This window comes from Curtobacterium sp. Leaf183 (assembly GCF_001424385.1).
In the GTDB taxonomy this organism is placed as follows: Bacteria; Actinomycetota; Actinomycetes; order Actinomycetales; family Microbacteriaceae; genus Curtobacterium.
The window spans coordinates 391,475-449,145 of sequence record NZ_LMPO01000008.1; the positions used below are offsets into that span (position 1 = coordinate 391,475).

General features: G+C 71.4%; 50 protein-coding genes, 1 tRNA gene and 1 pseudogene (1 of these 52 cut by a window edge). 17 read left to right on the top strand and 35 right to left on the bottom strand.

All coding sequences use genetic code 11. The features are described 5' to 3' along the window. The 10 genes and pseudogenes from ASG04_RS08195 to iolC form a co-directional block, all read right to left on the bottom strand. Positions 1-1,024 (bottom strand): annotated as a pseudogene (locus ASG04_RS08195) (Gfo/Idh/MocA family protein); the annotation flags it as partial. Then, positions 1,021-2,178 (bottom strand): transaldolase family protein, encoded by a 1,158-nt coding sequence (locus ASG04_RS08200; RefSeq protein WP_082517895.1) that lies wholly within the window; start codon positions 2,176-2,178, stop codon positions 1,021-1,023. The pseudogene ASG04_RS08195 and the gene ASG04_RS08200, both read right to left, overlap by 4 nt. Further along, positions 2,175-3,044: a sugar phosphate isomerase/epimerase family protein gene (locus tag ASG04_RS08205; protein ID WP_056122317.1), complete on the bottom strand. Its 870-nt coding sequence runs from the start codon at positions 3,042-3,044 to the stop codon at positions 2,175-2,177. The genes ASG04_RS08200 and ASG04_RS08205 overlap by 4 nt, the downstream gene beginning before the upstream one ends. A 3-nt stretch (positions 3,045-3,047) precedes the next feature. Further along, positions 3,048-4,100 carry a Gfo/Idh/MocA family protein gene (locus ASG04_RS08210; RefSeq protein WP_056122322.1) on the bottom strand — a complete coding sequence of 351 codons (1,053 nt, stop codon included), beginning with the start codon at positions 4,098-4,100 and terminating at the stop codon, positions 3,048-3,050. Positions 4,101-4,137: 37 nt separating this feature from the next. Beyond that, positions 4,138-5,061, bottom strand: a complete 924-nt coding sequence (locus tag ASG04_RS08215) for a sugar phosphate isomerase/epimerase family protein (RefSeq protein WP_056122325.1) — start codon at positions 5,059-5,061, stop codon at positions 4,138-4,140. A gap of 37 nt (positions 5,062-5,098) precedes the next feature. Next, the gene (gene iolD / locus ASG04_RS08220; RefSeq protein WP_200938473.1) at positions 5,099-6,979 is read right to left on the bottom strand and encodes a 3D-(3,5/4)-trihydroxycyclohexane-1,2-dione acylhydrolase (decyclizing); all 1,881 of its coding nucleotides are present in this window, start codon (positions 6,977-6,979) and stop codon (positions 5,099-5,101) included. A gap of 14 nt (positions 6,980-6,993) precedes the next feature. Then, entirely contained in the window at positions 6,994-7,896 is a 903-nt protein-coding gene (gene iolB / locus ASG04_RS08225) for a 5-deoxy-glucuronate isomerase (protein WP_056122331.1), read from the bottom strand. A 7-nt stretch (positions 7,897-7,903) separates the two neighbouring features. Then, positions 7,904-9,415: a CoA-acylating methylmalonate-semialdehyde dehydrogenase gene (locus tag ASG04_RS08230; RefSeq protein WP_056122335.1), complete on the bottom strand. Its 1,512-nt coding sequence runs from the start codon at positions 9,413-9,415 to the stop codon at positions 7,904-7,906. After that, positions 9,412-10,446 (bottom strand): class I fructose-bisphosphate aldolase, encoded by a 1,035-nt coding sequence (locus ASG04_RS08235; RefSeq protein WP_056122337.1) that lies wholly within the window; start codon positions 10,444-10,446, stop codon positions 9,412-9,414. Before ASG04_RS08235 ends, ASG04_RS08230 begins: the two co-directional genes overlap by 4 nt. After that, positions 10,439-11,431, bottom strand: coding sequence for a 5-dehydro-2-deoxygluconokinase (iolC, locus tag ASG04_RS08240; protein WP_056122339.1), 993 nt, complete (start codon positions 11,429-11,431; stop codon positions 10,439-10,441). The genes ASG04_RS08235 and iolC overlap by 8 nt, the downstream gene beginning before the upstream one ends. Before the next feature lie 176 nt (positions 11,432-11,607). Between iolC and ASG04_RS08245 the strand changes: the two genes are divergently transcribed. Beyond that, a complete protein-coding gene (locus ASG04_RS08245) occupies positions 11,608-12,870 on the top strand; it encodes a DNA recombination protein RmuC (protein WP_056122343.1) in 1,263 nt (420 codons plus the stop codon). Between the two features lie 241 nt (positions 12,871-13,111). Here the strand turns inward: ASG04_RS08245 and glpX are convergent, their stop codons facing one another. Next, positions 13,112-14,101 carry a class II fructose-bisphosphatase gene (gene glpX, locus ASG04_RS08250; RefSeq protein ID WP_056122346.1) on the bottom strand — a complete coding sequence of 330 codons (990 nt, stop codon included), beginning with the start codon at positions 14,099-14,101 and terminating at the stop codon, positions 13,112-13,114. A 124-nt stretch (positions 14,102-14,225) separates the two neighbouring features. On the opposite strand from glpX, the gene fbaA reads away from it, so the two are divergent. Together fbaA and ASG04_RS08260 are read left to right on the top strand one after the other, a co-directional pair. Next, a complete protein-coding gene (fbaA, locus tag ASG04_RS08255) occupies positions 14,226-15,254 on the top strand; it encodes a class II fructose-bisphosphate aldolase (RefSeq protein ID WP_056122350.1) in 1,029 nt (342 codons plus the stop codon). Positions 15,255-15,342: 88 nt separating this feature from the next. Then, positions 15,343-16,605 carry a M18 family aminopeptidase gene (locus ASG04_RS08260; protein WP_056122355.1) on the top strand — a complete coding sequence of 421 codons (1,263 nt, stop codon included), beginning with the start codon at positions 15,343-15,345 and terminating at the stop codon, positions 16,603-16,605. 41 nt (positions 16,606-16,646) lie between these two features. On the opposite strand, the gene ASG04_RS08265 is transcribed toward ASG04_RS08260, so the two are convergent. Then, a complete protein-coding gene (locus tag ASG04_RS08265) occupies positions 16,647-17,774 on the bottom strand; it encodes a zinc-binding alcohol dehydrogenase family protein (RefSeq protein WP_056122358.1) in 1,128 nt (375 codons plus the stop codon). A gap of 89 nt (positions 17,775-17,863) precedes the next feature. Here ASG04_RS08265 and ASG04_RS08270 point away from each other — a divergent pair, with 89 nt between their 5' ends. Further along, positions 17,864-18,427 carry a TetR family transcriptional regulator gene (locus ASG04_RS08270; RefSeq protein WP_056122361.1) on the top strand — a complete coding sequence of 188 codons (564 nt, stop codon included), beginning with the start codon at positions 17,864-17,866 and terminating at the stop codon, positions 18,425-18,427. A gap of 33 nt (positions 18,428-18,460) precedes the next feature. Here ASG04_RS08270 and ASG04_RS08275 read toward each other — a convergent pair whose 3' ends face one another. Beyond that, complete coding sequence (locus tag ASG04_RS08275; RefSeq protein WP_056122364.1) at positions 18,461-19,138, bottom strand: DUF6264 family protein; 678 nt, start codon at positions 19,136-19,138, stop codon at positions 18,461-18,463. Continuing rightward, positions 19,135-20,199, bottom strand: coding sequence for a 4-hydroxy-3-methylbut-2-enyl diphosphate reductase (locus ASG04_RS08280; RefSeq protein WP_082517897.1), 1,065 nt, complete (start codon positions 20,197-20,199; stop codon positions 19,135-19,137). The genes ASG04_RS08275 and ASG04_RS08280 overlap by 4 nt, the downstream gene beginning before the upstream one ends. 121 nt (positions 20,200-20,320) lie before the next feature. Between ASG04_RS08280 and xseA the strand changes: the two genes are divergently transcribed. The 5 genes from xseA to ASG04_RS08305 all read left to right on the top strand — a co-directional run bounded on the left by xseA (position 20,321) and on the right by ASG04_RS08305 (position 24,667). Next, on the top strand, positions 20,321-21,559 hold the full coding sequence (gene xseA, locus ASG04_RS08285) for an exodeoxyribonuclease VII large subunit (protein WP_056122367.1): 1,239 nt from the start codon (positions 20,321-20,323) through the stop codon (positions 21,557-21,559). A 65-nt stretch (positions 21,560-21,624) separates the two neighbouring features. Continuing rightward, positions 21,625-21,891, top strand: a complete 267-nt coding sequence (locus ASG04_RS08290) for an exodeoxyribonuclease VII small subunit (protein WP_082517898.1) — start codon at positions 21,625-21,627, stop codon at positions 21,889-21,891. Further along, positions 21,888-22,523, top strand: a complete 636-nt coding sequence (locus ASG04_RS08295) for a DUF4245 domain-containing protein (RefSeq protein WP_056122370.1) — start codon at positions 21,888-21,890, stop codon at positions 22,521-22,523. Before ASG04_RS08290 ends, ASG04_RS08295 begins: the two co-directional genes overlap by 4 nt. 106 nt (positions 22,524-22,629) lie before the next feature. Next, the gene (locus tag ASG04_RS08300; RefSeq protein WP_056122375.1) at positions 22,630-23,244 is read left to right on the top strand and encodes a carbonic anhydrase; all 615 of its coding nucleotides are present in this window, start codon (positions 22,630-22,632) and stop codon (positions 23,242-23,244) included. Positions 23,245-23,257: 13 nt separating this feature from the next. Beyond that, the gene (locus tag ASG04_RS08305; protein WP_082517899.1) at positions 23,258-24,667 is read left to right on the top strand and encodes a class II fumarate hydratase; all 1,410 of its coding nucleotides are present in this window, start codon (positions 23,258-23,260) and stop codon (positions 24,665-24,667) included. A 227-nt stretch (positions 24,668-24,894) separates the two neighbouring features. Here ASG04_RS08305 and ASG04_RS08310 read toward each other — a convergent pair whose 3' ends face one another. The 3 genes from ASG04_RS08310 to ASG04_RS08320 all read right to left on the bottom strand — a co-directional run bounded on the left by ASG04_RS08310 (position 24,895) and on the right by ASG04_RS08320 (position 28,619). Continuing rightward, positions 24,895-26,268, bottom strand: a complete 1,374-nt coding sequence (locus ASG04_RS08310) for a PhoH family protein (protein ID WP_200938428.1) — start codon at positions 26,266-26,268, stop codon at positions 24,895-24,897. A 286-nt stretch (positions 26,269-26,554) separates the two neighbouring features. Then, a complete protein-coding gene (locus ASG04_RS08315; protein WP_056122376.1) occupies positions 26,555-27,676 on the bottom strand; it encodes an aminotransferase class V-fold PLP-dependent enzyme in 1,122 nt (373 codons plus the stop codon). A 157-nt stretch (positions 27,677-27,833) separates the two neighbouring features. Further along, positions 27,834-28,619 (bottom strand): isoprenyl transferase, encoded by a 786-nt coding sequence (locus ASG04_RS08320; RefSeq protein ID WP_235515483.1) that lies wholly within the window; start codon positions 28,617-28,619, stop codon positions 27,834-27,836. A gap of 74 nt (positions 28,620-28,693) precedes the next feature. Here ASG04_RS08320 and trhA point away from each other — a divergent pair, with 74 nt between their 5' ends. Continuing rightward, positions 28,694-29,398, top strand: a complete 705-nt coding sequence (gene trhA / locus ASG04_RS08325) for a PAQR family membrane homeostasis protein TrhA (protein WP_056122379.1) — start codon at positions 28,694-28,696, stop codon at positions 29,396-29,398. Positions 29,399-29,588: 190 nt separating this feature from the next. Here the strand turns inward: trhA and ASG04_RS08330 are convergent, their stop codons facing one another. Both ASG04_RS08330 and mca read right to left on the bottom strand, forming a co-directional pair. Continuing rightward, positions 29,589-29,873: a hypothetical protein gene (locus tag ASG04_RS08330; protein WP_082517901.1), complete on the bottom strand. Its 285-nt coding sequence runs from the start codon at positions 29,871-29,873 to the stop codon at positions 29,589-29,591. After that, positions 29,870-30,760 (bottom strand): mycothiol conjugate amidase Mca, encoded by an 891-nt coding sequence (gene mca, locus ASG04_RS08335; RefSeq protein WP_156463577.1) that lies wholly within the window; start codon positions 30,758-30,760, stop codon positions 29,870-29,872. The genes ASG04_RS08330 and mca overlap by 4 nt, the downstream gene beginning before the upstream one ends. 34 nt (positions 30,761-30,794) lie before the next feature. On the opposite strand from mca, the gene ASG04_RS08340 reads away from it, so the two are divergent. Next, positions 30,795-31,274, top strand: a complete 480-nt coding sequence (locus ASG04_RS08340; RefSeq protein ID WP_056122382.1) for a DUF4307 domain-containing protein — start codon at positions 30,795-30,797, stop codon at positions 31,272-31,274. A 74-nt stretch (positions 31,275-31,348) separates the two neighbouring features. Further along, complete coding sequence (gene greA, locus ASG04_RS08345) at positions 31,349-31,837, top strand: transcription elongation factor GreA (RefSeq protein WP_056123870.1); 489 nt, start codon at positions 31,349-31,351, stop codon at positions 31,835-31,837. 3 nt (positions 31,838-31,840) lie between these two features. On the opposite strand, the gene ASG04_RS08350 is transcribed toward greA, so the two are convergent. The 4 genes from ASG04_RS08350 to ASG04_RS08365 all read right to left on the bottom strand — a co-directional run bounded on the left by ASG04_RS08350 (position 31,841) and on the right by ASG04_RS08365 (position 35,579). After that, a complete protein-coding gene (locus ASG04_RS08350; RefSeq protein ID WP_056122385.1) occupies positions 31,841-32,374 on the bottom strand; it encodes a DUF6611 family protein in 534 nt (177 codons plus the stop codon). After that, positions 32,371-32,886, bottom strand: a complete 516-nt coding sequence (locus tag ASG04_RS08355) for a hypothetical protein (RefSeq protein ID WP_056122388.1) — start codon at positions 32,884-32,886, stop codon at positions 32,371-32,373. The genes ASG04_RS08350 and ASG04_RS08355 overlap by 4 nt, the downstream gene beginning before the upstream one ends. Positions 32,887-32,984: 98 nt before the next feature. Continuing rightward, positions 32,985-34,229, bottom strand: coding sequence for a threonine ammonia-lyase (gene ilvA, locus ASG04_RS08360; protein WP_056122391.1), 1,245 nt, complete (start codon positions 34,227-34,229; stop codon positions 32,985-32,987). A gap of 45 nt (positions 34,230-34,274) precedes the next feature. Further along, positions 34,275-35,579: an AI-2E family transporter gene (locus ASG04_RS08365; RefSeq protein ID WP_235515484.1), complete on the bottom strand. Its 1,305-nt coding sequence runs from the start codon at positions 35,577-35,579 to the stop codon at positions 34,275-34,277. A gap of 92 nt (positions 35,580-35,671) precedes the next feature. Between ASG04_RS08365 and ASG04_RS08370 the strand changes: the two genes are divergently transcribed. Next, positions 35,672-36,958 carry a winged helix-turn-helix domain-containing protein gene (locus ASG04_RS08370; protein ID WP_056122394.1) on the top strand — a complete coding sequence of 429 codons (1,287 nt, stop codon included), beginning with the start codon at positions 35,672-35,674 and terminating at the stop codon, positions 36,956-36,958. Here ASG04_RS08370 and ASG04_RS08375 read toward each other — a convergent pair. Both ASG04_RS08375 and ASG04_RS08380 read right to left on the bottom strand, forming a co-directional pair. Further along, the gene (locus ASG04_RS08375; protein WP_056122397.1) at positions 36,955-37,857 is read right to left on the bottom strand and encodes a M48 family metallopeptidase; all 903 of its coding nucleotides are present in this window, start codon (positions 37,855-37,857) and stop codon (positions 36,955-36,957) included. The genes ASG04_RS08370 and ASG04_RS08375 overlap by 4 nt on opposite strands. A gap of 21 nt (positions 37,858-37,878) precedes the next feature. After that, positions 37,879-38,460 carry a LemA family protein gene (locus ASG04_RS08380; protein ID WP_056122400.1) on the bottom strand — a complete coding sequence of 194 codons (582 nt, stop codon included), beginning with the start codon at positions 38,458-38,460 and terminating at the stop codon, positions 37,879-37,881. Between the two features lie 205 nt (positions 38,461-38,665). Between ASG04_RS08380 and ASG04_RS08385 the strand changes: the two genes are divergently transcribed. Together ASG04_RS08385 and ASG04_RS08390 are read left to right on the top strand one after the other, a co-directional pair. After that, positions 38,666-41,155 carry an Ig-like domain-containing protein gene (locus ASG04_RS08385; protein WP_056122404.1) on the top strand — a complete coding sequence of 830 codons (2,490 nt, stop codon included), beginning with the start codon at positions 38,666-38,668 and terminating at the stop codon, positions 41,153-41,155. A 205-nt stretch (positions 41,156-41,360) separates the two neighbouring features. Continuing rightward, positions 41,361-43,025 (top strand): class I adenylate-forming enzyme family protein, encoded by a 1,665-nt coding sequence (locus ASG04_RS08390; RefSeq protein WP_056123875.1) that lies wholly within the window; start codon positions 41,361-41,363, stop codon positions 43,023-43,025. 86 nt (positions 43,026-43,111) lie between these two features. Here ASG04_RS08390 and ASG04_RS08395 read toward each other — a convergent pair whose 3' ends face one another. Both ASG04_RS08395 and ASG04_RS08400 read right to left on the bottom strand, forming a co-directional pair. Further along, positions 43,112-44,431 (bottom strand): threonine/serine exporter family protein, encoded by a 1,320-nt coding sequence (locus ASG04_RS08395; protein WP_235515485.1) that lies wholly within the window; start codon positions 44,429-44,431, stop codon positions 43,112-43,114. A gap of 45 nt (positions 44,432-44,476) precedes the next feature. Further along, positions 44,477-44,758 carry a hypothetical protein gene (locus ASG04_RS08400; RefSeq protein WP_056122406.1) on the bottom strand — a complete coding sequence of 94 codons (282 nt, stop codon included), beginning with the start codon at positions 44,756-44,758 and terminating at the stop codon, positions 44,477-44,479. Positions 44,759-44,912: 154 nt separating this feature from the next. On the opposite strand from ASG04_RS08400, the gene ASG04_RS08405 reads away from it, so the two are divergent. After that, on the top strand, positions 44,913-46,031 hold the full coding sequence (locus ASG04_RS08405) for a fatty acid desaturase family protein (RefSeq protein WP_056122409.1): 1,119 nt from the start codon (positions 44,913-44,915) through the stop codon (positions 46,029-46,031). A 378-nt stretch (positions 46,032-46,409) separates the two neighbouring features. Here the strand turns inward: ASG04_RS08405 and ASG04_RS08410 are convergent. From ASG04_RS08410 to ASG04_RS08440, 7 genes are all read right to left on the bottom strand, one after another. Next, a tRNA-Leu gene (locus tag ASG04_RS08410) sits at positions 46,410-46,483 on the bottom strand. 75 nt (positions 46,484-46,558) lie between these two features. Next, positions 46,559-48,025 (bottom strand): NAD(P)/FAD-dependent oxidoreductase, encoded by a 1,467-nt coding sequence (locus ASG04_RS08415; protein WP_056122412.1) that lies wholly within the window; start codon positions 48,023-48,025, stop codon positions 46,559-46,561. Between the two features lie 43 nt (positions 48,026-48,068). Then, positions 48,069-48,617: a DUF501 domain-containing protein gene (locus ASG04_RS08420; RefSeq protein ID WP_056122415.1), complete on the bottom strand. Its 549-nt coding sequence runs from the start codon at positions 48,615-48,617 to the stop codon at positions 48,069-48,071. Positions 48,618-48,661: 44 nt separating this feature from the next. Then, complete coding sequence (locus ASG04_RS08425; RefSeq protein WP_056122418.1) at positions 48,662-49,204, bottom strand: FtsB family cell division protein; 543 nt, start codon at positions 49,202-49,204, stop codon at positions 48,662-48,664. 382 nt (positions 49,205-49,586) lie between these two features. Beyond that, positions 49,587-50,876, bottom strand: coding sequence for a phosphopyruvate hydratase (gene eno, locus ASG04_RS08430; protein WP_056122420.1), 1,290 nt, complete (start codon positions 50,874-50,876; stop codon positions 49,587-49,589). 98 nt (positions 50,877-50,974) lie between these two features. Beyond that, positions 50,975-52,219, bottom strand: a complete 1,245-nt coding sequence (gene hisS / locus ASG04_RS08435; protein WP_056122422.1) for a histidine--tRNA ligase — start codon at positions 52,217-52,219, stop codon at positions 50,975-50,977. Between the two features lie 268 nt (positions 52,220-52,487). Further along, complete coding sequence (locus tag ASG04_RS08440; RefSeq protein ID WP_082517904.1) at positions 52,488-53,117, bottom strand: MazG family protein; 630 nt, start codon at positions 53,115-53,117, stop codon at positions 52,488-52,490. Between the two features lie 81 nt (positions 53,118-53,198). Here ASG04_RS08440 and nhaA point away from each other — a divergent pair, with 81 nt between their 5' ends. After that, positions 53,199-54,377: a Na+/H+ antiporter NhaA gene (gene nhaA / locus ASG04_RS08445; protein ID WP_056122424.1), complete on the top strand. Its 1,179-nt coding sequence runs from the start codon at positions 53,199-53,201 to the stop codon at positions 54,375-54,377. Between the two features lie 272 nt (positions 54,378-54,649). Here nhaA and mfd read toward each other — a convergent pair whose 3' ends face one another. Beyond that, positions 54,650-57,671 carry the 3' portion of a transcription-repair coupling factor gene (mfd, locus tag ASG04_RS08450; RefSeq protein ID WP_056122428.1) on the bottom strand. It continues 575 nt past the right edge of the window, so the window shows 3,022 of its 3,597 coding nt (coding positions 576-3,597); its start codon lies beyond the right edge, outside the window; it ends in the stop codon at positions 54,650-54,652.

Below are 57,671 nucleotides of genomic sequence, written 5' to 3' on the forward strand. Positions count from 1 at the left end.
TCTTCAGGTCGTCGTAGCCCATCGCGGTGCCGGCTCCGGGCTGGAACCGCGCGAAGTCGCCGTCGCCAGGTGCGACGAAGTGTGTGACGTACCCGTCGACGTCCTGCCCGTCGAGGGCGACCTGCAGTTCGTTGAGCCGTTGGAAGTCCCAGCGCACCGAGCCGCGGGTGCCGTACACCTCGAACGTGTACTCGGCGTGCGGCCCGTGCATCACCCGACTGGAGTCCATCGTGCCGACGGCACCGTCGTCGAAGCGGAAGAGCAGGGCGGCGTAGTCCTCGTTCTCGACGGGCTTGCGCTCCCCCGTGGCGGCAGCAGACCGATCGACGATCCCGGCACCGGGTACCGGCCGGTCCGTGATCACGGTCTCGGCCAGGGCCGTGACGCTCGCGATCCGCCCGACGACGTACTGCGCCAGGTCGAGACCGTGTGAGAGCAGGTCGCCGAGGACGCCCGAGCCCGCGCGCTCGCGTTCGAAGCGCCAGGTCAGCGGTGCGTCGGGGTCGGACGAGTAGTCCGCCAGGAGCGACCCGCGGACGTTCGTGATCCGGCCGAGTCGACCACTCCGGACGAGTTCGCGTGCGCGTTCGATCGCGGGGGCGTGCCGGTAGTTGAACCCGACGCTCGTGATGACCCCGGCGCGCTGGACGGCGTCGTGGATCGCACGCGAGTCGCTGGCGTACCGGCCCATCGGCTTCTCGATCCAGAACGGCTTGCCGGCTGCCGCCGCGGCGACCGCCATCTCGCGGTGCAGGAAGTTCGGCGAGCAGATCGAGACGACGTCGACCTCGGGGTCGGCGAGCACCTCGTGGTAGTCGGCGACGGCGCTCTCGTAGCCGAGACGGTCGACGGCCTGGTGGCGAGCCTCGGGAACGGGGTCGGCCGCCAGCACGAGCCGCGGCTGCACGCCGAGTTCCGGGAAGTGGTCGGGCAGCGCCCGGTACGCCCGCGAGTGCAGCCGCCCCATCCAGCCGACGGAGATCAGGCCGACGCCGATCGTCGTCGGGCCGCTCGTCGGGTTCATGCCGCCGGGATGAGCACGTCGCGGACCAGGGCGTCGAGCTGCGCGTCGGCGTCCAGGAACTGGCGCAGGGTCGTCACCGTGGCGCCGAACCGGTCGAACTCGTCGATCGTCATGCCGTCGACGTCGTACCCGCGGGCGAACTCGGGCGTCGCCGCACGCAGGGCGTCGAGCACGTGGGCGGGGACCTCGTCGTCGATGGCGTCCGGGCGGAACGGGACCGCGTTGTCGTTGATGTCCTCGGACCACTGGAACGGCGGGGAGACGACCAGGTCGCCGCCCTGGAACTCGGACCACTGCAGCGCGTTCCGGAACGCAGCGACGAGCACCCGCGAGCGGAACCCGCGCTGCTGGAAGACCCGGTACGCGTGCTTCACCGCGGCGACACCGGCCCACTCCAGGTACCCGGGGTCGATCAGCACGTGGTCGCGCTTGACGGCGGTCTTCAGCCAGTCGTCCAGGCGCCCGGCCATGAGCGTGACGACGTGGCCGAACTCCTGCTCGGGGAGTCCGTCGGCAGCACGTCGGTCGAGGGCACGCTCGATGGCCTCGCCCACGGCGACGACCTGGGCCACCGTGAACGACACCGTCGCGTTGATCGAGACCCCGCGGTAGGCGGCTTCCTCGATCGCGGCGATCCCGGTCTTCGTCGCGGGGATCTTCACGATGATGTTCGGCGCGAGGCCGGAGAACCGCACGGCCTGCTCGACCAGGGCGTCCTGGTCGCGGTGCAGGCGCGGGTCGGTCTGCATCGACAGGCGGCCGTTGCGCCCGCCGGAGGCCTCGAACGCTGGCAGGAGCTGCGCGGCCGCCGCGATCGAGAGCTCCTCCACAGCCTTCCAGCCGATCCAGGACTCCCCCGCGGTCGGGTGCTCCGCCGCGATCTGCCGGATGCGCGGCACCCACGTGTCGGGGTCCTGCTTGATGCAGGTGTAGGCGATGACCGGGTTGCACGTGGCCCCGACGGCGCCGTACCGGTGGATGGCGGTGGACAGCTCACGCGGGTCGGCGGAGTCGTTCCACAGGGCGGTCGGCGTCTGCTCGGCGGCCTGCAGTGTGACGGGACGGGGGTCGGTGGTCGCCGCCCCGGCGCGGGTGGCCGTCGTCGCGGTTGCCGCGGTTGCCGCCGTGGGTGCGGTCGTGGGTGCCGTCGTCATCGGTGCAGTCCCTTCGTGATCGTGTCGAGTTGCGCGCGGGAGACCTGGTCGGCGTTCTCGTCCTCGGCGAAGACACTCGACACGGCGACGGTGTCCGGGCGTGTCGAGAACCCGACGCGGTCGAGCGCTGCCCAGAACCGGTCGAAGTCGACGTCGCCCTGTCCCACCGGCAGATGCTGGTGGACGCGCACGGCGTTGCCCGGCGGGTTCGTGATGTAGCGGAGCCCGTGCGACCGGCGGTGATCGAAGGCATCGGCCACGTGCACCAGCCCCAGAGAGTCCCCCGCGGCGTCGATGACGGCGTCCATGTCCCCGCCGTAGTGGAACGTGTGGCAGGCCACGTAGACGAACCCGACGTGCTTCGAGTTCAGGCCGCGGATGACCCGGAGCGCCTCGAGCCCGTCCTCGACGAAGTCGTCGGGATGCGGGTCGATGAGCACGCGCAGGTCGGCGTCCTCGATGATCGGCAGGAGTTCCTCCATCGCCCAGTAGAACTGTGCCTCGGACTCCTCTGCGCGCTCGGGACGACCGGAGAACTCGGTGTTGATGGTGTCGACGCCCAGGCGCTTGGTGATCTCGATCACCCGCTTCCACTGCTTGACCGCGGTCTCGCGGGTCTCGCGGTCCGGTCCCGACCAGCGCAGGACCGGCAGCACACTGGCCACCTGCACCCCGGCGTCTGCGCACGCGGCGGCGAACGCGTCGACCAGGTCGTCGTCGGCCTTGGGGTGCCGGAAGAACGGGATGAAGTCACGGTGCGGGGTGAGCTGCAGGTACTCGTACCCCAGGTCGGCCACCTTCTGCGGGAACTCGAGCAGCGACAGGTCGTGGTGGAACGGCGTGGGGTCGAGGGCGATCTTCGGCACGGGCTACGCCCCCTGCGGCGCCGTGTCGGCGGTGTCGTAGAACGCCGGCTTCGCCGTGGCGTAGGTGACCGTCTCGAGTGCGCCGGACTGCTGCGCGCGGACCGCGACCTCGGCCACGACCGACGCCGTGTAGCCGTCCCAGGCGCTGGGCCCGTCGATGCCACCGCTGCGTGCGGCGTTCACCCAGCGCTGGACCTCTTCGTCGTACGCGGCGCCGAAGCGCTCGACGAAGGACGGCGTGACGCCCTGTCCGGAGACGCCCTGCGACACGAGGTTCAGCGACGTCTCCCGCCCGATGTAGGCGACGCCGGACTCGAACACGGCATCGGTCGTCACCTGGTACCCGAACTGGGCGTTCACGTTGATCTCGACGATCGCCATGGTGCCGGACTCGGTGGTGAACAGGACGAACTGGGGCTCGGGCAGATCGGCCGGCGCCAGAGAGTTCCGGCGCGGCTTCTTCACCTCGACGCTCGTGATCGCCTCGCCCGTGATGAACGGGATGATGTCGATCTCGTGGATCACCGAGTCGTGGATGAGCATCGACTCGCTGAAGTTCGGCGGCGTGGTCGGGTTGCGGTGCGCGTGGTGCAGCGCGAGCAGTGCCCCATTGGCACCGGACTGCCGCAGCGCGCGGAGCTCCTGGTAGCCCTTGTCGAACCGACGCATGAACCCGACCTGGATCTTCGGCCGGTCCGACGAGGACTGTTCGAGCTCGACGATCCGCAGCGAGTCCTCGGCGCTCGTCGTGAGCGGCTTCTCGCACAGCACGGCCAGACCGCGCTCGATGGCCGGCACCAGGACCGGCTCGTGCAGGAAACCCGGCGTGGCGACGATGACCGCGTCGATCTCGGTGCTGTCGAGGGCGTCCTCGAACGACGCGGCGGTGATCGCGCCCGGTGCGTTCCCGGCGGCGGCGGTCGCCCGCGCGGTGTCGGGGTCGACGATCGCGACGACGTCGGCGCCGGCGATGGTCGCGGTGATGCGACGGATGTGGTCGCTGCCCATGGCGCCCGCGCCGACGACGGCGACGCGGAGGTTGTCAGTGGTGCTCATGCTGTGCTCCTGCAGTGGTGTGGTGGATCGCGGTGCGTCAGGACGCGCGAGCGGCCGAGGTCGAGCCGAGGATGTGCTGGAACGTGCGCTCGGCGATCGGCCCGGGAGCGTCGACCGAGCAGCCGTACATGTCCTGCTCGACGATGCCGAAGATCTCCGGGTTGATCGCGGCCACGGCCTCGATGACCGGAGCGAGTGCCGGGGTGCCGTTCGGCGGCTCGGTCATGATGCCGTGCGCCACCGCGGTGCCGAACGGCACGTCGTTCTTCAGCACGTCGAACAGCAGGTCCGTGTCGACCTGCTTCAGGTGCAGGTACCCGATGCGGTCGGGGTGCTCGGCGATCAGCTTGAGGTTGTCGCCGCCGTAGTACGCGAAGTGCCCGGTGTCCAGGCAGAGGTTCGTGTACGCGGGGTCGGTCACCGACAGGAACCGGACGGTCTCGCGGTAGGTGCCGATGTGGCTGTCCGCGTGGGTGTGGAACTGCTGGTGGACTCCGAACTCCTCGAGCAGCGCCTTGCCCAGCTGGTCGTGTCCCTTGCCCAGGCGTTCCCACTGCTCGTCGTCGAGCGTGCGGGGCTCGAGGACCGCTTCGGTGGCGTCCGAACGCCACAGGTCGGGGATCGTGACGAGGTGCTCGGCCCCGAGCTGGGCCGCGAGCCCGGCGACCGCCAGGGCCTGGTCCCACGCGCGCTGGAACTGGTCGTCGCCCTTGTGGAACCCGGTGAACACGGTGCCGGCGGACAGCTGCAGCCCGCGCGACGCGAGCTCGTCCGACAGCTGTGCCGGGTCGGTCGGCAGGTACCCGTAGGGGCCGAGCTCGATCCACTGGTACCCGGCGGCGCTGGCCTCGTCGAGGAAGCGCTGCCACGGCACCTGCTTCGGGTCGTCGGCGAACCAGACGCCCCACGAGTCAGGGGCGGTGCCGATGCGGATCGAGGCGGCGTTGGCGGTGTCGGTCATGACGGCGTCGTCTTCCTTCTGTGCGGGGCGGTGTGGGTCAACCGAGCAGGGGCCGCTGGGCGGCGACCTGCTGCTCGTACTCGGATCGGGCCTGCTGGGTGCTCGGCAGGGTCGAGGTCTGTGCGACGGGCACATCCCACCACCCGTTGCCGTCGGGCGCGTAGACGAGCGGGTCGGAGTTGACGTGCACGAGGGTGGTGTGGTCGTTCGCCTTCGCCTGGCGCACGGCGTCCTTGAGGTCCTCGATGGCGTCCGGACCGGGCTGGACCTCGATGACGTCGACCCCGTACGACCGGGCGTTCGCCGCCAGGTCGACGGGCAGCGGGTCCCCGTTGTCGAACGACTGCGTCTCGTCCAGGTAGCGGTACCGCGTGCCGTAGCGCTCGGATCCGACGGTCTCCGACAGGTGTCCGATCGAGGCGTACCCGTGGTTCTGGATGAGCACGACGATGATCTTGATGCCCTCGGCCACGGCCGTGACGAGCTCGGTGTGCAGCATCAGGTACGACCCGTCCCCGACCATCACGATCGCGTCGCGGTCGGGGGCTGCGCGACGGACGCCGATGCCGCCGGCGATCTCGTAGCCCATGCACGAGAACGCGTACTCGACGTGGTACCCGAGCTCGTCGCGCACGCGCCAGAGCTTGTGCAGGTCCCCGGGCAGCGACCCGGCCGCCTGGATCACGACGTCGCGCGGGTCCGAGACGGACTGCACCGCGCCGATGATCTCCGTCTGGCCCGGCAGGGCGTTGCCTGACGGGGCGAACGCGGCGTCGACGACGGCGTCCCAGTCGCGCTTGCGGGTCGCGACCTCGTCGGCGTACCCGGCGTCCACCGAGTACGACGCGAGCTCCTCGCGCAGCGCGACCAGCGACTCGCGCGCATCCGCGACCACCGGCAGCTGCGAGCCGTGCTTGTACGCGTCGAACGCCGCGACGTTGACGTTGACGAACGTGACGTCCGGGTCCTGGAACGCGGTGCGCGACGCGGTCGTGAAGTCGCTGTACCGGGTGCCGATGCCGATCACGACGTCGGCCTGTGCGGCGATCGCGTTGGCGGCCGCCGTGCCGGTCGCGCCGATGCCGCCGAGGTACTGCGGGTGGTCCCACACGAGCGACCCGCCGCCGGCCTGCGAGGTGCCCACGGGGATGCCGGTCGCCTCGACGAACGCGGCGAGCTCGGCCGCGGCGTCGGAGTACAGCACGCCGCCGCCGGCCACGATGACCGGACGGGATGCGCCACGGATCGCGGCGACGGCTCGCGCCAAGGGGCCGCGTTCGGGCAGCGGTCGGCGGATGTGCCAGTCGCGTGGCTGCAGGAACGCGACCGGGACGTCGAACTGTTCGGCCTGCACGTCCTCGGGCAGCGCGATCGTGACCGCACCCGTCTCGGCGGGGTCGGTCAGGACGCGCATCGCGGCGAGCGCGATCGAGAAGAGCTGCTCGGGGCGTTCGACCCGGTCGAAGTAGCGCGAGAGCGGGCGGAACGCGTCGGTGACCTGGAGTGAGGTGTCGTGCGGCATCTCGATCTGCTGCAGCACCGGGTCGGTCGTGCGGGTGGCGAAGGTGTCCGAGGGCAGCAGCAGCGCGGGCAGCCGGTTCGTCGTGGCGAGTGCCGCCGCCGTCAGCATGTTGGCCGCGCCGGGGCCGACCGATGCCGTGGCCGCGAAGGTCGCGCGACGACGGTGCATCCGCGCGAACGCGACGGCCTGGTGCACCATCGCCTGCTCGTTGCGGGCCTGGTGGTAGGGCAGCAGCCCGGGCTGCTCGACGTGGAGCTGCTTGATGGCCTGGCCCACGCCGGCGACGTTGCCGTGCCCGAAGATGCCGAAGATCCCCGGGATGGTGCGTTCGCGGACGTCACCGTCGACGGTCCACTGGTTCGCCAGGAACTCGACAAGGGCCTGGCCGACGGTCATGCGGCGCGTCTCGGTCACGCGTTCTTCCTTCCGTAGGGCAGGCGCGGGTCGATGTCTTCCGACTCCCAGACCTGCCGGACCCAGCCGTGCGCAGGGTCGTCGGTGATGTTCCAGACGCGCTCCGGGTCGGGCCCGGCCATCACGTTGAGGTAGTACATGTCGTAGCCCGGGGCGGCCACGGCGGGACCGTGCCAGCCGTACGGCACCAGCGCGATGTCGCCGGTGCGGACCTGGCGGAACTCGTCGATCGGGCGGTCGTCCGAGGCGTACGTGCGGTGCAGCGCGAACGGCTCGGCGGTGTCGGGGGCATCCACCCCACGGGCCACGGCGGACTCGTAGTAGTAGATCTCCTCGAGGTTCGACTCGACTCCGTCGCGGTGGGTGTCGTGCTTGTGCGGCGGGTACGACGACCAGTTGCCCGCCGGCGTGATGACCTCGCACACGATCGCCTTCACCGCATCGAGCGCGGCCGGGGTGCCGAAGTTGTGCACCTGACGACTCGACTGCCCGGCGCCGCGGAGCTCGACCGGCACGACCCGGCGGGGGATGTACGTGGTCGCCTTGACCTGGTCCGTCGGGACCTCGGCCACCGCGATGCGGCCAGCGCCGCCGATCGTCGCCGAGGACCCGGAGCCCAGGTACAGCACGTCGGTCGGGCCGTCGAAGACGCTCGCGCGACCCTCGAGCGACTGCGACCCCGTGCCCGCACTGCCGGCGAAGGCGACGTGGAAGCTGCCGGCGAGGGGCACGACGATGCGCTCGACCGCCGCCGAGGCCAGGCGGAGTTCGCCGCCGTCCGTGACCGTGCCCGTGCGCAGACCGGTGTGCGTCCAGCCGTCGATGCGGTCGTCGACCACGTCGGTCCAGCCGTCTTCGGACCGGCTCCCCCGCAGGATGAACCAGGTGTCGTTCGTCATGCCGCGATCAGCCGTTCGACGGGAAGCCGAGGTTGATGCCGCCGTGCGACGGGTCCAACCAGCGCGAGGTGATGGCCTTCTGGCGGGTGAAGAAGCTCACGCCGTCGGCGCCGTACGCCTTGTGGTCGCCGAACAGCGAGTTCTTCCACCCGCCGAACGAGTAGTACGCCACGGGGACCGGGATCGGGACGTTGATGCCGATCATGCCGACCTGCACGTCGCGCTGGAACCGCCGGGCAGCGCCACCGTCGTTGGTGAAGATCGCGGTGCCGTTGCCGAAGGCGCCGGAGTTGATGAGCTCGAGGCCCGCCTCGTACGAGTCCACACGGACGACCGACAGCACGGGGCCGAAGATCTCCTCGGTGTAGACGCGGCTGGTCGTCGGGACGCGGTCGATCAGCGTCGGACCGAGCCAGAACCCGTTCTCGTCACCGTCGGGCTGCACGTCACGGCCGTCGACCACGACCACGGCACCGTCCTGTTCGGCGACCTCGATGTACGAGGCCACCTTGTCGCGGTGCTGCTGCGTGACGAGCGGACCCATGTCGCAGCCGCGACGACCGTCGCCGATGCGCAGCGTCGCCGCGCGCTCGGAGATCTTCTGGATGAGCTCGTCGGCCACGGGCTCGACCGCGACGACGACCGAGATCGCCATGCAGCGCTCGCCCGCCGACCCGAAGCCCGCGTTGATCGCGTTGTCCGCCACCAGGTCGAGGTCGGCGTCGGGGAGCACGAGCATGTGGTTCTTCGCGCCGCCGAGGGCCTGCACGCGCTTGCCGTGCTTCGTGCCGGTCTCGTAGACGTACTGCGCGATCGGGGTCGACCCGACGAAGGAGATCGACTCGACGTCGGGGCTGGTGAGCAGGCCGTCGACCGCGGCCTTGTCGCCGTTCAGGACGGTGAAGACCCCGTCGGGCAACCCGGCTTCCTGGAACTTGCGCGCGAGCCAGATGGCGGCGCTCGGGTCCTTCTCGCTCGGCTTCAGCACGACGGTGTTGCCCGCGGCGATCGCGATCGGCAGGAACCACAGCGGCACCATGGCGGGGAAGTTGAACGGGCTGATGATGCCGACGACACCGAGCGGCTGGCGGATCGAGTAGACGTCGATGCCGGTGGACACCTGGTCGCTGAACTCGCCCTTGAGCAGCTGCGGGATGCTCGTCGCGAGCTCGACCACTTCCTGCCCACGGGCGATCTCGCCCAGGGCGTCGTCGATGACCTTGCCGTGCTCGCTCGTGATGATCTCGGCGAGCTCGGCCTTGTCGCGGTTCAGGACCTCCCTGAAGGCGAAGAGGATCTGCTGACGCTTGGACAGGGACAGCTCGCTCCACGCGGGGAACGCTGCCTTGGCACTGGCGATCGCCGCCTGGATCTCGCGCTCGTCCGCCAGGGCGACCTGCTTCGTCGCGACGCCGAGGGCGGGGTCGTACACGGGTGCGGTCCGGCCGGAGGTCGAGGCGACGTGCGTGCCGTCGATCCAGTGGCCGACGGTGGTGGTGACCTGGTCGGTGGTCGTCATGCGGTGCTTCCTTCCGGGATGGACGAGTCCATGGTGCTGGCGCCGGCGAGCCGCGCGGCTGGGTCGTACGGGTCTGTGGATGACCCGGTCCGGGCCTCCAGGCTGTGGACGGCACCGCTGTCGACGGGACCGCTGCGCGCGACGTCACTGTGGACGAGACCGGCGGCGACGTCGACGGCCGAGGCCACGTCGCCGTCGGGCGGGTAGAGCAGGGTGCGTCCGACGACGAGTCCGCGCACCCCGGGCAGGGCCAGCGCGTCCGCCCACCGGGCGTACGTCTCGAGCGGTCGGGACGACGGGTCGCCGCCCAGCAGCAGCGTGGGCAGCGTCGTCGCCGCCATCACGCGCTCCATGTCGTCGACCACCGGGATCTTGAGCCAGCTGTACGCGCTCGTCTCGCCGAGCCCCGCGGCGATCGCCATCGACGTGATGACGGCCTCGGCCGACAGGTCGTTGACGACGCGGCCGTCCCGCCAGTCCGACATGAAGGGCTCGAGCATGATCGGCAGCCGGTGCGCCGCGGCCTCGGACACCGCGCGGGCGGTGGCCTCGAGCGTGGGTGCGGTCCCGGCGTCGGCGAGGTTCACGCGCACCAGCAGCTTGGCGAAGTCGAGCCCTGCACGGGCGATGGCGGCCGCCGAGTACGCGGTGTAGCGGTCGTCCATCTCGAACGTCGAACCGCGGAGCCCCCCGCGGTTCATGGAGCCCACGACCACCTTGCCGTCGAGGGCGCCGAGGAGCGCGAGGTCCTCGAGGATGTCCGGCGTGCCGAGCACGCCGTCGACGCCGGGGCGGCCCAGGGCGACGACGAGCCGTTCGAGCAGGTCGTAGCGGTCGGCCATCGCGGATTCGTCGTCGCGGACGGCGAGGGCGCCGCGGGCGGGGTGGTCCGCGGCGACGATGAAGAGCTTGCCGTCGTCACCGAGCAGCGGGCGCCTGGTCCGGGCCGCGAGGGTGTCGGCGACGGTCTCGGGCGCACTCGCGCGCGCGTCGCGGAGCCGCTGGAACGTCGTGCTGCTGATCTCAGGCACTGACTGCCTCCTCCGTCGGGTTCTGCTGCAGGAACTGCTCGATCTCGTCGCTCGTCGGCATCGCCGTGGAGCACTCGAACCGCGTGGCGACGATCGCGCCGGCGGCGTTCGCGAACGCGAGCGTCCGCTCCAGGCCCCACCCCTGCAGCAGTCCGTGGGTGAGCGCGCCGCCGAACCCGTCGCCGGAGCCGAGCCCGTTGACGACGTCGATGCGGTGCGGGCGGAGTTCGACGAACTCGTCGCGGGTCTTGGCGAGGACGCCCTTCGGACCCTGCTTCACGATCGCGACCTCGACGCCGCGCTCGAGCAGCGCGTCGGCGGCGCGGACGGGGTCGGTCTCGCCGACCGCGACCTCGCACTCCTCGCGGTTGCCGACGGCGACGGTGGCGTGCTCGAGGGCGACGGCGACCTCGCGCGTCGCGGCCTCGGGCGAGGACCAGAACATCGCGCGGTAGTCCAGGTCGAGCACGGTGTGCGACTTCGTGCGGTGCTCGGAGGCGGTCCGGGCCGCGTACGCGACGTGGTGCGCCTGTCGGCTCGGCTCCTCGCTCAGGCCGGTGACCGTGGTCCAGAACACCCGCGCACGCTCGATCTCGTGCAGCGGCAACGACTTCGCGGTGATCATCAGGTCCGGGGCCTTGGGCGCGCGGTAGAAGTACAGCGGGAAGTCGTCCGGCGGGAAGACCTCGCAGAACGCCACGGGGGTGTTCAGGCCGTCCACCGTCTCGACGAACGCGTTGGCGACCCCGAACTCCGGCAGGGTCCGTGCGATGTAGCGGCCGAAGGGGTCGTTGCCCGTGCGGGTGATGACCGCCGTGTCGGCGCCGTGCTGCGCCGCGGCGATCGCGACGTTCGTGGCACTGCCGCCGACGGACTTGGAGAACGAGGTGACGTCCTCGAGGGGACCGGTCTGCTGCGGGTAGATGTCGACGCTCACGCGCCCCATGGTGATGACGTCGTAGGCGTGGGGAGCTTCATTGGTCATGCGACGCGAGGGACCTTCCGTGCGGCTTCATCGGCGGACGGTCACGACTGTACACCGTGCTTGGCCTAATGTCATTACATGGCCGCGGTGCAGCGGGACCGCGGGTCGTGGACCGGTCTGGAGGCTCGCCACGGTCCCGCCCCGCCGCTGTCGGTGGGACCTGCGAAGGTCTGGGCATGGACTTCACCGCCCTGCTCATCGGCCTGCTGCTCGGCCTGCTGGTCGGCGCCCTGGCGGGCGCCGCGGTCGCTCGCGCACGCGCCGGCGCGACAGCGGCCACGGCCGTCGCGACCGCTGACGCCCTGCGTGTCCGCCTCGACGAGGTCCGCCACGACGCGGACGACCGCCTCGACGCCCAGGACACGCAGTACCGGCGACAGGTCGACTCGCTCGAACGTCGCGCCGCCGAGCTCGAGCACCTCGTGCAGCGCATGCACGGTGCCGAGTCCGCTCGTGCCCAGGACGAGTCCAAGGTCCTGACCGCCCTCAGCCCCGTCGCTGACACGCTCGACGTCATGCGCGCCAAGATCGCCGAGCTCGAACGGTCCCGCAGCGAGCAGTACGGTGCGATCGCGACGCAGCTGCGCTCCGCCGCCGAGTCCGGGGAGCGCCTGCGTGCCACCGCCGAGACCCTCGCGAGCGCCCTGTCGTCGAACAACACGCGCGGCGTGTGGGGCGAGACCCAGCTGCGCAACGTGGTCGAGGCCGCGGGGCTGCTCGAGCGGGTCGACTTCGACGTGCAGTCCTCCGTCACCACGTCGGTCGGTGCCGCGCGACCCGACATGATCGTGCACCTGCCCGGGGGCAAGAGCATCGCCGTCGACGCCAAGGTGCCGTTCAGCGCCTACCTGGAGGCCGCCGAGATCCCCGCGACCGCCGGCGGTGCCGAGGGCGCCCGACGCGACGCCTTGATCGCACAGCACGTCAAGGCGCTGCGGGCGCACGTCGACGCACTGGCCGCACGTGAGTACTGGTCCGGCTACGACGCCTCCCCCGAGCTCACGATCGCGTTCATCCCGTCCGAGTCCCTGATCGCGAGCGCCCTGGCCGCCGACCCCGGGCTGCTCGACCACGCGTTCCGGCAGCGGGTGGCCCTGGCCTCGCCGGTCACCCTCTGGTCGGTGCTGAAGACGGTGGCGTTCTCGTGGCAGCAGGACGTCGTCACCGCCGAGGCACGCGAACTGTTCCGGGTGTCGCGCGAGCTCTACGGACGGCTGTCGACCATGGCGGGGCACGTCGACAAGCTGGGCCGGACGATCCGGGGCAGCGTCGTCGACTACAACCGGTTCGTGGGGTCGCTCGAGCGCCAGGTGCTCCCGAGTGCCCGGCGGCTGTCGCTGCTCGACGAGTCGAAGGTCATCGCGGCCCCCGCCACCGTCGAGGACGAGCCGCGCCTGCTGACCGCTCCCGAGCTCGTCGGTGCCCTCGACGAGGACTAGCCGGCCGCGCGGCCCGGCCCGGCGGGCGGAGGCCCGCGCTTGCCCGCCCGGCCCGGCGGGAGGCCCGCGCTTGCCGGCCCGGCCCGGCGGGCGGCCCGCGCTTGCCGGCCCGGCCCGGCCGCATCGCACCCCCTGACGCACATCGCGCCCCGTGGGAACGGGGCGCGATGGTCATGCGGGGGCGCGACTCGGGCTGGCCAGCCGGCCGGCCGGCCGGGATCAGCGGGTCAGACCCTGCGGATCAGAACCACTTCTCGGCGCGGTGGTCGGCCTGGATGCGGCGGATCGTGTTCGAGCGCGACCGCAGCACGAGCGAGTCCGTGTGGATCACACCGCGCGAACGACGGACGCCGTCCACCAGCACACCGTCGGTCACACCCGTCGCGACGAAGAACGTGTTGTCGCCCGTGACCAGGTCGTCCTGGTCGAGGACCTTGTCCAGGTCGTGACCGGCCGCGACCGCGCGCTCGCGCTCCTCGTCGTCCTTGGGCTGCAGCTTGCCGAGGATGACCCCGCCGAGCGCCTTGATCGCGCACGCGGTGATGATGCCCTCGGGGGTGCCGCCGACACCGACGCACATGTCGATGTTCGATCCGGGCAGTGCCGCAGCGATGCCACCGGCGACGTCGCCGTCGAGCAGCAGACGGGTCCCGGCGCCCGTGGCACGGATCGCCCGGATGAGCTCGTCGTGGCGCGGACGGTCGAGCACGGCGACGACCATGTCCTCGAGGTCCTTGCCCTTCGCCGTCGCCAGCGCGCGGATGTTCTCGCCGATCGGCTTCTCGAGGTCGAGCACGCCACGCCCCTCGGGGCCGGCGGCGATCTTGTCCATGTAGAACACGGCGCTCGGGTCGTACATGGAGCCACGGTCCGAGACGGCCATCACCGAGATGGCGTTCTGGCGGCCGGCGGCGGTGAGCGAGGTGCCGTCGATCGGGTCGACCGCGATGTCACACGCCGGGCCGTGGCCGTTGCCCACGTGCTCGCCGTTGTAGAGCATCGGGGCGTTGTCCTTCTCGCCCTCGCCGATCACGACGACACCGTCGAAGTTCACCGTGCCGAGGAACTTGCGCATCGCGTCGACCGCGGCGCCGTCGGCCAGGTTCTTCTCGCCACGCCCCACCCACGGCTGCGCTCGGATCGCCGCCGCCTCGGTCGCACGCACGAGTTCGAGCGCCAGGTTGCGGTCGGGCTGGAGGAACAGGGAGCCAGTCTCAGTGGTGGGAGTCACGTCGTGCAGCCTACCGAGGGCAGACCCAGCGGCCGCACGGCGCGGACGGATGTGCAGACCAGGTCACACCCCGGATGCCCTGACTACGATCGGAGCGGACGCCACCGAGTCGAAGGAGATCCACGTGCCCATCGCAACGCCGGAACAGTACGCCGAGATGATCGACCGCGCGAAGGCCGGCAAGTTCGCCTACCCCGCGGTCAACGTGTCCTCGTCGCAGACCATCAACGCGGTCCTGCAGGGCCTGACCGAGGCGGGTTCCGACGGCATCCTGCAGGTGACGACGGGCGGCGCCGACTACTTCGCCGGGCACACCGTCAAGAACCGTGCCGCCGGTGCGCTCGCAATGGCGAAGTTCGCCCACGAGGTCGCGAAGAACTACCCGATCACGGTCGCGCTGCACACGGACCACTGCCCGAAGGACGCCCTCGACGGCTTCGTGCTCCCGCTCATCGCGGCCAGCGAGGAAGAGGTCCGCCACGGACGCAACCCGATCTTCCAGTCGCACATGTGGGACGGCTCGGCCGTGCCGCTCGACGAGAACATCGAGATCGCGCGCACGATGATCGAGAAGACCCGCAACATCAACGCCATCCTCGAGGTCGAGATCGGCGTCGTCGGCGGCGAAGAGGACGGCGTCGAGCACGAGGGCACGAACGACGCCCTGTACACGACCTCGGGCGACGTCGAGCGGGTCGTCGACGCGCTCGGGCTGGGCGACCGTGGCCGCTGGATCGCCGCACTGACCTTCGGCAACGTGCACGGCGTGTACAAGCCCGGCAACGTCAAGCTCCGGCCGGAGCTCCTCGGTGAGATCCAGGCCGCCGTCGCCGCCAAGCACGGCACCGGCGAGAACCCGCTCGACCTCGTCTTCCACGGCGGCTCCGGTTCGACCGACGACGAGATCCACGAGGCGGTCCGCAACGGCGTCATCAAGATGAACATCGACACGGACACGCAGTACGCGTTCACGCGCTCGATCGCGGGCTCGATGTTCAGCAACTACGAGGGCGTCCTCAAGATCGACGGCGAGGTCGGCAACAAGAAGCAGTACGACCCGCGCGCCTGGGGCAAGGTCGCCGAGACGGCGATGGCCGCCCGCGTGGGTGAGGCCGCGACGGTGCTCGGCTCGGCCGGCCACAGCCAGAGCTAGTCCAGCCCGGACTGGAGGAACGGGGCGCGTCCGACGGACGCGCCCCGTCCTGCGTCGGGGTGCCAGGGGCCCGTGCCACGATGGTCCGGTGACCGTCGACGCCATCGCCTCCGAGTTCGCCCACTTCGTCACCGAGTCGCCGACGGCGTTCCACGCCGCGGCCGTTGCCCGCGACCGGCTCGTCGCCGCCGGGTTCGTCGAACTGGCGGAACAGGACGCCTGGCCGACCGAGCCCGGTGCGTACGTCGTGGTCCGCGACGGTGCCGTCATCGCCTGGCGACTGCCCGACGGCGCCTCGGCGACCACGCCGTTCCGAATCCTGGGCGCCCACACGGACTCCCCCGGCTTCCGCCTCAAGCCCAACCCCGTCGTCCGGGTCGGCGGCTGGGAGCAGCTCAACGTCGAGGTCTACGGCGGCCCGATCCTGTCGACCTGGTTCGACCGTGAGCTGCGCATCGCCGGACGCGTCGTGCACACGGACGGCACCGTGACGCTCCTCAGCACCGACGCCGTGGCGCGGATCCCCAACCTCGCGATCCACCTCGACCGCGGCGTCAACGCCGGTAACGAGATCGACCGACAGCGGCACACGCTCCCGGTCGTCGGCACGGACGGTTCCGAGGCCAGCGGCGTCGACGCCCTGGCCTGGCTGCGTGCCCGGCTCGGTGCGTCCGCCGTCTCGTGGGACCTCTTCCTCGCCGACACCCAGGCCCCGGCGCGCGTGGGGATCGACGGGTCCTTCCTGGCGTCCGGCCGCATGGACAACCTGACGAGCGTGCACGCCGGGCTCCGCGGCATCGTGGATGCCCCGGCGGACGGCGAGCACATCCCGGTGTTCGCGGCGTTCGACCACGAAGAGGTCGGGTCCGCGACGCCGTCCGGTGCGGGCGGGCCGTTCCTCGAGGACGTCCTCGCGCGGGTCCAGGAAGGACTCGGCGCCAGCCGCTCCGACGCCGCGCGGGCGTTCCGTGCGTCGTGGTTGCTGTCGAGCGACGCCGGGCACCTGGTCCACCCGAACTACGCGGAGAAGCACGACCCGACCAACCGACCGCGGCCGGGCGGCGGTCCGCTCCTCAAGATCAGCGCGAACCAGCGCTACATGACCGAGGCGAAGGGCGAGGCCGTCTTCGCTGCCGCCTGTGCCGCTGCCGGCGTGCCGTTCCAGCCGTTCGTCAACGTCAACACGATCCCCGGCGGTTCGACGATCGGCCCGATCGCGGCGACGCGCCTCGGGATCCCGACGGTGGACATCGGCGTGGGGCTGCTGTCGATGCACTCGGCGCGGGAACTCGTGCACGTCGAGGACCTCGCCGCACTGCACGGTGCCGTGGGGGCGTTCCTCGCCGGCTGAGCCACCGCCGGCTGAGCCACCGCCGGCTGAGCCACCGCCGGTCAGAGGGTCACGACGACCTTCTGCGCCGACACCCCGGCACGCTGGCGGTCGAGGGCGCCCTGCACGGCGCCGAGCCCCGTGCCGGCGACCACGGGGGCAGGGACCGCCTGCAGGGTCCCGTCGGCGAGCCCTGCCGGCAGCGTCTCGGACCACAGCCGACGTCCGACCTCGTCGTCCCGCAGGCTGCTCCCCCAGATGAACGCGGTGCGCACCCCGGCACGACGCGCACGGATCGTGAAGCCCGCCATGCCGAGCCCGATGCGGGTGAAGACGGGGAGCATCGCCGGGAACAAGCGCCGGCGTCCGGCGAGCCCGTCGAGCGACACGGACGTGCTCGCCATCGCCAGGACGTCACCTCCGGTCCGACGCAGCACCCGCAGGCATGCGTCCGCGGATCCGGTGCCGATCGCCACCGCCCCCAGGACGCGGCGCCCGGCGATGCCCTGCACGAGCTGGGCGACCGCGTCCGGATCGTGGTGGTCGACGACGACGTCGGCACCGAGGGCCCGCACCGCATCGGCGTTCCGCGGCGACGCGGTGCTGACGACGTCGTACCCGGCGGCACGCGCGAGCTGCACGGCGTTCATCCCCACGCTCGTCGACCCGCCCCACACGAGCACGACGCCCGACCCGCGCGCTGCGTCCACGTGCGCTGCCCCGCCGGGCATCGACAGCCCGAGGTGCCTCGGCTGGAAGAGCGCGCACGCCGCCGTCGACGCGCCGAGCGGCACGACGACGGCCTGTTCGTCGGACATCCCGTCCGGCGTGGGCGCCGTCAGCCGTTCGAGGAGCGCGGTGTACTGCTGGAACGCACCCTCGTGCCGAGGGTCACGCCCCCGGTCCGTCCCCGTCGCGAGCCCGAACACCCGGTCGCCGACGGCGAACCGCGTGACGCCGGACCCGACGGCGACGACCTCGCCCGCCACGTCCGACCCGAGGACCGCGGGGGTCTGCAACCAGCGGTACGTCACCGATCCGGTCCCCTGGATGATCCAGTCGACCGGGTTGACCGCGACCGCACGGACCCGGACGACGACCTCGTCCGGGCGGGGTCCGGGCATGGGTGCGGACTCGACGACGAGCGGGGTCCGCGGTGCGCGGAGTACGGCGGCGGTGTTCTGGGACATGGTGGACCTCTCGCTGGTGGTGATGACACCCGGTGTCATCACACTAGCCCACAATGACACGGAGTGCCATCACCCCTAAGCTGAGCGCCATGGCGAGATGGGCTCCTGACTCCCGCGACCGGTTGCGCACGGCAGCGATGGAGCTGTTCGCCGAGCGGGGCTTCGCCGCGACCACCGTCCCGGACATCGTCGATCGTGCCGGGCTGACCCGACGCACGTTCTTCCGGCACTTCAGCGACAAACGCGAAGTCTTCTTCGGTGACGACGAGATCCCGGCGATCGCGACACGGATGCTGGCAGCAGCACCGCGCGACGTCGATCCCGTCACGGTCGTGCTGCGCGGACTGCGGGACCTCGCAGCGCACCGCTTCGAACCGCAGCGCGCCGAGATCCGGGCGGCCCGGCAGATCATCGACAGCGAGCCGGCCCTGCGCGAACGTGACCTCCGCAAACAGGCGGATCTGCGCCTGGCCGTCCGTGACGGGTTCCTCCGTCGGGGCGAGGAACCGCTCACGGCCGAGGTCCTGGCCGGCGTGACGGCCGAGCTCTTCCAGACCACGCTGACGTGCTGGTTGGCGGACGACTCGGACGCGCCCTTCAGCGAGCACCTGGATCGTGCAGCCGGACGGATGCGTGCCGTCCTCGGCGCCTGAGCCGGACCGGTCGACCGGCGGGACGGGACACGGTCAGCCGGTGCGCTGAGCCCACCAGGCGGCGAAGGCCGGGTCGTGGGACAGGGCGACCATGAACACGACCGTGCTGAACACCGTCGCGACGACACCACCGAGCACGGGGACCCAGGCCGAACGCTTGCCGGCACGCAGCCGCGCGACGGTCCACGTCACGGTGAGGACCAGGATCGCCAGCGCCCCGACCAGGTTGACGTTCGCCGCGGTCGACAGGACTGACGGGTCCGACAGCTCCGTGTACTGCTGCTCGATCGCCCGACGCACGGTCGATGCGAGCTGGCCGGTGCGGAAGTACCCGACGACCGACCACAGGCCGAGCCCGAGCAGCATGAGCGTGAGGAAGAGGTCACCGGGCGACGCGCCGAGGCGCCTGGCCGTGGCGGGTCGCCCGCCACCGTCGCGCGCCGGTGCCGTGGGGCGGGACGCCGAGGACGGCGCCGGGGACGGTGTCGTCCTCGTCGCTCGCTCGGCCCGCTCCTGTTCGGCGAGCACCGGGTTGACCCAGCCAGCGGGCGCGTACTCGCCGTACTGGGGTGCCGGGCGGCCCTGGAAGCGACCCGGCCCGAGCGCAGACGCCGCCGTGGCGGAGGCGTGCCGGGCCTCCTGACCGGAGGGGGCGTCCGCAACGGCACCGGTGTCGCGCGCCGGGACCGACGACCAGTCGTCGCGACTCATGCGCGCCGCCCGCCGAGCGCGCGGGTCGGGTTGCCCGCAGCGTCGGTGCGGAGTTCCTTGGGCAGGGAGAACATCAGGTCCTCGTGTGCGGTCACGACTTCTTCGACGCTGCCGTAGCCGGCGTCGGCGAGCTGCTCGAGCACCTCGTCCACGAGTTGCTCGGGGACGGAGGCGCCGCTCGTGACACCGACCGTGCCCACGCCGTCGAGCCACGCCTGCTGGATCTCCTCGGCGTAGTCCACCCGGTGCGCCGCACGGGCACCGTGCTCGAGCGCGACCTCGACCAGACGCACGCTGTTCGACGAGTTCGCCGACCCGACCACGATCACCAGGTCGGCCTGCGGGGCGACCTTCTTGATCGCGACCTGGCGGTTCTGCGTGGCGTAGCAGATGTCGTCGGACGGCGGGTTCTCGATGGTCGGGAACTTCTCGCGCAGCAACCGGACCGTCTCCATGGTCTCGTCGACGCTGAGGGTGGTCTGCGACAGCCAGACCAGGTTGTCGGGGTCGTCGACCTGCAGCGCGGCGACGTCCTCGGGGCCGTTCACCAGGATGGTGCGGTCGGGCGCGTGGCCCATCGTGCCCTCGACCTCTTCGTGGCCGGTGTGCCCGATCAGGATGATGGTGCGCTCGGCGCGGGCGAAGCGGGTCGCTTCCCGGTGCACCTTCGTGACCAGCGGGCAGGTTGCGTCGATGGCGTGGAGGTCGCGCTCCGCGGCGCCGGCGACGACGGCGGGCGAGACCCCGTGGGCGCTGAAGACGACGTGCGAACCGCGGGGCACCTCGGCGACGTCGTCCACGAAGACGGCACCGCGTTGCTCGAGCGTGGAGACGACGTGCACGTTGTGGACGATCTGCTTGCGGACGTAGACGGGCTCGCCGTACTGCTCCAGTGCCTGCTCCACCGCGATGACGGCACGGTCCACACCGGCGCAGTACCCGCGCGGCGCCGCGAGCAGCACTTTCTTGGCGCCCGACACCGGCTCGTCCCGCAGCCGCCCGCGGGGCGCTGGGCTGCGCGGCGGGGCCAGGGGGACCGAGTGGCCGTTCGTGATCGTCACGTCCCCGATGATAGGTGAGCGGGACCGACACGGCCTGGGCGCCACCGGGGCGGCGGCGGCACTCCGCCAGCGGACGTCGGCGGTGTCCGGCACCATGAGAGCGCACCACCAGGAGGAGCACATGGCGATCGAACAGGGACCCCCGACGGCCGACGACCCGTGGCCCGTTGCGCTGCTCGGCGCCAAGATGCGGGACTGGATCGACCGGCTCGGCACGGCCTGGGTCGAAGGCGAGATCACGCAGTGGAACGTCGCCGGCGGCAACGTCTACGGGAAGCTCAAGGACCTCGAGGTCGACGCCACGGTCTCGTTCTCGATCTGGTCGAGCGTGCGCGCGCGGGTCCCGGCCGACCTGGGCCAGGGCGCCCGGGTCGTCGCGGCCCTGAAGCCGAACTACTGGGTCAAGGGCGGCTCCCTGACGATGCAGGTCGTCGAGATGAAGCACGTCGGGCTCGGTGACCTGCTCGAGCGGCTCGAACGCCTGCGTCGCACGCTGGCGGCAGAGGGCCTGTTCGACCCCGCCCGCAAGCGGCGTCTCCCCTTCCTGCCGCACCGCATCGGGCTGGTCACCGGCAGGGACTCCGACGCCGAGAAGGACGTCCTGCGGAACGCGCAGCTGCGGTGGCCCCAGGTCGAGTTCCGCACCGTGCACACGGCGGTGCAGGGCGAACGCGCCGTGCCCGAGGTGACCGCGGCCATCCTCGAGCTCGACGCCGACCCCACCGTCGACGTCATCATCATCGCCAGGGGCGGTGGCGACTTCCAGAACCTGCTCGGGTTCAGCGACGAGGGACTCGTCCGCGCCGCGGCCGCCGCGACCACGCCGATCGTCTCCGCCATCGGTCATGAAGCCGACCGCCCGCTGCTCGACGACGTCGCCGACCTGCGGGCGTCCACCCCGACCGACGCGGCCAAGCGCGTGGTCCCCGACGTCGCCGAGGAGCTCGCCAACGTGCGCCAGGCGCGCGCTCGGATCGGGCTCCGGCTCTCGCACACGCTCTCCGTCGAGGCCGACCGGATCGCGGCCCTGCGCTCGCGTCCAGCGCTGGCGTCCACCGCGTGGCTCGTCGACACCCGCGCAGAAGAGGTCGCACGCGACCTGTCCCGTGCCCGTGAACTGCTCGACCGGCGGATCGAGCGCTCGCACGCCGACGTCGGGCACCTGACCGGACGCCTGCGGGCGCTGTCGCCGCGGGACACCCTGCGTCGCGGGTACGCCATCGTGCAGGCGCCGGACGGAGCCGTCCTCCGGGCGGCGTCCGACCTCGACGGCCGGACGCCGGTGCGCGTCACGCTCGGCGCCGGCACCGCGACCGGAACGCTCGAGCCCGACGGGCCCGGCCCGGACGGCGCCGCCTGAACCGCGTTCTCCACAGGCGCAGCACCAGCACGGAAGGGTCGGTGGGCGCTCGGTAGGATCGGAACGTGCCATCCGAGGAACAGTCCGTGCAGTCCGAGCCGTCCGACGTCAGCTCCCTGAGCTACGAAGCCGCTCGCGACGAACTCGTGCGCGTCGTCGCCGAGCTCGAGCAGGGCTCCGCCACGCTGGAGCGCTCGCTGACGCTGTGGGAGCGCGGCGAAGCCCTCGCCGCCCGTTGCGAGGAATGGCTCGTCGGCGCACGGGCGCGACTCGACGCCGCTCGCGCCTCGGGTGACGGCACCTCGGCCACCGACGGGGGCGCTGCCCGATGACCGACCCCGACACCGGCCGCCCGATCGTCGCCGAACTCGGTCGCCCCGAGACGGCAGAAGAGACCTGGTCGCGCAAGGACACCGCCCGACGGGCCCGTCGTCAGCACCAGACGGCCTTCAACCTCGTCCTGGCGCTGATCGCCTCGCTCGGCATCGTCGTCTTCCTGGTCGCCGTCGTCGCCCGCCCCGGCACGACCGTCGACCGCGACGTCGACTACCGCCAGGTCGCATCGCAGGCAGCGGTACCGGGCGTGACGCTCGCCGTCCCGGACCTGCCGGACTCGTACACGTCGAACCGGGCCGACTACGCGGACCGCGGTGCCGACGGCGTCGACGTGTGGACCGTCGGCCTGCTGACGCCCGACAAGCAGTACATCGGCATGCAGCAGGGCATCAAGGCGAACCCGACCTGGGTGGCGAACCAGCTCGACCGGCACCCCGCCACCGGGAGCCGCACGATCGACGGCACGAAGTGGACCGTGTACGACCGTCGCGACGAGGGCAAGGACGCCGGCAACCAGGCCTACGCCCTCGTGACCACGTTCGGACGCAACACCGTCGTCCTGGCCGGTACCGCCGACGACCGCTCGTTCCGCACGGTGGCAGCAGCCGTCGCCGAACAGCTCGGCTGACGCACGCTCGCAGCGCACACCGCCGCACCGCACCGCACCGCACCCGACACCCGACAGCCGATAGCCGACAGCCGACAGCCGACAGCAGCATCCAGGAGCCGAGCCCATGACCGACCGCGCCGCGTCCACCCCCGCCGACGCCCTCCGCCTGCTCGTCGAGGGCAACGCCCGGTTCGCCTCGGACAAGCGCCGCACCGGACGCATCGACCCCGAGCGTCGCAGCGAGCTCGCCGGCTCGCAGGCACCGTTCGCGACCGTGCTCGGCTGCTCCGACTCCCGCGTCCCGTTCGAGCACGTGTTCGACGCGGGCATCGGTGACGTGTTCGCCATCCGCAACGCCGGCCAGATCGTCGACGACGTCGTCCTCGGCTCCATCGAGTTCGCGGTCGTCGCCCTGGGAACCCCGCTCGTCGTGGTCCTCCGCCACACCAAGTGCGGCGCGGTCGCTGCCGCACGATCGGGCGAACCCGTCCCGGCCCCGCACCTGCAGGCCCTGGTCGACGCGATCACGCCGAGCGTCGAGCGCGTCCGCGCGACCGATGCCGACATCCCCCAGGAAGCGATCGGCGCGGCTCACCTCGAAGCCACACTGCGCGCCGTGCTCGAGCGCTCCGGCGCGGTCTCGGACGCCATCGCCGAGGGTAGATTGGCCGTCGTCGGCGCGACCTACGACCTGACCACGGGCGAAGTGTCGATCGACACCGTCGTGGGCGACGCCTGACCACCNNNACGACGTGACCGACACCACCGAGACGACCGCCGAGTACCGGATCGAGCACGACACGATGGGCGAGGTCCGCGTGCCGGCCTCGGCGCTCTACCGGGCCCAGACGCAGCGTGCCGTCGAGAACTTCCCGATCTCCGGCACCGGGCTCGAGTCGGCGCAGATCGTCGCCCTCGCCCGGATCAAGCGTGCGGCCGCGGTCGTGAACGGGCAGCTCGGGATCATCGACGGCAGCGTCGCCGACGCGATCCAGCGTGCGGCCGACACGATCATCGCCGGCGAGCACCACGACCAGTTCCCGGTCGACGTCTACCAGACGGGCAGCGGCACCTCGTCGAACATGAACATGAACGAGGTCCTGGCGACCCTGGCCTCGGACATCGCCGGCGCCCCGGTGCACCCGAACGACCACGTCAACGCCTCGCAGTCCTCGAACGACGTGTTCCCGACCTCGGTGCACGTGGCCGTGACCGAGGCGCTGATCCGCTCCCTGGTCCCGTCGCTCGAGCACCTGGCCGAAGCGCTCGAGGCAAAGGCGTCGCTGTGGGCCGACGCGGTGAAGTCCGGTCGCACCCACCTGATGGACGCCACCCCGGTCACGCTGGGACAGGAGTTCGGCGGGTACGCGCGGCAGATCCGCCTGGGCATCGAGCGCGTGAACGCGACGCTCCCCCGCGTCGCCGAGGTCCCCCTCGGTGGCACCGCCGTCGGCACCGGCATCAACACCCCGAAGGGCTTCCCCCAGCAGGTCATCGCCCAGCTGGCGAACGACACCGGCCTGCCCGTCACCGAGGCCGTCGACCACTTCGAGGCCCAGGGTGCACGCGACGCACTGGTCGAGGCGTCCGGCGCGCTCAAGGTGCTCGCGGTCAGCCTCACGAAGATCAACAACGACCTGCGCTGGATGGGCTCGGGGCCGAACACCGGGCTCGGCGAACTGCACATCCCCGACCTGCAGCCCGGGTCGTCGATCATGCCCGGCAAGGTCAACCCGGTCATCCCCGAGGCCACGCTCATGGTCGCGGCGCGCGTGATCGGCAACGACGCCACCGTCACCTGGGCCGGCGCCTCCGGTGCGTTCGAGCTCAACGTCGCGATCCCGGTCATGGGAACGGCGCTGCTCGAGTCGATCCGCCTGCTGGCGAACAGCTCGCGGGTGCTCGCCGACAAGACCGTCGACGGTCTCCAGGCGAACCTCGAGCGCGCACGGGCCTTCGCGGAGTCGTCGCCCTCGATCGTCACCCCGCTCAACCGGGTCATCGGCTACGAGGCCGCGGCCAAGGTCGCGAAGTACGCCGTCGCCCAGGGCGTCACCGTGCGCGAAGCGGTGGTGGCCCTCGGTCACGTCGAGCGCGGCGAGGTGACCGAGGCGCAGCTCGACGAGGCCCTCGACGTCCTGAGCATGACGCACCCGAACTGAGCCGACACGCGTCGCCGCCACACGACGGACGGGAGGCCCGGTGCCAGCTGGCACCGGGCCTCCCGTCCGTCCCGGCGTCCCCACGGCGGCCGGCGCGTTCTGGTGGCGCACAACGGGAACCGCCTCGAACCACGGAAGTCCCTGGTTCGAGGCGGTTTCTGTTGCGCGGATTCGGCTCGCACCAGCCGCGGCGGCCGGGCGGCGGCGGCCGCGGCCGCCGCGGCGCGCTACGCCAGGTCGGGCGAGTCCAGCATCTCGGTCACGAGCGCGGCGATCGCCGACCGCTCGGACCGTGTCAGCGTGACGTGCGCGAACAGCGGGTGGCCCTTGAGCCGCTCGATGACCGAGGCGACGCCGTCGTGCCGACCGACCCGCAGGTTGTCGCGCTGGGCGACGTCGTGGGTGAGCACGACCCGCGAGTTCTGCCCGATCCGGGACAGCATCGTGAGCAGGACGTTGCGCTCGAGGGACTGCGCCTCGTCGACGATCACGAAGGCGTCGTGCAACGACCGCCCACGGATGTGGGTGAGCGGCAGGACCTCGAGCATGCCGCGCTCGACGACCTCGTCGAGCACGTTGTCCGACACCAGCGCGCCGAGGGTGTCGTAGACCGCCTGCGCCCAGGGGTTCATCTTCTCGCTGGCGTCACCCGGCAGGAACCCGAGCTCCTGGCCACCGACGGCGTACAGCGGCCGGAAGACCATGATCTTCTTGTGCTGCTGCCGCTCGAGGACGGCTTCGAGTCCGGCGCACAGTGCCAACGCCGACTTGCCCGTGCCGGCGCTGCCACCGAGCGAGACGATGCCGATCGCCGGGTCGAGCAGCGCGTCGATCGCGAGCCGCTGTTCGGCGGACCGTCCGCGGAGGCCGAAGACCTCGCGGTCGCCCCGCACCAGACCCACGGACCCGGCGGCGTGCACGCGACCGAGCGCCGACCCGCGCTCGGAGTGGATGACGACGCCGGTGTTCACCGGGACGCCGGCCAACTGCGAGGAGGCGACCTCCTCGTGCTCGTACAGGTCGGCCATCTGCTCGCCCGACACCTGCAGGTCCGTGATGCCCGTGTAGCCGGAGTCGACCGCGAGTTCGGCGCGGTACTCCTCGGCAGCGAGACCGACCGACGCCGCCTTGACGCGCAGCGGGAGGTCCTTGGAGACGACGACCACGTCCAGGCCGTCGTTCGCCAGGTTCATGGCGACGGCCAGGATGCGCGAGTCGTTGTCGCCGAGCTGCAGGCCGGACGGCAGCACCGACTGGTTGGAGTGGTTGAGCTCGACCCGGAGCGAGCCGCCGTCGCCGACCGCGACCGGGAAGTCGAGGCGCTCGTGCTCGATGCGGAGTTCGTCGAGGATGCGCAGGGCCTGTCGGGCGAAGTACCCGATCTCGGGGTCGTTGCGCTTGGACTCGAGCTCGCTGACGACCACGACGGGGAGCACCACGGCGTGTTCGTCGAAGCGGAACAGGGCCCGCGGATCGCTCAGCAGCACCGAGGTGTCCAGCACGTAGGTGCGCTGGGCGGTGCCGGTCGACCGCGCGGCCGAAGCCGAGGTCGACGCTGCTGACGAGGTTCCGTGGGAGACGTTCTGAGAGGTCACGACCACTCCATCCCCGGGCCGCGACGGGCCCGGTCCTTGTCCTCGACACGGCCACGGAGCGGGTCCCGAAGCACCGACTGTGGCCGCTTCGATCGGGCGCGGTGCCCGATGTGGTCAAGCTACGTCGGCCCACCGACAGGTGGGCAGCGACACGCGGATTCCTCGGTTACGGTCGCGTGAACGGGACCTGAGCGCCCGGCGGACGGGAGGCCCCGTGCCGGTCCGCCACGGCCCTCCCGTCGAGCGTGTGCTCGCGTCCAGGGCCCGTCGACGGCGGCCCGGCTCGCGCGCTTCAGAAGGACGTGGCGTACGAGATGCAGGCGTCGCGGAACATGTCGAGCGTCTCGTCCGTGGTCGACGCGAACACCGACACCCGGACGGTCCCGAGGCGGGTGCTCGTCGTCACCCCGTGGTTGTGCAGCGCGGCAGACAGTGCGGTCAGCCGTCCCTCGGACGGGCGCAGCACGACGATGCCCGCGCGCTCGGCGGGGTCGCGGCTCGACTCGACCTCGAGCCCGAACTCGTCGGCGATCGCGAAGACCCGCTCGACGCGGTCGGTCACTCGCTCCTGGACCGCAGCGACCCCGACCGCGGTCAGGCGTTCGAGGGCGACCGCCATCCGCGCCTGGGCGACCGGGTCGATCCGGGTCATGGTGAACCCCGCGGCGCCGGGCTTGACCGAGGGGACCTCGACGGGCCACCCCGTCGTGCCGTGCGGCCCCGACAGTGCCGGGCGCAGACGGTCGAGCGCACGGTCGCTGAACGAGACGAACCCCGTGCCCCAGCCCGCGTGCAGCCACTTCTGCCCGCCCGTCGCCACGACGTCCGCCGCTTCGTAGGGAGCGTCCACCACGCCGAAGCCCTGGATGGCGTCGACGATCAGCAGCCGGTCACCGACGGCCTCGCGCATCGCCGCCAGGTCGGTCAGGTACCCGGTCCGCCAGTCGACCAGCGAGACGGCGACGGCGGTGACCTCGTCGCCGGCTCCCTCGAGCCGTTCACGGACGAGCGACGGTGTCACCCAACCGGCACCCGACTCGATGACGACGGGACGCACGCGGCCACCGGTCGCCGAGGCCGCGCTGGCCAGTGCGAGCGGCATCGACGGGTAGTCATCGGCGGCGACGAGCACGCCACCGGTGATCCCGAACGCGGTGTGCAGCAGCCCGGGCGTCGTCGCGGTCTGCGAGACGACCTGGTCCTCGCGCCGGCCGACCAGCCGGGCGGCGACGGCCCGGACCCGGGCGTCCTGCTCGTCGAGCGTGTCCATCGCGCCGAACCGCATGTGCGCCTGGATGGTCCCGAGGACGCGCTGTTCCTCGAGCACGGCGGTCTGGACCGGGCCGAACGCCGCGTGGTCGAGGTAGCCGGGGTCCTCGGCGAAGCCGGCCGCGTACTCGTCGATCGTGGTCACAGGGCGCACCTTTCGGGGGAACTTGAACCCTGAGAGACTACTGGGACGCCTTGGACCGGGCGACTCCCACGCCGCTGCGCGCACTCGGAGCACCGCGGACCGCCGAAGCAGCTCCGCCGACGCGGTCAGCCGCCGTCGCGGTCAGCCGTCGGCGCGGTCAGCCGCCGAACCGACGCGACCGCAGCCCGAAGTCACGGACCGCGCGCAGGAAGTCGACCTCGCGCAGGTCGGGGTAGAAGGCCTCCACGAAGTAGAACTCGCTGTGCGCGCTCTGCCACAGCAGGAAGTCGGACAGGCGCTGCTCGCCCGACGTCCGGATCATCAGGTCCGGGTCGGGCTGCCCCTGCGTGTAGAGGTGGTCGCCGATGAGCTCGGGCGTCAGGACCTCGGCCAGGGTGTCGAGCGTGCCGCCGTCCTCGCCGTGTGCGCGGACGATGCTGCGCATGGCGTCGGCGATCTCGCGGCGCCCGCCGTACCCGACCGCCAGGTTGATGTGCAGCCCCGTGTGGTCGGCGCTGCGGGCCTCGGCGTCGGTGAGGGCGCGGACCAGGTCGTCGGGGAGGCCGTCGTTCGACCCGACGTGCTGCACCCGCCACGAGCGGTGGTGGGACAGCCGGTCGGCGAGCGCGGCGATGATGTCGATGAGCTGCTCGAGCTCGTCGCCACCGCGGCCCTTGAGGTTGTCCGCCGACAGCAGGTACAGCGTGACGACCTGCACGCCGAGGTCGTCGCACCAGGACAGGAACTCGGGGATCTTCGCAGCGCCGGCGCGGTGCCCGTGCGCGGCGGTCTCGAGGCCGAGTTGCTTCGCCCACCGACGGTTGCCGTCCACGATCATCGCGACGTGCTTCGGCTTCGGGGCGTTCTCGATCTCCTTGCGGATCCGCTGCTGGTACGCGCGGTAGAGGATCCCGCGTCCTGCCCATCCCAGCCTGCCCGTCACGCGACGAGCGTAGTGCACCGGGCCTCGGTGCGGACTCCCAGCAGAGCAGCGTCCGGCCGCCATATCGTCGGGGCATGCAGCACGACCGGGACCCCCAGACCCTGCCCCACGTCCCGTTCACCGAAGCAGCATCGACGTCCACCGACGACCGTCCGGCCTGGCGCGGCTGGATCCACCTCGGCACGTTCCCGTTCGCGCTGGCGATGGGCATCGTGCTCGTGACGCTGGCGGCGACCCCCGCGGCGAAGGGGGCTTCCGCCGTCTTCATGGCGACCTCGCTCGTCATGTTCGGTGTCTCGGCGACGTACCACCGGTTCCCGTGGGGCCCGGTGGTCAAGCGGGTGCTCAAGCGCATCGACCACACGAACATCTTCCTGCTCATCGCCGGCACCTACACACCCGTCGCGGTCTGCGCCCTGCCCCACACGCTCATGGTCGTGGTGCTGTGGGTGATGTGGGGCGGCGCCCTGCTCGGCATCGCGTTCCGGGTGTTCTGGATCAACGCCCCGCGATGGCTCTACGTGCCGCTCTACCTGGCACTCGGGTGTGCGGCGCTCGGCATCCTGCCGCAGCTCTTCGCCGCGAGCGTCCCGATGACCGTGCTCGTGCTCGCCGGCGGGCTGGCGTACGTCATCGGCGCGGTCGTCTACGGCTTCAAGTGGCCGAACCCCTCGGCGACGGTCTTCGGGTTCCACGAGGTCTTCCACGCCCTGACCGTCGTGGCATTCGCGGCGCAGTGGGCCGGCATCCTGCTGGTCGCGATCGACCCGGTCCGCTGACCGACCGCGCGCGATCTGACCCATCACGCCCGCTATGGGATGTCGATCCGCGCGTGGTTGGCCGGAAGATCCGGCCAACCATGCACGATTCGACCCCCTCCGCGGGAGAGCACACCTCGCGGGCGCACGACAGACGGACGGGAGGCCCGTGGCGGCATCGCCACGGGCCTCCCGTCCGTCCTGTGCGCAGCTACCCGCGCTCGGTGTCGTCGCCGACGTCGGCGCGGCCCGGCTCCGCCGGTCCGTCGGCCGGGTACTCGCCCCGTGCCTCGGCTTCGAGCCGGTCGCGGATCTCGGCGCGGTAGCGCGTGCGGCGGATGCGCCGGGTCATGTCGACGACCAGCAGGATCGTGACGACGGCGACCAGGGCGATCGCGATGAAGCCGACCACGCCCGGGGTGACGTCGACGTCCGGCACCGTGGAGGTCGGGCTGGGGCTCGGGGTGGCGGCGAGCACCGCTGCGATGAGACTCACGCCTTGTCGTCCTGTTCCGGCGGGATGCCCGTGAAGAGATCGGACTCCGGCACCTCGGTGGGCACGCGGGCGTCGACCAGCTGGTAGTCCTCGGTCGGCCACAGCGTGGCGGCGAGGTCGTTCGGCAGGTGGAAGAAGGCACTGTCCGGCGGCACCTGGCTGGCGTGGGCACGGAGGGCGGCATCGCGCGCGTCGAAGTACTCGTGCACGTCGACGTGCGTCGTGGACAGGTCGGGACGGTCGGCGAACCGCTCGACCCACTCGCCCAGCTGTGCGACGGCCGGGCTGTCCGGCTCGCGTTCCTGCAGCGCCTGGAAGATCGTGCGGAAGCGGACCGGGTTCATCGTGCGCTCGTAGTAGAGCTTCGCGATCTGCCACGGTTCGCCCGCGTCCGGGTACTTCGTCGGGTCGCCGGCGTCCCGCCAGGCCGCCATCGAGACCTCGTGCGTGCGGATGTGGTCCGGGTGCGGGTAGCCGCCGTTCTCGTCGTAGGTGACGAGCACGTGCGGACGGAACCGGCGGACGACCCGGACGAGCGCCTCGGTGGAGTACTCGAGCGGCACCGTCGAGAACGTGCCCGGGCGGACCGTCTCCCCCTTGTCGGCGTCGGGCAGCCCGGAGTCGTGGTACCCGAGCCAGACGTGCTGGATGCCCATCGCCGCCTGTGCCGCGGCCATCTCGCCGCGACGGAAGCCGGCCATGTCACGGTGCGCGCGGCTGGTGGCGGGTTCGCCGAGCTGGTCGTTGAGGATGTCGCCCGCTTCGCCGCCCGTGCAGGAGACCACGAGCACCTGGTTGCCCTCGGCCACGTACTTCGCCGCGGTGGCCGCTCCCTTGCTCGACTCGTCGTCGGGGTGGGCGTGCACGGCCATCAGGCGGTAGGCCACGGATGTTCCTCACTGCTGGCGAACGGGGACCCGGGTGGACACGCAAGCACGTGAACTACCCTGGGACCAGGATATCCACCCCGGGAGCCCCCAACTGTCCGAACACCCCACGCCCAGCGCCACCACCACCCTCGACGACCGCTACGGCCGCACCCCGGGCCGGTCGCGTCGGACCCGGCTGGTCGCGATCCTCGTCGCGGCCGCGATCGTGGTGGTCTTCGGCGCCTGGGTGATCTGGGCCGGCCCCGGCCAGACCTCGCACGGCATCGACTCCGACGACGTCGGGTACAAGATCGTCTCCGAGCACCGCGCCACCGTCGACTCGCAGGTGTCGGTCGACCCCGGCCAGACCATGAAGTGCGCCGTCCAGGTGCTCGACAAGTCGTACACGATCGTCGGGTGGAAGGTCGTCACGCTGCCTCCGGCAACCGAGCGCACGCGGTCGATCACGACCACCGTCAACACGACGACACGCGGCGTGACCGGCTTGATCCACACCTGCTGGGTTCCCTAGACTGCCCTGATTCGCCTGACGAGATCGACCGCTCCGGTCGGTCTCGTTCTTTCATGGCCGAAGGGATGACCATCATGAGCAACGACACGCAGGCCACCTGGCTGACCCAGGACGCCTACGACCGTCTCAAGGCGGAGCTCGAGGAGCTGAGCGGCCCGGGCCGTGCCGAGATCGCGAACCGCATCGAGGCCGCACGCGAAGAGGGCGACCTCAAGGAGAACGGCGGCTACCACGCCGCCAAGGACGAGCAGGGCAAGATCGAGGCCCGCATCCGCGTCCTCACCAACCTGCTGAAGACCGCGACCGTGACCGAAGCCGAGTTCGACGGCACCGTCGAACCGGGCACCGTCGTCACCGCCACCATCGCCGGGGACCCCTCCACCTTCCTGGTCGGCAGCCGCGAGATCGTCGCCGAGGGCTCGGACCTGACGGTCTACAGCCCCGTCAGCCCAGTCGGCGCAGCGATCGTGGGGCTCCGTGCCGGCGCCTCCACGAGCTACACCGCCCCGAACGGCAAGGAGATCGCGGTCGAGGTCACGAACGTCGAGCGCTACGAGCCGTAGGCGTCACCGCGGCAATGAGCGCCACACGTCGCCCCACACCAGTTCGAACTCCAGCGGCGTGATCCGTCCGTCCAGCAGTGCGGTCTCGGTCGTCGACAGCGTGTCCGACGCGAGCGACAGCAACCGGGCATCGCCGTGCACCTCGGGTCGCCCGTTGCCGTGGAACGTGGTGACGGTCAGTGTGCGGATGGTCCGACGGAGCCGCCGGGTCGCCGCGCCGAGCACCGCGAACCCCGCGCCGTAGAGCAGCAGTCCCACGGCCAGGCCCGGCATCGTCACCGTGCCGGTGGCGGCGGACGTGGCGGCCATCGCGACCAGGGCGAGGACCGCGCCGGCAGTCCCCCACGCGTGCCAAGCCCGCAGCAGTGCGCGCTCGCGCCGGTCGGTGCCCGGTGCGAACACCACCAGGGTCCGCCCGCTCCACAGGGTGCGCCCGACGGGCCGTACCGACAACCGGCCCCAGCGGTGCGGCCCGTCCGCGAGACGGTGCCAGACCCGGGAGGCCCGGGTGACGCCCGCGACGGCGGTGGCGGTCATCGGGACACGCCCGTCACGATCGCGGCGACGTCCCGGTGGGTCAGGGCGCGCCGGCAGGGGAAGCAGACCAGGTCGCCGACGGCGACGTCGGCCGGCAGCGCCGTCGCCTCGGTGCCGCAGGTCGCCGCGTCCGGAGTGGTGGTGAACCGTGCGGGCGCGGTCGCCACGGTGCTGCACCGGCCGATCAGCCGGACCTGGTCGAGGACGGCGCACGCCGGAACGACGGCGTCCAGCCCCACCTGCACCGTGCCGTCCACCCACGTGACGTCGGTGACGGCCGCGACGGTGACGCTCATCCCGCGCGGTGTCCAGTCACGCGGACGGAAGCGGGGCGGGGCCTCCTCGGCCGTGTGCACGCACGGGGTGCCGGCGACCTCGGCGAGCCGCGCCATCGACACCGCGCACACGCGGACGTCGGTCGGCGTGGGCTCGGTGTGGACGGGCCAGCGGGCCGCGTCGATCGGGTCGGGGATGCTCCTGCGGAGCGACGGCATGAGCGCGGTGAGGGTCATGCGGACAGCTTCGGTCCGGTACGGCGGTGTCGGACCCGGTGCTGACGGGATCCTCACGCCGGCACGTCGAACCCCTACGCCGTGCTGACGTCCGGGCGTCAGTGCAGCAGCTGCTCCGGGCGGAAGCCGGCCTCGTGCAGGCGCTGGATGACCTCGTCGGCGTGCTCGGGACCGCGTGCCTCGATGGACAGGTCCAAGACCACCTCGTTGATGACCAGACCCTGGCCGTGCCGGGTGTGCAGGACCTCGACCACGTTGGCGCCGGCGTCCGAGATGACCTGCGCGACGCGGGCGAGCTGCCCCGGGCGGTCCGGCAGCATGATCCGGATGCCGATGTACCGCGAGGCCGCGACGAGCCCGCGCGTGATGATCCGCTCCATCATGAGCGGGTCGATGTTGCCGCCGCTCAGCAGCACGACGGTCCGACCCGTGTCGCGGACGGCTCCGGACAGGATCGCCGCGACCCCGACGGCGCCCGCGGCCTCGACCACGAGCTTCGCGCGCTCCAGCAGCACCAGCAGTGCCCGGGCGACGTCGTCGTCAGCGACGGTGACGATCTCGTCGACCAGGTCACGGATGATCGGGAAGTTCATGTCACCGGGACGCGCCACGGCGATGCCGTCGGCGATCGTCGGCGTGGTGGCGATCGTGACCGGCTCGCCCGCGTCGAGCGAGTCGGGGTAGGACGCGGCGTTCTCCGCCTGCACCCCGATGACCCGGATGGACCGCCCGGCGCGCTCGGCCAGTCCCTTGACCGCGATCGCGATGCCGGAGATCACACCACCGCCGCCGATCGGCACGATGACCGTGTCGACGTCGGGGACCTGGTCCACGATCTCGAGCCCCAGGGTGCCCTGGCCGGCGATCACGGCGGGGTGGTCGAACGGGGGGATGAAGACGGCCCCGGTGCGGTGTCCGAAGTCCTTGGCCGCCGAGAGCGCTTCTTCAACGGAGTGCCCGCGCAGGACGACCTCGGCGCCGTAGTGCCGGGTCGCCTGCAGCTTCGGCAGGGCCACACCGACCGGCGTGAAGATCGTCGCGGGGATGCCGAGCTCGCGTGCGGCGAGGGCGACGCCCTGCGCGTGGTTGCCGGCGCTGGCCGCGACGACGCCTTTGGCGCGCTGCTCGGGCGTCAACGCCGACAGACGGTTGTACGCGCCGCGCAGCTTGTAGGCGCCCGTGCGCTGCAGGTTCTCGCACTTCAGGTGCACCGGCGAGCCCAGGAGCTCGCCGAGGAACTGGGACGTCTCCATCGGGGTGACCCGCGCGACACCCGCAATGGTCTTCTGTGCCCGCTCGATGTCGTCGAGGGTCGGGATCGTCGTCGTCGTGGTGTCGGTCACGGTTCCATCATCGTCGGTCGACGGGCCCGTGACGAACGGATGGCGCTAGTTGGTGCTGGCGGTTCCCTCAGTCGCGGTCGCGTCCCTGTCGCTGCCCGGTGCCGGGACGTCGTCGTTCGTCGTGTGCCGTCGGCGTCGCAACAGCTGGAGCTGCCCGTGCTGGCCGCGCTTCGGGGTGGCCTCGAGCACGTGGTCGGAGTCGAGTCGACGCCACCGGCCGCTCGCGATCGTCGTGACCATGGCGTTCAGCGTGGCGATGAGCGGCACGGCGAAGAACGCACCCGCGATGCCGGCCAGCCCCGACGCCGAGGTCACCCCGAGCACGACGGCCAGGGGGTGCACCTTGACGGCGTTGCCCATCACGAGCGGCTGCAGGATGTGCCCCTCGATCTGCTGCACGAGCAGGACGACGGCGAGCACGAGCACGGCGGCGACGGGGCCGTTGAAGATGAGCGCGATGAACACCGCCAGGAACCCGGTGACGATCGCACCGACTACGGGGATGAACGCACCGAGGAACACGAACGCGGCGATCGGGATCACCAGGGGCATCCCGCCGAAGAACAGTCCGACGATGTAGGCGCCCAGGCCGATGCCGACCGCGTCGACGAACGCGACGAAGATCTGCACGCGGATGAAGCTCGTCAGCGTGATCCACCCGGCGACACCGGCGCCGTCGACGGCGGCGCGGGCCTTCTTCGGGAAGAGCCGCACGGTCCAGCGCCAGACGTTCTTGCCGTCGATGAGCAGGAAGATCGTCGTGAACAGGATGATGAACAGCGCCTCGAACGCATGCGTGGCGCCCGACCCGGCGCTGGCCACCCCGGACAGGATCGACGACGCGTTGTCCTGCAGCCACTTCGCACCGTCGTTCAGCCAGCCGTTGACGTCCGACTGGCTGATGCCGAGACCGGAGTTCAGCACGAAGTCCTTGATGTTGGCGTACTGCGACACCGTCCGGTCACGCAGCGACGGGTAGGACGCGATGACCTGGTCGACGACGAGCCAGACGAGCGCGCCGATGGCCGCGAGTCCACCGAGCAGGCTGATCACCACGGCCAGCCACTTCGGGACGTGGTGCCGCTGCATCCAGTTGGAGATCGGGATGAGCAGCGCCGACACGACGATGCCGACCAGGAACGGGATCAGGATCTCGCTGAACACCGTGACGAGGTAGATGAACAGGGCGATGACCCCGACCACGACCAGGACACGCCAGGACCACGCCCCGGCGATGCGCATGCCGACCGGCACCGACTGCTCGACCACGGGGTCGGGGTGGTTCCGGCCCGTCGCCGGTGTCTCGACCACGGGGTCGGTTCGCGTCGTCTTCTTCTTGCCCCATGCCATTCCGCCACTGTAACCATTCCCGTGCGGTCCCGTTCCAGATGCGGCATACGGGCTGGTCGGGTCTCGTCGGCGGCGCTCAGTAGGGTCGGTGCATGCCCAGGTCAACGCTCTCCGCGGCCGAGGCCCGTCGCGTCGCACTCGCTGCCCAGGGGTTCGGCCGACCGACGCCCGACACGGTCTCGACCCGGACCCTCCGGGCGGGCATCGGCCGGCTGGGGCTCCTGCAGATCGACTCGGTCAACGTGTTCGAGCGCAGCCACTACCTGCCGCTGTTCGCTCGCCTCGGGGCCTACGACCGCCGGGCCCTCGACCGCCTCACGATGACCGGGCGTTCGCCCCACGTGGAGTACTGGGCGCACGAAGCCGCGTTCATCCCGCGCGACGACCTGCGGCTGTTCCGCTGGAAGATGGACGCCTTCCGTGCGCGCGACGCCGGGCCGACCCGCGCCGAGGGTGTCGAGCGGACCGCGGTCGTGCGGCGCGAACTCCACGCGTTGCTGCATGCCGAGGGACCGATGCCCGCCAGCGCCGTCGAGCACGAGTCGAACGTCCGACGGGGCCCATGGTGGGGGTGGAGCGACGTGAAGCTCGGACTCGAGCAGATGTTCCGCTGGGGAGACGCCGTCAGCGCCGGGCGATCGGGTTTCGAGCGCGTCTACGCCCTGCCCGACCAGGTCCTGCCGAGCGGGTTCCTCGAGTCCGCGCCGGGGCGACCGGACGCAGTCCGCGAGCTCGTCGGCCGCGCTGCCCGCGCCCTCGGCGTCGGGACCCGTGCCGACATCGCCGACTACTACCGGCTGCGTGCGGACGACACCGCCGCCGCGATCGCCGACCTGCAGGACGCGGGCGTCCTGCTGCCGGTGCGCGTCGAGGGCTGGCGCGAACCGGCGTGGCTGCACGCCGACGCCCGGGTCCCGCGCGCCGTCACGGCCGACGCGGTGCTCAGCCCCTTCGACCCCGTCGTGTGGTTCCGCCGACGGGCCGAGCGGATGTACGGCTTCCACTACCGGATCGAGATCTACACGCCCGCGCCGAAGCGGGTGTTCGGGTACTACGTCCTGCCCGTGCTGCAGGACGACGCGCTCGTCGGACGCATCGACCTGAAGAGCGACCGGCAACAGGGGGTCCTGCGCGTCCGCACGGCGTGGCAGGAGCCGGGCGCGACGCTCGACCCGGAGCGGCTCGCCGACACCCTCCGCCGGGCCGCCGCGTGGCAGGGGCTCGACGCCGTCCAGGTGACGGACCGCGGGACGGCTGCCGCCCAGGTCGCCGGAGCGCTCGGGGTGCCGATGGTGCCGCACGTCGCCGCCGACGACGGCCCGGCCGAGGGCCCGTCCGGCGCGGCCGCTGCGGTGGACGACCCCGACCCCGCAGCCTAGAAGCGGTCCTGGTTCGTCCGCAGTCGCACGATGCGGTCGGGCAGCGGCGGGTGGGTCGAGAACAGCCGGTCCATCACACCGGGCCGCATCGGGTCGCTGATCCACAGGTGGGCCATCGACGAGTTCTGCGTCTGCATCGGCCGTCCGTACGCGCCGAGCTTCTCGAGCGCGCGAGCGAGCCCCTCGGGGTGACGGGTCGTCAGGGCGCCGGTCGCATCGGCCAGGTACTCACGCTGCCGGGACACCGCGGCCTGGATGCCCATCGCGGCGACCGGTGCCACGAGGACGGCCACGAGCCCTGCGACGAGCAGCACCGGGTTCGACCCGCCGCCGTTGTCGTTGGACCGGTTCCGCCCGCCGCTCAGCCCGCTGAACAGGGAGATGCGCAGGAGCACGTCGGCGACCAGTCCGACTGCCACGACCAGGCCGAACACCATCGTCGACACACGGATGTCATAGTTGCGGACGTGCCCGAGCTCGTGGGCCATCACGCCCTGCAGCTCCTGGTCGTCCATGAGCTCGAGCAGGCCGGTCGTCGCGGCAACCACGGCGTGCTCGGGGTCACGGCCGGTCGCGAACGCGTTCGGCGACGGGTCGGGCACGACGAACACGCGCGGCATCGGCATGCCGGTCGTGATCGCCAGGTTCTCGACCGTGCGCCACAGCCGTGGCTCGGTCGTCCGGTCGATCTCGATGCCGCCGGCGATCGCCGTGGCCTGCCGCGCCGCCGTGAAGTACTGCAGCACCGCGTACCCGAGGGCCACCACTAGGACCACGATGCCGATCGACGTGTTGCCCGCCAGGTACCCGCCGAGGAAGCCGAGCGCGCCGATGACCAGCAGGAACACCAGGACGATCAGGACGGTGTTGCGCTTGTTGCGCGCGACGGCGCGGTACACGGGCGGCGGTGGTCGACCGGGTCAGAACTGGACGCGCGGGGGCTCGGCGATCGCGGCCGGCTCGGAGGTCTCGAAGAAGGACGCCTGCTCGAACCCGCGGCGCTTGGCGAACGTCGAGTTCGGGAAGACCCGGATCTTCGTGTTGAGCTCACGCACGCCACCGTTGTAGAACCGGCGCGCCGCCTGGATCTTGTCCTCGGTGTCGACCAGCTCGGTCTGCAGCTGCAGGAAGTTCTGGCTCGACTGCAGTTGCGGGTAGCCCTCGGCGACCGCGAACACGCTCTTCAACGCCTTCTGCATGTGGCCCTCGGCCGCCGACGCGGCATCGGCGTCACCGGCGCTCAGCGTCTCCGCACGGGCCGCGGTGACGTCGGTGAACACGGCCTTCTCGTGCGTCGCGTACCCCTTGACCGTGTCCACGATCGTGGGGATGAGGTCCGCCCGCCGCTTGAGCTGCACCGAGATGTCGCTCCAGGCCTCGTCCACGCGCACCTTGAGCGTGGTGAGTGCGTTGTAGGTGACCCAGAGGTAGATTCCGACGACCACGAGGACCACGACCACGACGCCGATGACGATCAGGGTCGTGATGAGTCCGGTGTCCATGCGGGTGAGCTCCTGGTCTGCGTCGGGGGCGGTGAACCACCGGCGATTGTACCGACGCTCCGTGGGGCTCCTCATCGTCACGGGCGCGGTTCACGGCCGATTCCCGAGTCATGCACACCCGGCGTCCGGCCAGACCATGCGAAGGAGCGCGATCATCCGCGCGGGGGATTGACCGATCCCGTTCTGTCGCGTGGGATGGAGGGAGATGAGCACACGTGGGGAGTCCTCGGGATCCGCGACGGTCGGGGGCGGCCGTCGCGGTCGCCGTCCCCGTGCGTCCCTGGTCGCTGCGCTGACCACGGCGCTGGTGACGGGCCTCCTGGCCCTCGCCGTCGTCCCGGCGGCAGCAGCCGCTGCCGACACGAGCCGGGACACGACGGACACGGCGCCAGCCGCTGCCGACACGACCCGGGGCACGACGGACACGGCGGCAGCCGCTGCCGACACGACCCGGGGCACGACGGACACGGCGCCAGCCACTGCCGACACGACGCAGCCCCAGGACCAGGACCGGGCGGCAACGCCCGCACCGGATCCCACCACGGCGCCCGGCGACACCCAGGCTGACCTGCACGTGCAACCGACCCCCGGGGCGGCGCCGACGTCCGGTTCCCCCACCCCGACCCCGCCGCCGTCCGGCACCCCCGCCGTCGACCCGACCATCGCCGACCCCGGCGACCTGACGAGCGCGACCGGACGGTTCCAGGGCACGGCGACGCCCGGCCACCGCGTCCGGGTGATCGACCCGGCGGTCACCAGTCGGTCGGTCTGCACCACCACGACGGACGGCGACGGCACCTGGACCTGTTCCGGCCCGGTCGCCACGGGACCGCAGCAGGTCTTCACCGTGCAGGACCTCTCCGACGCGTCCCGCCGCACCGCCGACGCGCCGGCCGCAGACGTCGTCGTCCCGCCGGTGATCAGCACGCGCGAGCCGACGACGGGCACCGTCGTCGGCACCGGCGACGTCGGGACGACCGTCACCGTCTCGGTCTCCGGGTCGTCCGCCGTCCGCACCGCCGCGGTCGGCAGCGACGGCCGGTGGATCGTGTCCTGGTCGACCGGCGCGGCACCGCGACCGAGCGGCACCGTGACGATGACGGCGACCGCGACGGCCAGCACCGCCGACGGGTTCCGCTCCGACCTCCGCAGCGCAGCCTCCGCCCCGGCGACCGTCACGTTCGACCGCACCCCGCCGGATGCCCCGACCGTCACGTCGCCCCGGACCGGTGACCGCGTCGCGGCGCAGGCCCTGGTCGTGCGCGGGGCCGGGGAGCCCCGGGCGGTGCTGACCGTGTACGTCGACCGCGCCCCGGTGTGCGGCGCGACCGTCCGCGCCGACGGCTCCTGGGCGTGCTCGACGTCGGGAGGCCCGCTCACCGTCGGAGCGCACGTCGTCACCGCGCTGCAGCACGACGCCGCGGGCAACCACTCCCCCTCCTCGACGCCGGTCACCGTCGACGTCGTGGCGACGACGCCCGGCTCGACGGTGTCGCCGTCCGGCAGCCCGGGCAGCGGGAGCGCGACGGGCGGCAGCTCCGGGCCCGCGACCGGCGGCACGGGTGGTCCGACCACCGGCACCGTGCCCGGGTCGGGCGGCCCGGGCAGCTCGGCCGGCGGGACCACGGACGGCACCGGCACCGGCACCGGCACCGGCGATGCGTCCGGGGGCGCTACCGCGGGCGGCCGGCCGGGAGTGGACTGGTCCGGCCCGGCCGGCGACTGGTCCGTGGCGACGTCGTTCGGTCGCACCGTCCCGACGATCCAGGCGGCGGCCTCGTGGGACACGCTCGCGGTCGCGGGCGCCGTCGCGGTCGGGTTCCTGCTGCTGGTCGCCGGACCCGCGCGTCTCGTCGCACGGACCCTGCGCGGACGGGTCACGCTGCGGCTGGGCTCGTTCACCGGTCGCAACCGCCCTCGGTCGGAACGTCGGCGCGGCGACGATGCCCTGCCCGCGTGGGCATCGGTGTCGATCGCCGTGGTGCTGGCGTCCGTGCTGACGCTGCTCGGCGTCGGGGTCTCGCTCGAGGCCCGCTACGTCCGCCTGGCGATCGCGGTCCTGCTGGGGACAGGTGTCCTCGCCGCAGCGGTCGTGATCGCCACCCGGTGGGCTGCGGGTGCCGACCGCCACACCGTGGGGTTCCGGGTGTCGCCATGGCTCGTCCTCGCCGCCCTCGTCGCATGCGCCGTCACCCGCGCGGCCGACCTGTCCCCCGCCCTGGTGCTCGGCGTCCTGCTGGTCCCGGTCGGGCGGACCGACGTGGACACGGGTGCGATGCGGCTCGGTGCCGGGGTCGCCGCCTGCGCCAGGAGCGCGACCTGGCGGTCCTGCGCGCTGCTGGTCCTCGCCGCGACGGGCTGGCTCCTGCACAGCGTGACGACCGGGCCCGGGTTCTGGACCGCGCTCGTCTCCGAGTTCGCGATCACGCTCTGCGTCGGCGGCCTCGGTTCCCTCGTGGCGACGCTCCTGCCGCTCGCGGGCTCGGCCGGCAGCGCGCTGTGGTCCCGCTCGCGGACCCGCTACGCGGCCGTCGCCACGGTCGGTGTGGCGCTGGGCGCAGCGGTCTACTCCGGCCCGGGAGGCACGCACGTCTCCCCCGTCGCGTTGGCACTGATCGCCTGCGTGTGCGTCGCGGCGGCCCTCGGGACGTGGCTGTGGGTCCGGACCGCGGACGCCGACAGCGCCCGGGCCTGACGTCCGCGGCGCGGACACCGGACACCCGCGGTGCCGAGCACCGGCACCGGCATCGGCATCGGCACCGGCGGCCTCGACGCAGCGCCTGCCAGCCCCCCCGGCGCCGGGTTCGACCGACCATTACAGTGGCGGGCGGCGCGCATCGTCGACGGTGCGACGCACGACGACGGTGCGCAGGAGCACCGGACGAGCCCAGGGAGCGACGATGACCGAGACCCGATCCGACTACGACGCCACGCGCTTCCGTGACGTCTTCGAGCACAGCTACACCTACGCCAACGGCTTCGCCCGGAACACCCACCGCTTCGCGACCCGACCGGCGCTGCGCGACCCGGACACCGACCGCTCGTGGACCTACGCCGAACTGGGTGCGACCGTCGACCGCATCGGCGGCTGGCTCCTGCGACACGGGGTCGAGCGCGGGTCGGTCGTCATGGTCGAGCTGTTCAACTCACCCGAGTTCGCGATGCTCTACCTGGCCTGCCACCGCATCGGCGCCGTCTTCTCGCCGACGAACTTCCGGCTCGCGCCCGACGAGGTCGCCTTCATCATCGAGGACTCCGCACCCGTCGTGCTCGTCCACGACGCCGGACGCGGGGCCGAGATCGGCGCGGCCCTCTCGACCGCCGCCCACCGGCCCGACCACGTCGTCGTCCTCGGCGGGCAGGACCCCACGGCCACGGGCTTCGACGCACTGCTGGCTGCCGACCCCGTCTCGGTCGAGGAACTCGCCGCCACGGAACCGCGCGACACGTTCTCCGAGACCACCCGGCTCTACACCTCGGGCACGACCGGCCGTCCCAAGCCCGTCCCGCTGCCGAGCCTGGTCGAGGTCCTCAGCGCGCACGACGTGATCATGCACTTCCCGCTGAGCCCGTTCGACAAGACGCTCAACATGTCGCCGCTCTTCCACCGCGGTGGCCTGTACTCCGGCGGCCCGAACCCGGTGTTCTACGTCGGGGCCGAGCTGACCACGCTGCGGCACTTCGACGCGGACCGCGTGCTCGACCTGGTCGAGTCCGAGCAGCTGACGTTCCTGATCGGCGCCCCGCCGAACCTCGTCCAGCTGGCGAACGCCCAGGAGCGCAACCCGCGCGACCTGTCCAGCCTGCGCGGCATCGTCACGATGGGCGCCCCGCTCGACCGCGCCGCCGCCCTGCGCTACCAGGAGCTGCTCTCCCCGCGCATCTTCAACGGCTACGGCACGACCGAGACGTTCTGGAACACGTTCCTGCGCCCCGAGGACTTCCCGGACGGCGCCGGTTCGACCGGTCGGGCATCGACGGACGACGACGTCGCGGTCGTCCGCGTGTACCAGGACCGGCTCGCCGACCCGACGGACACCGTGCCCAAGGACGGCAGTGAGATCGGTGAGTTCGCGGTCCGCACGGTCAAGTCCGGCTACTCGTACCGGAACCCCGGGCTCGAGGCCGAGAAGTTCTCGAACGGTTGGTTCTACCCGGGCGACCTGGCCACCTGGGACGAGCACGAGCGCGTCACCATCGTCGGCCGCAAGGACGACATGGTGATCTCCGGCGGCGAGAACGTCCACCCCGTCCAGGTCGAGGCCGTGCTGCAGGAGCACCCGGGCGTCGCCGACTCGATCGTCGTCGGTGTCCCGGACGAGCGCTGGGGCGAGGTCGTCGTCGCGTTCGTCGTGCGCGCCGACCGCGGTCTGCCGCAGGGCGACACCGAAGCGGCGGCGGAGCTCGAGACGTGGACGAGCGACCACCCGGGCCTGGCGCGCTACAAGCGTCCGCGCCGCTACCGCTTCGTCGACGAGCTCCCCTACAACGCGACCGGCAAGAAGGTGCACTACCTGGCCAAGGCGACGGCCCAGGACGAAGCGGACCGCTTCATCGAGCCCTGACGCATCGGACTGGAGGCCCGTGGCGGGCCCGCCACGGGCCTCCAGTCCGACGCTGGTCGCGACCGGAGCCTCCGGCGGTCGCCGGATCAGTGGGTCGGCGCGTTCCGCGCGAACAGGCCGGGCAGCAGCCCGCCGATCTTCGTGCCGACGCACAGGCTGACGAACGTCGCCAGCGGCGTCGCGAGGGCGACGGGGTCGAGGGTCGACACGGCGACCAGCCCGACCGTGCCCGGCACCAGCAGCAGGAACGCAGGGAAGAACGAGACCGTCGCCGGGATGACCGGGACGAGCCGTTCCAGCAGGCGGGTCGCGATGAAGAGCAGCGCAGCCGTCGCTCCGGTGGCGACGACGCTGCCCCAGAGCGGACTCGTGCCGCTCACCAGCGCGTACGCCGTCACCATGACCGCGACCGAGACGAGCGTCAGACGCCAGCCGGAACCGAAGACCAGGCCGAGGCCGAGCGCCAGCACGACCACCGCCACCCACGAGACCCAGTAGGACGGCACGGCCTCCCAGCCGCCGCGGTCGGTCACGACGCCGGCGACCTCACCGACGAGCGCCGCTGACGAGGGGTCGACGTGCAGCCCGGTGAGGGCGCTGCCGGCCGCGATCCCCGCGGCCATGAACCCGAGCATGATCACCCCCTGGACCAGTCGCGAGGACCCGGTGACGATGTCGGCGGCCGTCAGTTCGAGCAGGGCGTTCGTGATGAGCGCACCGGGCACGAACACGGCGACGGGAGCGCACACCGCGAAGAGCGGGACGTGGTCGAACCCGGTCGCGGCGGCCACGATCCCGACGACCGCGGTCGACATGAAGGCCGCGAGGAACGGGATGATCGCCACGGCCTCGCGGAAGCGGCGGAGCAGCAGGCCGATCACGCCGACGAGTGCGCCGACGCCGAGGGTCACCAGGATCGCCCACCACGGACAGCGGAACACGACGGCCAGGCCTGCGGCGGTCAGGGCGTTGCCGGCGATCCAGGGCAGCGCGGCCGGCGGACGCGTGCCGGCTCGGATGGCGCGCACCCGCGCCGGGATCTCGGCGAGGGCGATCGACCCGCTCTCGAGACCGAGGACGAGTCGGTTCGCCCGCGCCGCCTGGCGGAAGGAGAGCTCGACGCCCTCGGCGTTGACGATCGTCGCCGAGCCGGTGGCGGTCTCGCTGACGATCACCAGCGCGGGCAACACCCCGACGGCGAGTCCGGGGCCGATGCCAGCGGCTTCCCGGGCCTTCTCGAGCGCCGACCGCACGTCGGTGACGGAGCTGCCGGCATCGAGCAGCAGCGCCCCGAGCGTCCCGAGCAGCATGCCGACGGGGACGGTCTCGCCGTCGACGACCTCGACGTGTGACTCCGGCTGCCGGAGGACCCCACGCAGGTTCGCGAGCGCGCTGCCGAATCCCACCACGACCGCCATGCTACCGACGCGGCGGTTCGGTCAGCGATGACGTCATCCGCCAGCGCGGACGGCCTCGGTACGCCAGCGGAGCTCGCTGATGAACTGCGCCGTCTCGGGCTGCAGCTCGTCGTCCGGAGCCGCCTGCACCAGGACCCCGATCGCCGGCGCGAGGAGGATGCTCGACGTCGACGGCATGCCCCACCGGTCGACCGTCGGGACGTGCACGGTGTCCGACAGCCCGGCCTGCGCGAGGGCCGCAGCGTAGTCGAGGACCGCGTACGCGGCGTCGTCCGTGGTCAGGACGCTGGCCAAGCCGTAGATGATGTGCTTCAACCGTCGAGACCTCCGGTCCGCGGATCGCCGGGAGCGCGAGCGACCTTGCGCAGACGGTACGCGCACTCCACGGTCTCTGCCCAGGTTCTGCCCCTAGGTTCCCTAGCAATCGCAATCGCGGGAACTCTCCTGTTCGGCCGAAGGGCTGTCCCTGATGGAAGCAGCGCTCTTGCCGTCTTCATCGACCCTGTACCGACCCACGACTCCCCGAGCTCCCGGAGCGACCTCCGGCACCTCGACCTACAAGGACCTGCTCGAAGAGGTCCGGTCCGCTGGCCTGCTCGAACGCCGCACCGGCTTCTACTGGGGCGTCTTCGCCGTCCTGGTCGTCCTCGTGGCCGCATGCTGGGTCGCCGTCGCCATGCTCGGCGGTTCGTGGTTCCAGCTCATCCCGGCTGCCGTGCTCGGAGCGCTGTTCACGCAGTTCGCGTTCCTGTCCCACGAAGCCGCGCACCGACAGGTGTTCGCGTCGCGCAAGTGGAACGACCACGCCGGTCGGGTCCTCGGGACCTTCGTGGTCGGGCTGTCGTACACGTGGTGGATGAACAAGCACAACCGCCACCACGGCAACCCGAACACCATCGGCAAGGACCCGGACATCGCGCAGGACACGGTCTCCTTCATCGAAGAGGACGCTGCCGAGCGGCGCGGCCTGCTCCGCGCACTCACCCGCGTGCAGGGCTGGGCGTTCTTCCCGCTCCTGACGATGGAGGGCGCGAACCTGCACTTCCTCGGGGCCAAGGCGCTGGTCACCGGACAGCACATCAAGGGCACCGGCCGCGACCGCATCATCGAGGGCATCCTGCTCGTCGCCCGCTTCGGCCTGTACTTCTGGGCGGTCTTCACGTTCATGCCGTTCGGCGTCGGCGCGGCCTTCATCGGCGTCCAGATGGCGGTCTTCGGCGTGATGATGGGCGGCTCGTTCGCCCCGAACCACAAGGGCATGCCGGTCATCGCCGAGGGCGCCCGCATCGACTTCCTGTCGCGCCAGGTGCGCACCTCGCGCAACATCACCGGCGGCATCTGGGCCGACCACCTCTTCGGCGGGCTGAACCACCAGGCGGAGCACCACCTGTTCCCGAACATGGCGCGGCCGAACCTGCGCCTGGCGAAGCCGATGGTCAAGGCGCACTGCGCCAAGCACGGCATCCCCTACACCGAGGCGACGCTCGGCCAGTCGTACGCGATCGTCGTCGCGTACCTCAACCGCGTCGGACTCGCCGCGCGTGACCCGTTCACGTGCCCGATGGTGACCGGCTACCGGATCCACTGAGTCCAGCGCACCTCGCGCAACCGGAACGGCGCGGCCCCTCGGGGTCGCGCCGTTCCTGTGTCCGCGGCGTGCGCGGGCGCACCGTGCGCGGGCGCACCGTGCGCGGTTCGCAGCCAGTGCGAGGTTGACCGGACCGTGCAGCGACACAAGCCAGCACCACGTCACCAAGCCCGCACCGAGGCCGACCGGAGGCTCGGCGCGCGCCGCACGCACAGCCTCCAGTCGCACCGTGCGCGGTTCGCAGTCGGTGCGAGCTTGTCCGGACCGTGCAGTGAAACAAGCCAGCACCACGTCGCCAAGCCCGCACCGAGACCGACTGGAGGCTCGGCGCGCGCCGCACGCACGGCATCCAGTCGCACTGTGCGCGGTTCTCTTCGGTACCCCCGGTGGGACTCGAACCCACAACTCGGCGATTTTAAGTCGCATGCCTCTACCGATTGGGCCACGGGGGCGCAGCTGCAACAGCCTAGCGACGACGACGGCGGCCACCCCGAGGGGTGGCCGCCGTCGCTGGCGCTGCGGGAGGACTACTTCGAGTCGGCCTTGATCGGCTCGGCGTCCTTCGAGACGTCCTCGGCCGGGGTCGCGTAGACCGGGCCGGCGGCGTCGGCGGGCTTGCCCTCCTCCGGACCGGCGGCGACGGCCTTGGGCTCGTCGGCCGTGGCCGGCTTCGGGCGCGACGCGAAGGTCTCGAACGCCGCGCGCGGCGTCTCGCGGTCGTCGAGCGACGCGATGTCGCGGCCGAGGAAGAAACCGCCGACCCAGTCGCCGACGACGCGGATCTTGCGCTCCCACGACGGCATCGCCAGCCCGTGGTAGCCACGGTGGGCGCCCCACGCGAGGAAGCCCGTCATGGCGAACTTGCCGGACTGGAAGACACCGATGCCGAGGCCGAGCCCCGCGACGGCACCGAGGTTCTTGTGCTTGTAGTCGACCGTTGCCTCGTTGCGCATGATCGCGACGAGGTTCTTCGCGAGCTGCTTGGCCTGGCGCACGGCGTGCTGGGCGTTCGGGACGCACATGCCGCCGACGCCGCCACCGGTCAGGTCCGGCACAGCCGCGACGTCGCCGCAGGCCCAGGCGTCGGGAACGACCGCGCCCTCGTTGACGATGCGCAGGTCGGGCTGGACGGTGATGCGGCCGCGGGGCTCGAGCGGGAAGTCGGTGCCCTTGACCATCGGGTTCGCCATGACGCCGGCGGTCCAGATGATCAGGTCGGACGGGATCGTCTCGATCGAGTCGTCCTTCGCCTTGAGCTGGCAGACGCCGCCCTCGGCCGACGCGAGCTGGGTCTCGAGGTGCACGGTCGCGCCACGCTCGGCCAGGTTCTTGAGCACCCAGTGCGAGGTCTCGAGCGAGACCTCGGGCATGATCCGGCCCATCGCCTCGACCAGGTGGAAGTGTGTGTCGTCGAACGACAGCTGCGGGTAGCTCTTGAGCAGGTCGGTGACGAAGGAGCGGAGTTCGGCGAAGACCTCGATGCCCGCGAAGCCACCGCCGACGACGACGACCGTGAGCAGACGGTCACGCTCGGGACCCGCCGGCAGGTTCGAGGCCTTGGCGAAGTTGGTGAGGACCTTGTCGCGGATCGCGGCCGCTTCCTCGATGGTCTTGAGGCCGATCGCCTCGTCCGCGACACCCGGGATCGGGAACGTGCGCGACACCGCACCGGCGGTCATCACGATCTGGTCGTACGACTCTTCCCACGGCTCGCCGAGCTCGGGGGTGATCGTCGCCGTCTTGGTGGCGTGGTCGACGTTCGTGACCTTCGCCGTGACGACGCGCGTCTTCTTGAGGTGCCGACGGTGCGACACGATCGCGTGACGCGGCTCGATCGAGCCGGCGGCGACCTCGGGGAGGAACGGCTGGTAGGTCATGTACGGCAGCGGGTCCACCATGACGACATCGGCTTCGCCCTGACGAAGGTGCTTCTCGAGCTTCCAGGCGGTGTAGAAGCCGGCGTAACCGCCGCCGACGACGAGGATCTTGGGCACGGGGGATGATCTCCTTGGAGTGGGGTGGTTGCCGGGCGGCTGGTCAGACTTCGCCGCCACCCGCCCCGACTCCAGCGTCTGCGAGCCCATCATACGCCCGGCATTCGCACCGGTCGGGCGACCACGAGGCGCGGGCGAGCGCCAGGTCGCCGATGGGGTTCACGCCGGGTCCGGCAGCGAGGGTGTGGCCGACGAGGGCGTGCAGGCACTTCACGCGGACGGGCATGCCGCCCGCGCTGATGCCGTCGATCTCGTCGACGTGCTCGATCGACTCGCGGTCGGCGAGGTAGGACTCGTGGGCCGCGCGGTAGCGATCGGCCATGTCGGGGTCCTCGAGCAGCTCGGCGAGTTCGGGCATGACGCCCGTTGCCTCAAGCGTGCTGACGGCAGCGGTGGCGGCCGGGTGGCACAGGTAGTACAGCGTCGGGAACGGGGTGCCGTTGCCCAGGCGCGGCTTCGTCGCGACGACCGTGGGGTTGCCGCAGACACAGCGTGCCGCGATGCCGACGACGTCGCGGGCAGGGCGGCCGAGCTGTGCGGAGACCACCTGCACGTCGTGGTCGGACGGCGGGTCGAACGGAGGGGTCGTCACGGGGACAAGAGGCTACCGGAGATGACGGCCCCCGTGCACCGCGGCTACTTGCCGGTGCTGCCCGTACCCGAGACCTCGGGAGCGACGAGCTCCTGCGCGGTCTCCTTCGACAGCCCGGACTGCAGGACCGAGGACATCATCGCCTGCACCCAGTCGACCTTGGGTGTCTGCACCGTCGCGCTGACCGGCGTCCCCGAGTCGGTGGTCGGCTTCGTGTCACCGGTCCCCGCGCTCTCGCCGTCACCCATCACCAGGAAGCTCTGCTCGCCCGGGTACACGTAGAGCAGCCGGTCACGCGCCTGGGCCTCGATGTAGGCGGGGTCGTCCCAGCGTGCGACGTCCTTCTTCTTCTGCGCGACGTCGGACTTCTGCGCGGCGACCTCGTGCTGCTTCTGGGCGATCTGCTCCTGCTGCTGGATGAGCGTCCGGAGCGACGGCGCCAACACCACGACGAACAGCACGACGATCGCGAGCATGATCAGGCTGAAGCCGGAGAACCGGATGGTGCGGTACCACGGCTGCTCCGCCGTGGCGCCCTCGGGCATGGCCACGGGCACGCGGCGGACGCGGGGCTTCTGGTTCGGCACGGTTCGACGATAACCCGGCCGACACGGCCGTTCGCTGCGCCGCGCGCGTGTTCCGCACCCTCTCAGCGAGCGGTGCGCCCTGGAGGCGCGGCAACCCTCCGCCACGCACCGTCCAGGCCGCCTCGTGGTCGCGCAACACGCTGCAAGGAGTCGTTCGACGTCGCACGACGCGTCGCGTGCCGCGCGTCGGAGCGACGCTCCATGCGACCTCGACACGCGGCGGGCGGCGTTTCGAGCGACTCCGGCCGGAGGGGATGGCCAGCGACTCCGGCCGAAGGGGATGGCCAGAGGGGATGGCCAGAGGCACGGAGCCCGGCGCACGCGACGGAACGCCGCCCTCCAGAGGAGGACGGCGTTCCGGGGATCGCTCCGACTGGTTCGACTACGACCAGAGCGACGCGGACCGCGGGAAGGCGGTGCGGCCGGCGTAGACCGCGGCGTCGCCGAGCTCTTCCTCGATGCGGAGGAGCTGGTTGTACTTCGCGACACGGTCGGACCGGGCGGGAGCACCGGTCTTGATCTGACCGCCGTCGACCGCCACCGCGATGTCCGCGATGGTGGTGTCCTCGGTCTCACCCGATCGGTGCGACAGGATCGCGGTCATGCCGTGACGCTGTGCGAGCGACACCGCATCGAGGGTCTCGGTCAGCGTGCCGATCTGGTTCACCTTGACGAGGATCGAGTTGCCGGCCTTGTCGTCGATGCCCCGCTGCAGGCGCTTGGGGTTGGTGACGAAGAGGTCGTCGCCGACGATCTGCAGCTTGTCGCCCAGCTCGCTCGTCAGGTGCGTCCAGCCTTCCCAGTCGTCCTCGGCGAGGGGGTCCTCGATCGTGGCGAGCGGGTAGTCGCGAGCCAGGTCGACGAAGTACTGGGTGAACTCCTGCGACGAGAGCTGCTTGCCCTCGAACGCGTACTTGCCGTCGGCGAAGAACTCGGTGGAGGCGACGTCGAGCCCGAGCGCGATGTCCTTGCCCGGGGTGAAGCCGGCCTTCTCGATGGCGGAGAGCAGGAAGTCGAGCGCGGCGCGGTTCGACGCGAGCTCGGGGGCGAAGCCGCCCTCGTCGCCCAGGCCGGTCGCCAGCCCCTGCTTCTTCAGCTCGCCCTTGAGGGCGTGGTAGGTCTCGACACCCCAGCGGAGCGCCTCGGAGAAGGACTCGGCGCCGTAGGGCACGAGGAAGAACTCCTGGATGTCGACGTTGGTGTCGGCGTGCGCGCCACCGTTGACGACGTTCATCAGCGGCACGGGCAGCGTGTGCGCGTTCGGGCCACCGAGGTAGCGGAACAGCGGCAGGTCGGCCGAGTCGGCGGCGGCACGGGCGACGGCGAGCGACGCGCCGAGGATCGCGTTCGCACCGAGGCGCGACTTGTTCTCGGTGCCGTCGAGCTCGATGAGCGCGGCGTCGACGAGGCGCTGGTCGGTGGCGTCGAAGCCCTCGAGCGCCGGGCCGATCTCGTCGAGCACGGCTTCCACCGCCTTGAGGACGCCCTTGCCGCCGTAGCGGGCCTTGTCCCCGTCACGGAGCTCGTACGCCTCGAAGGCGCCGGTGGAGGCACCGGACGGGACGAGCGCGCGCGAGACGACGCCGTCGTCGAGGAGGACCTCGACCTCGACCGTCGGGTTGCCTCGGGAATCGAGGACTTCGCGTGCTCCTACGGCATCGATCACGGCCACGGGGTACTCCCTACACGTTGCGGTTGTGGTGCTTGCGGGACGATCCTACCGACGCGCGGTGAACGGTTTCGCTGCACCGGGTGACGACTGTGGAGAACTCAGTCGAGCGGACGGAACTCCACACCCTCGAGCGACTCGGTGTCGGGCTGCACGACGGCGAACGCGCCGAAGCCCTGTGCCGCCAGCCCGGCGAGCAGGTTCTTCATGTTCTTGGTCCGCCGCTCGAGTCGCACGCGCTGGTGCTGCCCGAGTGCCTCGCTCTTGAGCGCTGCCAGACGCACCGGGTCGACGTCGCGGTCATACACGAGCACCACGGCGTCCGAGGTCGTCGTCTCCGGCAGGGTGACCAGGTCGACGAGCCGCTCGAACCCGAGGGAGAACCCCACGGCCGGGACGTCCTGCCCCAGGAACCGGCCGATCATGCCGTCGTAGCGCCCGCCGCCACCCAGGCTGTAGGCGAAGTCCGGGTGCGCCACCTCGAAGATCGTCCCCGTGTAGTAGCCCATCCCGCGCACGAGCGTCGGGTCGAAGCGCAGGTCGATGCCGGGCAGCGCGTCGCGCAGGTGGACGAGGTCGTCGAAGGCCTCGACGTCGAGCCAGTCCGCGCCCGCGACGCTGTCCCAGTCGGCGGACTCGAGTGCACCGATCGTGTCCTCGAGTCCGGGGAGCGTCGCCCCCAGGTCAGCGCGGAGCTCGGCGGCGACCCCGGACGCCCCGATCTTGTCGAGCTTGTCCACCGTGATGAGCGCGCGGTCGGCCGCTGCCGAGTCGGTGATGCCCCACGACGCCAACAGCGCGAGCAGGACCCGGCGGTCGTTGATCCGGATCGACGTCCCGGTGACCCCGAGCGCGTCGAGCGCGGCCGTCGTCGCCTGGATGAGTTCGACCTCGGCGAGCTGCCCTGGCTCGCCGAGGACGTCGATGTCGCACTGCAGGAACTGCCGGTAGCGCCCCTTCTGCGGACGTTCGGCACGCCACACGGGGGCGATCTGCACCGAACGGAAGACCGAGGGCAGCTCGGCTCGGTGCGAGGCGTAGAAGCGGGCGAGCGGCACGGTCAGGTCGAAGCGGAGTCCGAGGTCGGCGAGGTCGAGTGGCGCAGCCGCAGTTCGCAGGTCGTCCACCGTGAGGCCGCGGCGCATGACCCCGAATGCGAGCTTCTCGTTGTCACCGCCGAGGCCCGAGTGCAGTCGTGCGGCGTCCTCGACCACGGGGGTCTCGATCTCGTCGAACCCGTGTCGGGCGTACACGTCGCGGACGACACCGAGGACGTGCTCGCGCCGCGCCTTGTCCGCGGGGAGGAAGTCACGCATGCCACGGGGTGCCGTCACGGTCGTTGCCATGGGCCAATCCTGTCAGATCGACACGACGAGTTGCGTGCTGACCGACCCACTGATATTGTGGATGCAGAACCTCGGCATGGCGAGTGCCTGATCCACTCGCCGTGTCGTTCGCGAGGGCACCGTGCTGCAGAGTGCCCCGCGGTTCGAGCGGGATCCCCGTCGGTGCACAATCCCTGGTTGCACCGACGGCCCCGCTCGCGGGCGTCCTCCTTTTTCGGGTTAGGAGGACGCCCGCACTTCCCGCCCCAGCGCTCGCTGCCACATCCGCTCAGTCACCCGCGCGTCCCTCCGCCTCGAGCCGACGAACCGCAGCCCGCAGGCTCTCCACCGGATCGATCCCCGACCGCCGCGCCGCCGCGATCGCTCCGAGCATCTCCGAGCCCCAGTCGGCGTCAGCCCCATCCGGCCCCACGACGGCGGCGACGGCTGCGTCGGCGTCGCCCCGCTCCTCCAGGCGTTCCAACAGCTTGACCGCACGCTCCATCGGGGGCATCGCCCTCGGGACTCCGTCGAACACGCTCGTGCGCGCGGACTTCTCGGCTGCCTTCGCCGCCCGCCACACGCGCACCACGTCCTCGACGGTGTCCGCGCGTTCGTCGCCGAAGACGTGGGGGTGGCGGCGGACCATCTTCTCGCGGGCGGACTCGACGACGTCGTCGAGGTCGAACTCCCCCGCGCGGGCCGCGATCCCGGCATGGAGGACGACCTGGTACAGCACGTCCCCGAGTTCCTCGCGCACGTCGTCGACGTCCCCGTCCTCGATCGCGTCGACGAGTTCGTAGGACTCCTCGACGGCGTAGCGCGCGAGCGAGGCATGGGTCTGCTCGCGGTTCCAGACGCACCCGCCGTCCGGGTCGAGCAGGCGGTCCACGACGGCGGTCAGGTCCGAGACGGTCATCGCATCAGTATCGGATACGATGACCGAGGCGTGTCGGGAAGTCTGGTCGACGGACCGTTTCCCGTACCCTCACGGAGTTCCATGCTCGCAGCAATCCGTTCCCCGCGCTTTAGCGCGATCGCCCTCCTCGCAGCGGCGGTCCTCGGCCTCGTCCTGGCGAACACGCCGATCGGCCCCGGACTCGAACACGTCCTCGACCTGCACGCACCCTGGGGCGCCGTCGGCCTCGACCTGTCCGTCGCGCACTGGATCAGCGACGGGCTGCTCGCGGTGTTCTTCCTGCTCGTCGCGATCGAGCTCAAGCACGAACTCGTGGCGGGCGAACTCTCGAACCCCAAGACGGCGATCGTGCCGGCGATCGCCGCGGTAGGTGGTGTCCTCGTACCCGCGGGCGTCTTCCTCGCCGTCACCGCGGGCACGCAGTACACGCACGGGTGGCCGATCCCGACGGCGACGGACATCGCGTTCGCGCTCGGTGTGCTGGCGATGTTCGGCCGCGGGCTCCCCTCCACGCTGCGGGTGTTCCTGCTGGCACTCGCGGTGCTCGACGACCTCATCGCGATCGTCATCATCGCGGTGGTGTTCGCGCACGACACCGACTTCCTCGCGCTCGGTGGCGCGGCGGTCCTGCTCGTGCTGTTCTGGCTGCTCGGCCGGATGCTCCGCCCGGGTCGATCGGGGCAGGGCTGGCTCATCGCCGGCATGGTCGTGCTCGGCGTCGTGACGTGGTGGCTCGTGTACCACTCGGGCGTCCACGCGACGATCGCCGGGGTCGCCCTCGGGCTCGTGCTGCCGCGACGTCCGGGACACACCCTGCACGAGCGGGTCGAGCCGTGGTCGAACGCGATCGTGCTGCCGGTCTTCGCGTTCGCGTCCGCCGCGGTGGTCATCCCCGCCGTCGGCATCGGCGAGCTCTCCCCCACGTTCTGGGCCGTCGTCCTGGCCCTCCCCGTCGGCAAGGTCATCGGGATCACGCTGTTCGGCGCCGTCGCGACGCGGGTGTTCCGGGGGCCTGGGCGTCCGTCGCTGTCGTTCTGGTCGATCGTCACCGTCGGGGTGCTCGGCGGCATCGGGTTCACCGTGTCCCTGCTGATGAACGAACTGGCCTTCGCGGGCAACGCCGAGATCGTCGACGAGGGGGTCCTGGCCGTGCTGGTCGGCTCGGGCATCGCGATGGTCGCCTCGGCGATCGTGGTCAGTCTCAAGGCGCGGCACCACCGTGCGCGGCGCGAACTCTCCGAGGCCGAGGCGACCGAGTAGATCGTCGCCGGGCACGGCTGTCGCCCGGCGGAGCGACAACGTCGCTGTCGTACGACATCGGGATCGTCGCCGGGCGCGGCTGTCGCCCGGCAGAGCGACAACGTCGCTGTCGTACGACACCGGGATCGTCGCGCGAGCGGCAGCCAGCCAGCAGAGCGACAGCGTCGCTGTCGTACGACATCGGGATCGTCGCAACGGAGCGCACGCGACCCGCTGACGGACGGGAGGCCCGGTGCCAGCTGGCACCGGGCCTCCCGTCCGTCAGGTGCGGACTACGGGGCAGTCGCCGCCGCTGCCGGGGTGGTCGCTCCGTACACGGCCGTCAGGATGCTCTCTACCCACTGGATCAGAGCGTCGTCGGGCAGGGCCTGGTCGTGCGGACGCGGTATCGGGATGCTCGACGCGTTCTGCTGCGGGAACCACCTGGCGCCGGGGAACATCCGCTTGAGCCGGACCTGGGACGAGTCGGCGAGCTCCTTGCCCGCGACCCGCAGGTTCGAGCCCATGACGACCACGTCGGACAGGCCGACCTGCTGCGCCATGCGACGGAGTCGGGACACCTCGACCAGGGTCTGCACGGGCTGTGGCGGCGTGCCGTACCGGTCGGTCAGCTCGTCGAGCACCAGGTCGATCGCGTCGGACTGCGCGGTCGGGGCCGATGCCGCCGAGAGCTTCTGGTACGCCTCGAGCCGCAGGCGCTCGGACTCGACGTAGTCCTCGGGGATGTGCGCGTCGACGGGGATCTCGAGGCGCAGTTCGGTCTGCCCCTCGGCGACGTCCCCGCGGAACTGCGACACGGCCTCGCCGATCATGCGGAGGTACAGGTCGAACCCGACCCCCGCGATGTGCCCGGACTGCTCACCGCCGAGCAGGTTGCCCGCGCCGCGGATCTCGAGGTCCTTCATCGCGACCTGCATGCCCGCGCCGAGCTCGTTGTTCGCCGCGATGGTCTCGAGGCGGTCCTGGGCGGTCTCGGACAGGGGCTTGTCGGCGTCGTACAGGAAGTACGCGTAGCCACGCTCGCGCCCTCGACCGACGCGACCACGGAGCTGGTGCAGCTGCGACAGCCCGTACTTGTCCGCCCGGTCGATGATGAGCGTGTTGGCGTTGGCGATGTCGAGCCCGGTCTCGATGATGGTCGTCGAGACGAGCACGTCGAAGCGGCGCTCCCAGAAGTCGACCATGACCTGTTCGAGCGTCTGCTCGGACATCTGCCCGTGCGCGACGGCGATGCGGGCGTCCGGCACGATCTCGGCCAGGTGCGCCGCGACCGACTGGATGTCCTTGACGCGGTTGTGCACGTAGAACACCTGGCCCTCGCGGAGCATCTCGCGCCGGATCGCCGCGCCGACCTGCAGGTCGGACTGCGGGCCGACGAAGGTCAGGATGGGGTGGCGGTCCTCGGGCGGGGTCGCCAGGGTGGACATCTCACGGATGCCCGTCACGGCCATCTCGAGCGAGCGCGGGATCGGCGTCGCTGACATCGCCAGGACGTCGACGTTGGTCTTGAGCTTCTTGAGCTGGTCCTTGTGCTCGACGCCGAAGCGTTGCTCTTCGTCGATGATGACCAGACCGACGTCCTTGAACTGCACGCCCTGGGACAGGATCCGGTGCGTGCCGATCACGATGTCGACGGTGCCGTCGGCCAGGCCCGCGAGGGTCTCCTTGGACTCCTTCTCGGACTGGAACCGGCTGAGCGCGCGGAGGTGCACGGGGAACCCGGCGAAGCGCTCGGCGAAGGTCTCCATGTGCTGCCGGACCAGCAGCGTGGTCGGCACGAGCATGGCGACCTGCTTGCCGTCCTGCACGGCCTTGAAGGCGGCGCGGATCGCGACCTCGGTCTTGCCGTAGCCGACGTCGCCGGAGAGCAGCCGGTCCATCGGGATCGGGCGCTCCATGTCGCGCTTGATCTCGTCGATGGTGGTGAGCTGGTCGGCGGTCTCGGCGAACGGGAACGCCTCTTCGAGCTCGCGCTGCCACGGGGTGTCCGGACCGAACGCGTGGCCCTTCGACGCCATGCGGGCCGAGTAGAGCTTGACCAGGTCGACGGCGATGTCGCGGACGGCCTTGCGCGCCTTGCTCTTCGCTGCGGACCAGTCGCTGCCGCCCATCTTCGACAGGCTCGGGGACTCGCCGCCGACGTAGCGGGAGAGCTGGTCGAGCTGGTCGGTCGGGACGAAGAGCTTGTCGCCCGGGTAGCCGCGCTTGGACGGTGCGTACTCGAGCACGAGGTACTCGCGCTGCGTCTTGACCGCGTTGCGCCCGCCGCTCGAGACCTCGCGCGAGACGAGCTCGACGAACTTGCCGATGCCGTGCGTGGCGTGCACCACCACGTCGCCCGGCTTGAGCTGCAGCGGGTCGACGACGTTCTTGCGCCGGCTGGCGAGCTTCTTGACGGTGCGGGCGCCCTGCTGCGCCGTGCGGCCGTAGAACTCGGCCTCGCTCAGCACCGCGATGCGCGGGTCGGGGATCGAGAAGCCGTGCTCGACCGTCGCCGTCGTGACGATCGCCACGCCGGGCTGCGGCGGTGCGGTGACGGCCTCGGCCCGGGCAGCGACCCCGGCGTCGGCGAGGACCTGCACGGCGCGCTCGACGAGCCCCTGCCCCTGGGCGGTGACGACCACCGCCCAGCCGTCGTGGGTCAGCGCCTTGACGTGTGCGACCGCCCCGTCGGCACTGCCGGCGAAGCTCGGGACCGCATCGGCCCTGACGCGGACGTACTCGCCGGCCTCGGCGGCGGCATCCGCGTCGCTCAGGGGTTCGTCGGCACCGCTGTCGAACGGCGAGATCGTCCACCAGGTGCGGTCGCCGCGGGTGGCACGGAGCTGCGGCACCGTCAGGAAGTTGCCCGCGTCGAGGTCGATCGGCGCCTGGGCACCGGCGACGGCGGCGCTCCACGCGGCCTGCAGGAACTCCTGGTTCGTCTCGGCCAGGCTGTGCGCACGACCGCTGACCCGCTCGGGTGAGAAGACAGCGATTGTCGCGTCGCTCGGCAGGTACGTCGTCATCGGCACCAGCTTGCGGACCAGGGCCGGCGCGAGGGACTCCATGCCCTCGACCGGGATGCCCTCGGCGACCTTGGCGAGCATCTGGGACAGGTTCGGGAACTCGTGCAGCATCTCGCGGGCGCGCTGGCGGACGTCCTCGCTGAGCAGGAGCTCGCGTGAGGCCGTGAGCTCGACCGAACCGAGGTCGTCCTCGGTGGAGCGCTGGTCGGCGACGGAGAACGCCTTGATGCCGTCGATCTCGTCACCGAAGAAGTCGACGCGCACCGGGTGGTCGGCCGTGGGCGGG

Coding starts and splice junctions, on each gene's coding strand:
- ASG04_RS08405 (WP_056122409.1), top strand. CDS start 44,913: ATGGAAGCAGCGCTCTTGCCGTCTTCATCGACCCTGTACCGACCCACG.
- iolC (WP_056122339.1), bottom strand. CDS start 11,431: ATGACCAATGAAGCTCCCCACGCCTACGACGTCATCACCATGGGGCGC.
- ASG04_RS08265 (WP_056122358.1), bottom strand. CDS start 17,774: ATGTCCCAGAACACCGCCGCCGTACTCCGCGCACCGCGGACCCCGCTC.
- greA (WP_056123870.1), top strand. CDS start 31,349: ATGAGCAACGACACGCAGGCCACCTGGCTGACCCAGGACGCCTACGAC.
- ASG04_RS08215 (WP_056122325.1), bottom strand. CDS start 5,061: ATGACCGACACCGCCAACGCCGCCTCGATCCGCATCGGCACCGCCCCT.
- ASG04_RS08390 (WP_056123875.1), top strand. CDS start 41,361: ATGACCGAGACCCGATCCGACTACGACGCCACGCGCTTCCGTGACGTC.
- ASG04_RS08355 (WP_056122388.1), bottom strand. CDS start 32,886: ATGACCCTCACCGCGCTCATGCCGTCGCTCCGCAGGAGCATCCCCGAC.
- ASG04_RS08210 (WP_056122322.1), bottom strand. CDS start 4,100: ATGAGCACCACTGACAACCTCCGCGTCGCCGTCGTCGGCGCGGGCGCC.
- ASG04_RS08300 (WP_056122375.1), top strand. CDS start 22,630: ATGACCGACCGCGCCGCGTCCACCCCCGCCGACGCCCTCCGCCTGCTC.
- ASG04_RS08230 (WP_056122335.1), bottom strand. CDS start 9,415: ATGACGACCACCGACCAGGTCACCACCACCGTCGGCCACTGGATCGAC.
- ASG04_RS08440 (WP_082517904.1), bottom strand. CDS start 53,117: ATGACCGTCTCGGACCTGACCGCCGTCGTGGACCGCCTGCTCGACCCG.
- nhaA (WP_056122424.1), top strand. CDS start 53,199: ATGCTCGCAGCAATCCGTTCCCCGCGCTTTAGCGCGATCGCCCTCCTC.
- ASG04_RS08295 (WP_056122370.1), top strand. CDS start 21,888: ATGACCGACCCCGACACCGGCCGCCCGATCGTCGCCGAACTCGGTCGC.
- iolD (WP_200938473.1), bottom strand. CDS start 6,979: ATGACCGTCGGCCAGGCCCTTGTCGAGTTCCTGGCGAACCAGTGGACC.
- hisS (WP_056122422.1), bottom strand. CDS start 52,219: ATGGCAACGACCGTGACGGCACCCCGTGGCATGCGTGACTTCCTCCCC.
- ASG04_RS08275 (WP_056122364.1), bottom strand. CDS start 19,138: ATGAGTCGCGACGACTGGTCGTCGGTCCCGGCGCGCGACACCGGTGCC.
- ASG04_RS08370 (WP_056122394.1), top strand. CDS start 35,672: ATGCCCAGGTCAACGCTCTCCGCGGCCGAGGCCCGTCGCGTCGCACTC.
- ASG04_RS08380 (WP_056122400.1), bottom strand. CDS start 38,460: ATGGACACCGGACTCATCACGACCCTGATCGTCATCGGCGTCGTGGTC.
- trhA (WP_056122379.1), top strand. CDS start 28,694: ATGCAGCACGACCGGGACCCCCAGACCCTGCCCCACGTCCCGTTCACC.
- xseA (WP_056122367.1), top strand. CDS start 20,321: ATGGCGATCGAACAGGGACCCCCGACGGCCGACGACCCGTGGCCCGTT.
- ASG04_RS08350 (WP_056122385.1), bottom strand. CDS start 32,374: ATGACCGCCACCGCCGTCGCGGGCGTCACCCGGGCCTCCCGGGTCTGG.
- ASG04_RS08385 (WP_056122404.1), top strand. CDS start 38,666: ATGAGCACACGTGGGGAGTCCTCGGGATCCGCGACGGTCGGGGGCGGC.
- ASG04_RS08245 (WP_056122343.1), top strand. CDS start 11,608: ATGGACTTCACCGCCCTGCTCATCGGCCTGCTGCTCGGCCTGCTGGTC.
- ASG04_RS08365 (WP_235515484.1), bottom strand. CDS start 35,579: ATGGCATGGGGCAAGAAGAAGACGACGCGAACCGACCCCGTGGTCGAG.
- ASG04_RS08270 (WP_056122361.1), top strand. CDS start 17,864: ATGGCGAGATGGGCTCCTGACTCCCGCGACCGGTTGCGCACGGCAGCG.
- ASG04_RS08200 (WP_082517895.1), bottom strand. CDS start 2,178: ATGACGACGGCACCCACGACCGCACCCACGGCGGCAACCGCGGCAACC.
- iolB (WP_056122331.1), bottom strand. CDS start 7,896: ATGACGAACGACACCTGGTTCATCCTGCGGGGGAGCCGGTCCGAAGAC.